At 70.1% G+C, this 52,284-nt stretch carries 74 protein-coding genes and 1 pseudogene (1 of these 75 only partly in view); 42 read left to right on the top strand and 33 right to left on the bottom strand.

What is annotated here, in order from left to right:
* The 10 genes from ACIGWZ_RS37155 to ACIGWZ_RS37110 all read right to left on the bottom strand — a co-directional run.
* Nucleotides 1-124 carry the 5' portion of a hypothetical protein gene (locus ACIGWZ_RS37155; protein WP_400072085.1) on the bottom strand. The gene continues 233 nt to the left of window position 1, outside the view, so 124 of the gene's 357 nt are visible here — the first part of the coding sequence; the start codon lies at nt 122-124; the stop codon falls past the left edge of the window.
* Entirely contained in the window at nt 117-416 is a 300-nt protein-coding gene (locus ACIGWZ_RS37150) for a hypothetical protein (RefSeq protein ID WP_400072083.1), read from the bottom strand. The genes ACIGWZ_RS37155 and ACIGWZ_RS37150 overlap by 8 nt, the downstream gene beginning before the upstream one ends.
* Before the next feature lie 2 nt (nt 417-418).
* The gene (locus ACIGWZ_RS37145; RefSeq protein WP_400072081.1) at nt 419-1,009 is read right to left on the bottom strand and encodes a hypothetical protein; all 591 of its coding nucleotides are present in this window, start codon (nt 1,007-1,009) and stop codon (nt 419-421) included.
* Nucleotides 1,010-1,134: 125 nt separating this feature from the next.
* A complete protein-coding gene (locus ACIGWZ_RS37140) occupies nt 1,135-1,551 on the bottom strand; it encodes a hypothetical protein (protein ID WP_400072079.1) in 417 nt (138 codons plus the stop codon).
* Nucleotides 1,552-1,613: 62 nt separating this feature from the next.
* Entirely contained in the window at nt 1,614-2,414 is an 801-nt protein-coding gene (locus ACIGWZ_RS37135) for a hypothetical protein (RefSeq protein ID WP_400072078.1), read from the bottom strand.
* Nucleotides 2,415-2,499: 85 nt separating this feature from the next.
* Nucleotides 2,500-3,297, bottom strand: a complete 798-nt coding sequence (locus tag ACIGWZ_RS37130; RefSeq protein WP_400072076.1) for a hypothetical protein — start codon at nt 3,295-3,297, stop codon at nt 2,500-2,502.
* Nucleotides 3,298-3,383: 86 nt separating this feature from the next.
* Nucleotides 3,384-3,989 carry a hypothetical protein gene (locus tag ACIGWZ_RS37125; RefSeq protein ID WP_400072075.1) on the bottom strand — a complete coding sequence of 202 codons (606 nt, stop codon included), beginning with the start codon at nt 3,987-3,989 and terminating at the stop codon, nt 3,384-3,386.
* Nucleotides 3,990-4,160: 171 nt separating this feature from the next.
* Nucleotides 4,161-4,313: a hypothetical protein gene (locus tag ACIGWZ_RS37120; protein WP_400072073.1), complete on the bottom strand. Its 153-nt coding sequence runs from the start codon at nt 4,311-4,313 to the stop codon at nt 4,161-4,163.
* A gap of 95 nt (nt 4,314-4,408) precedes the next feature.
* On the bottom strand, nt 4,409-4,900 hold the full coding sequence (locus ACIGWZ_RS37115) for a hypothetical protein (RefSeq protein WP_400072071.1): 492 nt from the start codon (nt 4,898-4,900) through the stop codon (nt 4,409-4,411).
* A gap of 274 nt (nt 4,901-5,174) precedes the next feature.
* Nucleotides 5,175-5,927, bottom strand: coding sequence for a hypothetical protein (locus ACIGWZ_RS37110; protein ID WP_400072069.1), 753 nt, complete (start codon nt 5,925-5,927; stop codon nt 5,175-5,177).
* A gap of 278 nt (nt 5,928-6,205) precedes the next feature.
* Between ACIGWZ_RS37110 and ACIGWZ_RS37105 the strand changes: the two genes are divergently transcribed.
* The 17 genes from ACIGWZ_RS37105 to ACIGWZ_RS37025 all read left to right on the top strand — a co-directional run bounded on the left by ACIGWZ_RS37105 (nt 6,206) and on the right by ACIGWZ_RS37025 (nt 16,096).
* Nucleotides 6,206-6,589 (top strand): hypothetical protein, encoded by a 384-nt coding sequence (locus ACIGWZ_RS37105; RefSeq protein WP_400072068.1) that lies wholly within the window; start codon nt 6,206-6,208, stop codon nt 6,587-6,589.
* Nucleotides 6,590-6,694: 105 nt separating this feature from the next.
* Nucleotides 6,695-6,979, top strand: coding sequence for a hypothetical protein (locus ACIGWZ_RS37100; RefSeq protein WP_400072067.1), 285 nt, complete (start codon nt 6,695-6,697; stop codon nt 6,977-6,979).
* 64 nt (nt 6,980-7,043) lie between these two features.
* Nucleotides 7,044-7,271 carry a hypothetical protein gene (locus tag ACIGWZ_RS37095; protein ID WP_400072065.1) on the top strand — a complete coding sequence of 76 codons (228 nt, stop codon included), beginning with the start codon at nt 7,044-7,046 and terminating at the stop codon, nt 7,269-7,271.
* Between the two features lie 70 nt (nt 7,272-7,341).
* Nucleotides 7,342-8,307, top strand: coding sequence for a hypothetical protein (locus ACIGWZ_RS37090; protein ID WP_400072063.1), 966 nt, complete (start codon nt 7,342-7,344; stop codon nt 8,305-8,307).
* Between the two features lie 68 nt (nt 8,308-8,375).
* Nucleotides 8,376-8,753, top strand: coding sequence for a hypothetical protein (locus tag ACIGWZ_RS37085; protein ID WP_400072061.1), 378 nt, complete (start codon nt 8,376-8,378; stop codon nt 8,751-8,753).
* A 94-nt stretch (nt 8,754-8,847) separates the two neighbouring features.
* A complete protein-coding gene (locus ACIGWZ_RS37080) occupies nt 8,848-9,357 on the top strand; it encodes a hypothetical protein (RefSeq protein WP_400072059.1) in 510 nt (169 codons plus the stop codon).
* A 67-nt stretch (nt 9,358-9,424) separates the two neighbouring features.
* Nucleotides 9,425-10,063, top strand: coding sequence for a hypothetical protein (locus ACIGWZ_RS37075; protein WP_400072057.1), 639 nt, complete (start codon nt 9,425-9,427; stop codon nt 10,061-10,063).
* Between the two features lie 34 nt (nt 10,064-10,097).
* The gene (locus tag ACIGWZ_RS37070; protein WP_400072055.1) at nt 10,098-10,832 is read left to right on the top strand and encodes a hypothetical protein; all 735 of its coding nucleotides are present in this window, start codon (nt 10,098-10,100) and stop codon (nt 10,830-10,832) included.
* A gap of 89 nt (nt 10,833-10,921) precedes the next feature.
* On the top strand, nt 10,922-12,007 hold the full coding sequence (locus tag ACIGWZ_RS37065; protein ID WP_400072053.1) for a hypothetical protein: 1,086 nt from the start codon (nt 10,922-10,924) through the stop codon (nt 12,005-12,007).
* 94 nt (nt 12,008-12,101) lie between these two features.
* Nucleotides 12,102-12,428 carry a hypothetical protein gene (locus ACIGWZ_RS37060; protein WP_400072051.1) on the top strand — a complete coding sequence of 109 codons (327 nt, stop codon included), beginning with the start codon at nt 12,102-12,104 and terminating at the stop codon, nt 12,426-12,428.
* Complete coding sequence (locus tag ACIGWZ_RS37055) at nt 12,425-13,117, top strand: hypothetical protein (RefSeq protein ID WP_400072049.1); 693 nt, start codon at nt 12,425-12,427, stop codon at nt 13,115-13,117. Before ACIGWZ_RS37060 ends, ACIGWZ_RS37055 begins: the two co-directional genes overlap by 4 nt.
* Before the next feature lie 52 nt (nt 13,118-13,169).
* Nucleotides 13,170-14,003: a hypothetical protein gene (locus tag ACIGWZ_RS37050; protein ID WP_400072047.1), complete on the top strand. Its 834-nt coding sequence runs from the start codon at nt 13,170-13,172 to the stop codon at nt 14,001-14,003.
* Nucleotides 14,004-14,059: 56 nt separating this feature from the next.
* Entirely contained in the window at nt 14,060-14,362 is a 303-nt protein-coding gene (locus ACIGWZ_RS37045) for a hypothetical protein (RefSeq protein ID WP_400072045.1), read from the top strand.
* Nucleotides 14,359-14,892 (top strand): hypothetical protein, encoded by a 534-nt coding sequence (locus tag ACIGWZ_RS37040; RefSeq protein WP_400072043.1) that lies wholly within the window; start codon nt 14,359-14,361, stop codon nt 14,890-14,892. Before ACIGWZ_RS37045 ends, ACIGWZ_RS37040 begins: the two co-directional genes overlap by 4 nt.
* Before the next feature lie 104 nt (nt 14,893-14,996).
* Nucleotides 14,997-15,335 carry a hypothetical protein gene (locus tag ACIGWZ_RS37035; RefSeq protein WP_400072041.1) on the top strand — a complete coding sequence of 113 codons (339 nt, stop codon included), beginning with the start codon at nt 14,997-14,999 and terminating at the stop codon, nt 15,333-15,335.
* Entirely contained in the window at nt 15,332-15,799 is a 468-nt protein-coding gene (locus ACIGWZ_RS37030; protein WP_400072039.1) for a hypothetical protein, read from the top strand. Before ACIGWZ_RS37035 ends, ACIGWZ_RS37030 begins: the two co-directional genes overlap by 4 nt.
* A 93-nt stretch (nt 15,800-15,892) precedes the next feature.
* Nucleotides 15,893-16,096, top strand: a complete 204-nt coding sequence (locus ACIGWZ_RS37025) for a hypothetical protein (RefSeq protein WP_400072037.1) — start codon at nt 15,893-15,895, stop codon at nt 16,094-16,096.
* Here ACIGWZ_RS37025 and ACIGWZ_RS37020 read toward each other — a convergent pair.
* On the bottom strand, nt 16,083-16,472 hold the full coding sequence (locus ACIGWZ_RS37020; RefSeq protein ID WP_400072035.1) for a hypothetical protein: 390 nt from the start codon (nt 16,470-16,472) through the stop codon (nt 16,083-16,085). The genes ACIGWZ_RS37025 and ACIGWZ_RS37020 overlap by 14 nt on opposite strands.
* A gap of 135 nt (nt 16,473-16,607) precedes the next feature.
* On the opposite strand from ACIGWZ_RS37020, the gene ACIGWZ_RS37015 reads away from it, so the two are divergent.
* Nucleotides 16,608-16,997, top strand: coding sequence for a hypothetical protein (locus tag ACIGWZ_RS37015; protein ID WP_400072033.1), 390 nt, complete (start codon nt 16,608-16,610; stop codon nt 16,995-16,997).
* A 235-nt stretch (nt 16,998-17,232) separates the two neighbouring features.
* On the opposite strand, the gene ACIGWZ_RS37010 is transcribed toward ACIGWZ_RS37015, so the two are convergent.
* On the bottom strand, nt 17,233-17,625 hold the full coding sequence (locus tag ACIGWZ_RS37010; RefSeq protein WP_400072031.1) for a DUF3307 domain-containing protein: 393 nt from the start codon (nt 17,623-17,625) through the stop codon (nt 17,233-17,235).
* Nucleotides 17,626-17,795: 170 nt separating this feature from the next.
* Nucleotides 17,796-18,290 (bottom strand): XF1762 family protein, encoded by a 495-nt coding sequence (locus ACIGWZ_RS37005; RefSeq protein WP_400072029.1) that lies wholly within the window; start codon nt 18,288-18,290, stop codon nt 17,796-17,798.
* 142 nt (nt 18,291-18,432) lie between these two features.
* Between ACIGWZ_RS37005 and ACIGWZ_RS37000 the strand changes: the two genes are divergently transcribed.
* From ACIGWZ_RS37000 to ACIGWZ_RS36965, 8 genes are all read left to right on the top strand, one after another.
* Nucleotides 18,433-18,921, top strand: a complete 489-nt coding sequence (locus ACIGWZ_RS37000; protein WP_400072027.1) for a hypothetical protein — start codon at nt 18,433-18,435, stop codon at nt 18,919-18,921.
* A 375-nt stretch (nt 18,922-19,296) separates the two neighbouring features.
* On the top strand, nt 19,297-19,806 hold the full coding sequence (locus ACIGWZ_RS36995) for a hypothetical protein (RefSeq protein ID WP_400072025.1): 510 nt from the start codon (nt 19,297-19,299) through the stop codon (nt 19,804-19,806).
* 98 nt (nt 19,807-19,904) lie between these two features.
* Nucleotides 19,905-20,267, top strand: a complete 363-nt coding sequence (locus ACIGWZ_RS36990; protein ID WP_400072023.1) for an HNH endonuclease — start codon at nt 19,905-19,907, stop codon at nt 20,265-20,267.
* Nucleotides 20,268-20,530: 263 nt separating this feature from the next.
* Nucleotides 20,531-21,556 carry a hypothetical protein gene (locus ACIGWZ_RS36985; protein ID WP_400072021.1) on the top strand — a complete coding sequence of 342 codons (1,026 nt, stop codon included), beginning with the start codon at nt 20,531-20,533 and terminating at the stop codon, nt 21,554-21,556.
* 278 nt (nt 21,557-21,834) lie between these two features.
* Complete coding sequence (locus tag ACIGWZ_RS36980; RefSeq protein ID WP_400072019.1) at nt 21,835-23,601, top strand: hypothetical protein; 1,767 nt, start codon at nt 21,835-21,837, stop codon at nt 23,599-23,601.
* A gap of 233 nt (nt 23,602-23,834) precedes the next feature.
* Nucleotides 23,835-24,569, top strand: a complete 735-nt coding sequence (locus tag ACIGWZ_RS36975; protein WP_400072018.1) for a hypothetical protein — start codon at nt 23,835-23,837, stop codon at nt 24,567-24,569.
* A gap of 168 nt (nt 24,570-24,737) precedes the next feature.
* Nucleotides 24,738-25,292: a hypothetical protein gene (locus tag ACIGWZ_RS36970; RefSeq protein ID WP_400072016.1), complete on the top strand. Its 555-nt coding sequence runs from the start codon at nt 24,738-24,740 to the stop codon at nt 25,290-25,292.
* 7 nt (nt 25,293-25,299) lie between these two features.
* Nucleotides 25,300-25,860: a hypothetical protein gene (locus tag ACIGWZ_RS36965; RefSeq protein ID WP_400072014.1), complete on the top strand. Its 561-nt coding sequence runs from the start codon at nt 25,300-25,302 to the stop codon at nt 25,858-25,860.
* Here the strand turns inward: ACIGWZ_RS36965 and ACIGWZ_RS36960 are convergent.
* Nucleotides 25,857-26,111, bottom strand: a complete 255-nt coding sequence (locus tag ACIGWZ_RS36960; protein ID WP_400072012.1) for a hypothetical protein — start codon at nt 26,109-26,111, stop codon at nt 25,857-25,859. The two genes, ACIGWZ_RS36965 and ACIGWZ_RS36960, sit on opposite strands and share 4 nt — an antisense overlap.
* A gap of 391 nt (nt 26,112-26,502) precedes the next feature.
* Here ACIGWZ_RS36960 and ACIGWZ_RS36955 point away from each other — a divergent pair, with 391 nt between their 5' ends.
* The gene (locus tag ACIGWZ_RS36955; protein ID WP_400072010.1) at nt 26,503-27,348 is read left to right on the top strand and encodes a hypothetical protein; all 846 of its coding nucleotides are present in this window, start codon (nt 26,503-26,505) and stop codon (nt 27,346-27,348) included.
* Between the two features lie 96 nt (nt 27,349-27,444).
* Complete coding sequence (locus ACIGWZ_RS36950) at nt 27,445-28,065, top strand: hypothetical protein (RefSeq protein WP_400072008.1); 621 nt, start codon at nt 27,445-27,447, stop codon at nt 28,063-28,065.
* Nucleotides 28,066-28,112: 47 nt separating this feature from the next.
* On the opposite strand, the gene ACIGWZ_RS36945 is transcribed toward ACIGWZ_RS36950, so the two are convergent.
* The 8 genes from ACIGWZ_RS36945 to ACIGWZ_RS36910 all read right to left on the bottom strand — a co-directional run bounded on the left by ACIGWZ_RS36945 (nt 28,113) and on the right by ACIGWZ_RS36910 (nt 36,094).
* Nucleotides 28,113-28,715, bottom strand: coding sequence for a hypothetical protein (locus ACIGWZ_RS36945; protein ID WP_400072006.1), 603 nt, complete (start codon nt 28,713-28,715; stop codon nt 28,113-28,115).
* The gene (locus tag ACIGWZ_RS36940; RefSeq protein ID WP_400072004.1) at nt 28,712-30,067 is read right to left on the bottom strand and encodes a hypothetical protein; all 1,356 of its coding nucleotides are present in this window, start codon (nt 30,065-30,067) and stop codon (nt 28,712-28,714) included. The genes ACIGWZ_RS36945 and ACIGWZ_RS36940 overlap by 4 nt, the downstream gene beginning before the upstream one ends.
* Before the next feature lie 610 nt (nt 30,068-30,677).
* Complete coding sequence (locus ACIGWZ_RS36935; protein ID WP_400072002.1) at nt 30,678-31,091, bottom strand: hypothetical protein; 414 nt, start codon at nt 31,089-31,091, stop codon at nt 30,678-30,680.
* 94 nt (nt 31,092-31,185) lie between these two features.
* Nucleotides 31,186-31,455: a hypothetical protein gene (locus tag ACIGWZ_RS36930; RefSeq protein ID WP_400072001.1), complete on the bottom strand. Its 270-nt coding sequence runs from the start codon at nt 31,453-31,455 to the stop codon at nt 31,186-31,188.
* A complete protein-coding gene (locus ACIGWZ_RS36925; RefSeq protein WP_400071999.1) occupies nt 31,455-32,405 on the bottom strand; it encodes a hypothetical protein in 951 nt (316 codons plus the stop codon). The genes ACIGWZ_RS36930 and ACIGWZ_RS36925 overlap by 1 nt, the downstream gene beginning before the upstream one ends.
* Nucleotides 32,406-32,583: 178 nt before the next feature.
* Complete coding sequence (locus tag ACIGWZ_RS36920; RefSeq protein WP_400071997.1) at nt 32,584-33,243, bottom strand: hypothetical protein; 660 nt, start codon at nt 33,241-33,243, stop codon at nt 32,584-32,586.
* Nucleotides 33,244-33,294: 51 nt separating this feature from the next.
* Nucleotides 33,295-33,774: a hypothetical protein gene (locus tag ACIGWZ_RS36915; protein ID WP_400071995.1), complete on the bottom strand. Its 480-nt coding sequence runs from the start codon at nt 33,772-33,774 to the stop codon at nt 33,295-33,297.
* A gap of 364 nt (nt 33,775-34,138) precedes the next feature.
* Nucleotides 34,139-36,094: an FtsK/SpoIIIE domain-containing protein gene (locus tag ACIGWZ_RS36910; RefSeq protein WP_400071993.1), complete on the bottom strand. Its 1,956-nt coding sequence runs from the start codon at nt 36,092-36,094 to the stop codon at nt 34,139-34,141.
* A gap of 436 nt (nt 36,095-36,530) precedes the next feature.
* Here ACIGWZ_RS36910 and ACIGWZ_RS36905 point away from each other — a divergent pair, with 436 nt between their 5' ends.
* Nucleotides 36,531-37,112, top strand: a complete 582-nt coding sequence (locus ACIGWZ_RS36905) for a hypothetical protein (protein ID WP_400071991.1) — start codon at nt 36,531-36,533, stop codon at nt 37,110-37,112.
* 210 nt (nt 37,113-37,322) lie between these two features.
* Here the strand turns inward: ACIGWZ_RS36905 and ACIGWZ_RS36900 are convergent, their stop codons facing one another.
* The 8 genes from ACIGWZ_RS36900 to ACIGWZ_RS36865 all read right to left on the bottom strand — a co-directional run bounded on the left by ACIGWZ_RS36900 (nt 37,323) and on the right by ACIGWZ_RS36865 (nt 40,588).
* A complete protein-coding gene (locus tag ACIGWZ_RS36900; RefSeq protein WP_400071990.1) occupies nt 37,323-37,580 on the bottom strand; it encodes a hypothetical protein in 258 nt (85 codons plus the stop codon).
* A 99-nt stretch (nt 37,581-37,679) separates the two neighbouring features.
* Nucleotides 37,680-38,096 (bottom strand): hypothetical protein, encoded by a 417-nt coding sequence (locus tag ACIGWZ_RS36895; RefSeq protein WP_400071988.1) that lies wholly within the window; start codon nt 38,094-38,096, stop codon nt 37,680-37,682.
* Complete coding sequence (locus tag ACIGWZ_RS36890) at nt 38,093-38,326, bottom strand: hypothetical protein (RefSeq protein ID WP_400071986.1); 234 nt, start codon at nt 38,324-38,326, stop codon at nt 38,093-38,095. Before ACIGWZ_RS36890 ends, ACIGWZ_RS36895 begins: the two co-directional genes overlap by 4 nt.
* Nucleotides 38,319-38,741, bottom strand: coding sequence for a hypothetical protein (locus ACIGWZ_RS36885; RefSeq protein ID WP_400071984.1), 423 nt, complete (start codon nt 38,739-38,741; stop codon nt 38,319-38,321). Before ACIGWZ_RS36885 ends, ACIGWZ_RS36890 begins: the two co-directional genes overlap by 8 nt.
* A gap of 151 nt (nt 38,742-38,892) precedes the next feature.
* Nucleotides 38,893-39,189 carry a hypothetical protein gene (locus ACIGWZ_RS36880; RefSeq protein ID WP_400071982.1) on the bottom strand — a complete coding sequence of 99 codons (297 nt, stop codon included), beginning with the start codon at nt 39,187-39,189 and terminating at the stop codon, nt 38,893-38,895.
* Nucleotides 39,190-39,282: 93 nt separating this feature from the next.
* Nucleotides 39,283-39,744 carry a hypothetical protein gene (locus tag ACIGWZ_RS36875; protein WP_400071980.1) on the bottom strand — a complete coding sequence of 154 codons (462 nt, stop codon included), beginning with the start codon at nt 39,742-39,744 and terminating at the stop codon, nt 39,283-39,285.
* Between the two features lie 117 nt (nt 39,745-39,861).
* Entirely contained in the window at nt 39,862-40,167 is a 306-nt protein-coding gene (locus tag ACIGWZ_RS36870) for a ribonuclease E inhibitor RraB (protein WP_400071978.1), read from the bottom strand.
* Between the two features lie 4 nt (nt 40,168-40,171).
* On the bottom strand, nt 40,172-40,588 hold the full coding sequence (locus ACIGWZ_RS36865; RefSeq protein ID WP_400071976.1) for a hypothetical protein: 417 nt from the start codon (nt 40,586-40,588) through the stop codon (nt 40,172-40,174).
* Nucleotides 40,589-40,794: 206 nt separating this feature from the next.
* Between ACIGWZ_RS36865 and ACIGWZ_RS36860 the strand changes: the two genes are divergently transcribed.
* The 4 genes from ACIGWZ_RS36860 to ACIGWZ_RS36845 are packed head-to-tail and all read left to right on the top strand — an operon-like array spanning nt 40,795 to nt 43,317.
* Nucleotides 40,795-41,292 (top strand): hypothetical protein, encoded by a 498-nt coding sequence (locus tag ACIGWZ_RS36860; protein ID WP_400071974.1) that lies wholly within the window; start codon nt 40,795-40,797, stop codon nt 41,290-41,292.
* The gene (locus ACIGWZ_RS36855) at nt 41,289-41,630 is read left to right on the top strand and encodes a hypothetical protein (RefSeq protein WP_400071972.1); all 342 of its coding nucleotides are present in this window, start codon (nt 41,289-41,291) and stop codon (nt 41,628-41,630) included. The genes ACIGWZ_RS36860 and ACIGWZ_RS36855 overlap by 4 nt, the downstream gene beginning before the upstream one ends.
* A complete protein-coding gene (locus tag ACIGWZ_RS36850) occupies nt 41,627-42,097 on the top strand; it encodes a DUF6221 family protein (protein WP_400071971.1) in 471 nt (156 codons plus the stop codon). The genes ACIGWZ_RS36855 and ACIGWZ_RS36850 overlap by 4 nt, the downstream gene beginning before the upstream one ends.
* Entirely contained in the window at nt 42,094-43,317 is a 1,224-nt protein-coding gene (locus ACIGWZ_RS36845) for a hypothetical protein (protein ID WP_400071969.1), read from the top strand. The genes ACIGWZ_RS36850 and ACIGWZ_RS36845 overlap by 4 nt, the downstream gene beginning before the upstream one ends.
* A gap of 37 nt (nt 43,318-43,354) precedes the next feature.
* On the opposite strand, the gene ACIGWZ_RS36840 is transcribed toward ACIGWZ_RS36845, so the two are convergent.
* The 3 genes from ACIGWZ_RS36840 to ACIGWZ_RS36830 all read right to left on the bottom strand — a co-directional run bounded on the left by ACIGWZ_RS36840 (nt 43,355) and on the right by ACIGWZ_RS36830 (nt 45,984).
* The gene (locus tag ACIGWZ_RS36840; protein WP_400071967.1) at nt 43,355-44,650 is read right to left on the bottom strand and encodes a helix-turn-helix domain-containing protein; all 1,296 of its coding nucleotides are present in this window, start codon (nt 44,648-44,650) and stop codon (nt 43,355-43,357) included.
* 246 nt (nt 44,651-44,896) lie between these two features.
* Nucleotides 44,897-45,142, bottom strand: a complete 246-nt coding sequence (locus ACIGWZ_RS36835) for a DUF397 domain-containing protein (protein WP_400071965.1) — start codon at nt 45,140-45,142, stop codon at nt 44,897-44,899.
* The gene (locus ACIGWZ_RS36830) at nt 45,139-45,984 is read right to left on the bottom strand and encodes a helix-turn-helix domain-containing protein (protein WP_400071963.1); all 846 of its coding nucleotides are present in this window, start codon (nt 45,982-45,984) and stop codon (nt 45,139-45,141) included. The genes ACIGWZ_RS36835 and ACIGWZ_RS36830 overlap by 4 nt, the downstream gene beginning before the upstream one ends.
* 270 nt (nt 45,985-46,254) lie before the next feature.
* Here ACIGWZ_RS36830 and ACIGWZ_RS36825 point away from each other — a divergent pair, with 270 nt between their 5' ends.
* The 9 genes and pseudogenes from ACIGWZ_RS36825 to ACIGWZ_RS36785 form a co-directional block, all read left to right on the top strand.
* Complete coding sequence (locus ACIGWZ_RS36825; RefSeq protein ID WP_400071961.1) at nt 46,255-46,776, top strand: hypothetical protein; 522 nt, start codon at nt 46,255-46,257, stop codon at nt 46,774-46,776.
* 49 nt (nt 46,777-46,825) lie between these two features.
* The gene (locus tag ACIGWZ_RS36820; protein ID WP_400071959.1) at nt 46,826-47,305 is read left to right on the top strand and encodes an ATP-binding protein; all 480 of its coding nucleotides are present in this window, start codon (nt 46,826-46,828) and stop codon (nt 47,303-47,305) included.
* Complete coding sequence (locus tag ACIGWZ_RS36815) at nt 47,302-47,775, top strand: DUF6415 family natural product biosynthesis protein (protein WP_400071957.1); 474 nt, start codon at nt 47,302-47,304, stop codon at nt 47,773-47,775. The genes ACIGWZ_RS36820 and ACIGWZ_RS36815 overlap by 4 nt, the downstream gene beginning before the upstream one ends.
* A 572-nt stretch (nt 47,776-48,347) precedes the next feature.
* On the top strand, nt 48,348-48,545 hold the full coding sequence (locus tag ACIGWZ_RS36810; protein WP_400071954.1) for a DUF5999 family protein: 198 nt from the start codon (nt 48,348-48,350) through the stop codon (nt 48,543-48,545).
* Nucleotides 48,545-49,009, top strand: a complete 465-nt coding sequence (locus ACIGWZ_RS36805) for a LuxR C-terminal-related transcriptional regulator (RefSeq protein WP_400071952.1) — start codon at nt 48,545-48,547, stop codon at nt 49,007-49,009. The genes ACIGWZ_RS36810 and ACIGWZ_RS36805 overlap by 1 nt, the downstream gene beginning before the upstream one ends.
* A complete protein-coding gene (locus ACIGWZ_RS36800) occupies nt 48,997-49,392 on the top strand; it encodes a DUF6415 family natural product biosynthesis protein (protein ID WP_400071951.1) in 396 nt (131 codons plus the stop codon). Before ACIGWZ_RS36805 ends, ACIGWZ_RS36800 begins: the two co-directional genes overlap by 13 nt.
* Entirely contained in the window at nt 49,389-49,862 is a 474-nt protein-coding gene (locus ACIGWZ_RS36795; protein ID WP_400071949.1) for a DUF6082 family protein, read from the top strand. Before ACIGWZ_RS36800 ends, ACIGWZ_RS36795 begins: the two co-directional genes overlap by 4 nt.
* 772 nt (nt 49,863-50,634) lie before the next feature.
* Nucleotides 50,635-51,792 (top strand): NAD-dependent epimerase/dehydratase family protein, encoded by a 1,158-nt coding sequence (locus ACIGWZ_RS36790; protein WP_400071947.1) that lies wholly within the window; start codon nt 50,635-50,637, stop codon nt 51,790-51,792.
* Between the two features lie 37 nt (nt 51,793-51,829).
* Nucleotides 51,830-52,284, top strand: a pseudogene (locus tag ACIGWZ_RS36785) (hypothetical protein); the annotation flags it as partial.

Genomic DNA, 52,284 nt, shown 5'->3' with positions numbered 1-52,284 from the left:
TCTCGACGATCGTGCCGAGCTGCACGGTGCCGTGCAGCCGGCGGGCAAGTTCGTGACGGGCGGCGACCACGCGCGCCGCCCACCGCGCGCGGTCACCGGGGCTGTAGGCGGGGGTGTCAGCCATCGGAGGGGAACAGCTTCGGCATGCCGCCCGGGATCATCTCCAGGTGGGCCATGCGCACCTCCTGCTCCTCCGTCACCTTTGCGTCGGTGAGCCGGACGCCAAAGAGCCCGGCCATCTCACGGGAGAGGAGGAAGCGGCCGTGCAGCCACCACAGGTGGCTGCACGGCGGCCACGCCTTGACGTGCCAGACCTCTTTCCACGGCTCGCCCGCCTCGATCAGGGCGTTCACGTACTCGCCGAACTCCCGGAACAGCACGTCGCCGGCGTCCGCGCGCTCGTTGACGTTCGACATGGCTACGCCTCCGCCAGGGGCGCGGCGAGCACGAACACGTGCAGGCACTTCACGGTGCCCGGCTGCTCCGCCGGTCGCAGGTACTGGACGTACACCCTTCCCGCGGCTTCGTCGTAGGTCGCCGACGGGCGGAAGTGCTCGGCGACGATCGACGTCAGCACGTCCGTCATGGCCGTACCGCTGATGACGGCGGGGATGTCGTACGCGCTGTCCTCGTCGTGCCGGGCCACCAGCTCCCGCAGCGGCACGAGCCCGGCGCCCTGGTGGTCGAGCACGTACTGGGCGGCGTCACGGACGGGCGGGAGCGCGAGCAGAACCCTGCCCGGCAGGGTGCCGCGGGGCACGGTGGGCACGAACCGCTGCCGCACGTCCCAGTGCGCGACGGCCGCGTGCAAGGACCGGCGCACCTCGGCGTCGGTGAGGTAGCCGCTCCCGTCGTCCGGCTTCGGCTTCCACTCCCCACCGGTACGGACCCACACCTCCCCGGTGGCGGGCCACTCGTAGCGGTCGCCGTCGGTGAAGTGCAGCGGTACGGCCGGCGGGGGGAACAGAGCCGACCGGGCGGGCGGCGCGGACAGGGTGGCAACGGACATGGTTGTTCTCCTGGTCAGGGGGGACAGCGGGGCACGGTGCGCCCTGCTCCCGGCCGCGACGCGCGCGGCCGAGGGGAGGAAGCGCCGGGTCGGCCCCGGGGAACGAGCGCCCCGGGGCGGCGGGCTCAGCGGACGTAGGCGACCCACGGGGGGACGGGCACGGTCACGACCTGCTGCTGATTGCCCGAGCGGCGCAGCAACTCGGCCATGTCGCCGAGTTCGGCGGCCGGAACCTCGTACACGCGCGTTGTCTCGCGCAGTCGGTACGCCGGGTGAGCGCCGTTGCCGCCCGTGGTCGCCATGCGGAAGCGGATGGTGCTCGTGGCCCACTCCTTGGGGCGGCGCAACTGGCCGGAGCTGGAGCCGAGGAGCACGGGCTCGATGGCGTTGATGTGCGGAAGCTCCGCAGCACCGTCACGACCGCGCGGCACGTCCACCAGGGTGGTGCCGTCGAGCTGTTCGGCGTCGATGAGCAGTCGGTGAAGAGCGCGGTCGGAGCGCGGCACGAACCAGACGTGAACGTTCTTGGGCAGGTAGAGCACGGGAGTTCCCTCCAGGTGAGGTGGCCGGGGCGGAGGCAGGAAGCGCCCCGGCCGGCGGGTGGTCAGATGCGGTACTGGGCTTCGGTGACGGCGCGGCGGCGCTCCTCGTCGGGGCCGAGCGGGATGTACCGCACTGGGGCGGCCGTACCGTCCTCGGCGATCCGCCGGACCGCGACGGCCCCGTACGGGTCGCCTTCCATGTGCGGCGGTTCGACCTCGAACAGGAACGTCGCGCGGCCGAGACGGCGCGCCCACCCCCACCGGCCGTTCGTCGGCATCGGCTGACGCATCCCGATGACGAACAGCCCGTAAGCGCGCGCCGCCTCCACCAGGGCGCGCCGCGTCTCGTACAGGGCCGCGTACGGGATCGCGCGCCGCACTGCGGTCAGAAACGCCGTTACTCGCTTGTCCATCTCCGGTCCGCGCATCTCCTTCCGCAGTACGGACAGCAGCGCGCCGAGCGCCTCGGTGCCCGCTTGGAATGCCCGCTCCCACGCGGCCCGGGTGACGTCGCCGTGGTCGTACTGGCCGCAGCGCGCAGAGCACTGGGAGACGAGCAGCAGCATGGACTTCACCGCCGGGTTCTCCGTCACGGGGTCGCCGGTGTGCAGCATCTGAGAGAGAGCCCGCTCCAGCTCCGCGAGCGCTTCCCACTCCTCGGCGTCCCCGGCGAGCGACACAGCCCGTATCGCGGCGTGAAGGATGCGGTCGGCCTGGTCGTCCATCTCGTTGACGGGGAGGGCGCACAGAGCCCCGTCGATGGTGCGCAGCGTCTCGGGGGTGGCGTGGCGCTCGGTGTCGCGTACGGCGGACTGCCCGGCGGTGATCAGGGGGTAGAGGGCGGTGCGGACGGCGGTGGTCATGGTCGAGTCCTCCAAGGGGCTCACGAAGGGGGGAACGGAGTACAGGGGCCGGCGGGGCGCACGGACGGCACGCCCCGCCGGGCGGTCACAGGGAGCTGACGAAGCGGTGGACCGCCTTGCGGCTCGTGCGGGCGGTGAGCGTGAACGACCGGACGACCTCCGGCGAGCCGGGAGCGCGGACCTCCACGCGGCCGTGCGGGTAGTCCGGGTGGCGCCAGTCGATGCCCAGCAGCTCGAAGCGGTAGGGGGTGCCGCCGATGCGCCGCGTCCACCCGGGCGAGCCGCCGTTCTCGAACGGCCTCCGGGGGCCCATGGGGAACAGTCCGTAGACGCGCGCGGCCTCACTGGCGAGATAGGACGCGCCCAGCACAGCACCAGAGGCGACGGCCGTCCGCATGCGTGCGGCGAACTCTGCGGCCGTGCGCACCATCAGGGCGTCAGCGGGCCGGGCGTCGGTACGGCGCAGCATGATGGCGAGCAGGCGCGTGCCCGCTTCGGCCGCGCGGGACCACGGGTCGAGCGGGTGCTCCTCCATGTCGGACCGGCGTTCGCGGCACGTGGCCAGGAGACGCAGAACATCGTCCATCGCGACCGTCGCGTACGCGGGCGTCCAGCTCGGCATCATCCGCGTCAAGTCGGTCACCGCGTCGCCCATGTGGTCGATACGCGGGAAGAGCTGACTCTCCTCGGCCAACTCGACCGTCTTGAGCACTCGCTGATGACCGTCCTCAAGGCGCCAGTGGAACGACTCAGTGGGGAGCGCCAGGATCGCCCGGGAGAGCGCGCCGAGGGTCGACGGCCCCGGGTTCTCCCTCACGGCGCGTACGGCGGCCCTGAGCGCCAGGAGCGGGGTGCGGTGGTCGACGGCAACGGCGGTAGTCATGGCGGAGTCCTCCGGGGTGCGTACGGAACGGGGAAGGGATGCGGGCCGGCGGGGGCGCACGGAAGCGAACGCCCCCGCCGGGCGGGTCACGACAGGTCGATGACCGTCACGAGCGGCGAGAAGGCGATGAGCAGCGCGGAGTACGAGAGGATCGCGACCATTTCGGACTCGGTCGGGAGTTCCGCCGGGATGTAGGCGAGCGTCACCGCCTGGCCCACGCGGAGGTACACCGTCCCCGTCTCCGTGATGGACACCTCGAAGTCGTCGCCGCTCCCCACCGGGTTGGCCTTGGCGGTGAGCGCGAGCTGAGCAGGACCCCACGGACCGAGCTCGGTCGCCGGTATCCCCGCGAGGTCCCCGGGCCGCTCGTTGCCGGTCGAGCAGACCAGGTACGCGCGGCCCTCCTCGTACGGGCTCTCCCCCTCGACGACCGGGCGCCCGGGGAGCGGCATGCCCGGCCGGACGTTCGCCGGAGAGAACATCGGTACGCCCAGAGCGTCCAGGCACTCGGGGGCCACGAACAGCTCACGCATCTGGGCGTCGGTCTTCGACAGGTACGTGGGACCGCACTCGGTGCACACCCAGAGGCCGACCGGGAGCCGTTCCAGGGTGCACGCACCGAGCGTGAGGCGGTCACCGGTCGCGAACGAGGAGGGAACGAGGGGAAGCGCGGTCGGGGGGAGAACAGACACGGCGGTACTCCAAGAGAGGAAGGCGGAATGGGCGGGCGCATGGTGGCCCGGGGGACTCGCTTACGGCGCGTCCTGCTGCGCACGGCCGCGACGGATGGGCGGCACGGCCGAGTGCGGGGAACGGCGGGAGCGGGGGCCGGGGCGGCAAAGCGCACACCCCGGCCCGGGGCGCTACTGCATGTGCGCGACAACGACCAGCAGGCCGTGCGCGAGGATCGCGAGGGCGATGACGACGCCGCCGAGGCCTACAGCCGCCGTCAGGTTCTGTCCGTCCGTACGAGCGGGCTTGTTTGTGCTGGTCTTCGTGCTGTCCTGCGTGGACACGGGTGACCTCCAACGGTCGTAGGTGGGGTGGGGGCACCGTCGGCCCCCGCACCGCTCCGCGACACGGCGCCGCGGAACGATGCGGAGACGATGGGTCAGACCGTGGGGGCGTGGAACGAGCGGCAGGCGACGGTGTACCGGCGGCCGTGGTGAAGGAACGGCTGACGGCAGTGCAGGCAGAGCCGGTTCGACGGGGAGTCCGGGCGCGGCTCAACGTCGAACTTGTCGCAGCACGACGCGTTGGGGTTGCCGTGCTCGCTCTCCCACTGGCCGCACTCACCGCACGTCGGCGTACGGGGTGTGGGGAGCGGGCGGGCCTCCTGAGCCATCTCGTGGAACGTCCCGGACGCGTAGGTGAACCCCACGGTCTTGCTCAGGTCGTCCAGGGCGAGCGCGCCCCCGCACTCGATGGCGTTGATCAGCAGGGCCCGCAGCAGCGCGCCGGACATCGGACGCGGGTTCGGCGTACCGGGGACCAGGGCACGGGCAGGCGACGCGGTCACGGAGTACGCCGCGAACGTCACCTCGGACGGATCGGTGAGCGGCCGGAACATCGCAGAACGCTCGTCATCACGGACAGCAGACACAGAGACTCCCGGAGAGGGACGGAGGGAAGGGAAGCGCGCCGGAGCGTCGGTCACCCGTGAGACGGGGTGCACTGCTCTGACCTGCGCAAAGGGGTGTTCGTGGAACCGGTGAGACCGTCCTACGCGTGCGCGTGGGGGTCTTGGGGCCGTATGCCGGCCCGGTGTACCGGGCGCCGTACTGCGTCCGCCGGGGACGGGACGGGCGCAGTGCGGGGCGCGGTGCGCCGGGGGTCCGGCCGGACGCGCCGGGGGCGACGGCGCGTCCGGGCCGGGGTCAGCGGCGCGGAATGCGGACGGTGATCCGTCGGCGGGCCCGGGTGATGCGGTAGCGGAGCCGGTGCAGGCGGGGGCGGAGGGAGAACGTCACGCGCCAGATGTGTGCCCGGTGCCGGAGCGGCAGGTGCTCGAAGTCGACCAGCCCGAAGCACGCGAGATTGGTGATGATCGCGGTGGCGACCTGGCAGGGGGACGCGTCGGCGGGGGCGATGGTGCCCGGCTGCATGTACCAGCCGTCGATGTCGATGTAGTCGAGCGCGGCCCACCTCCAGCCATCGCGCCACTTCATGATCACGTGCTCTGCGCCGGGGTCGCCCACGATCAGGCCGTAGTCGTGGCAGGCGACCATGCCCGTGTAGATGTCCAGGTATCCGGCGCTGATCACCTGTGCTTCGACGTTGCGGAGGAACGCGCGCTCGCCGGTCGTGTCGTTGTGGAACGCCTTTGCTGCGCGCTCCCCTTCGCTCCAGCCGTGCCAGTCGTCGCCGCGGTAGTGGTTGTTCATCGCGAGGTCGAGCACCTTCACGGCGGTGGACGGGTCGCCCTCGTACTCGGAGAGGGGTGCGGTCCACACGGTGGCGCGGTAGTTGCCGGGGAACACCTCGTCGGGGGCCGGCTGGATGTCGGTGATCTCCACTCCGCTCACGCGGCCGTCGGAGAGCTGGGTGACGGTGACGAACAGCGGTTCGCCGTCGGTGGTGTCGACGATGTGCGCGGGGGTGTCGGTGGGCTTGGCCAGGGTGGCGGACACAGTTGTCCCCTTCTGGATGGGTTCGGAGCGTTGGTGTTGTCCGGCTCGCTCGTGCCGTCCAACGAGTTGAACTGTACACCATGCCAAGCGTGAAGCGTCAACACCCGATCTGAATCCCGCTATTTACTGGCCCTTGTAGGGGTAACGCTTCTTCTTGTCTTGCATTGGTTGTCAGTTTGGTTCGTGGTCATGTACAGTGGTGTTCACACCGACCGAGAGGGCGGCGCCGGACCGAGCAACCGGCGCGCCCCACGCTCCGGAAACAAGGGGAGACCTCTGTGTCTGCTGCCGCTGAACGCCGTACCCGCCGCCGCGCCGCCGCCGCTCGGCTCCGCACCCTCCGCGCCGAGAACCGGGCGCACCGCGACGCCACGCAGCGCGTGAAGGTGAGCGACTTCCTGACCGGTCTCGGCATGCAGGCCGAGGACGTCAGCAAGTACGGCTCGTGGGCCGGGCGGTACATCGTGAGCGAGTACCGCGCCGCGCACCACGGCCACCAGCCGCGCCAGACCCGCAAGCGCACCGCACCGTGTAAGGGCTACCCCAACGGTCGCTGGATCAAGGTGAACGTCTACCGCGCGACGGACCCCGCGCTCACCGCTGGGGCGAGCAAGTACAACCGCACCGCGCCGTTCGTCGCCGAGTACGCCCCCGCCGCGTAGAGCGCACCGCGCCCCGCGATCCGGCCGGGCGGCCGGCATGAATCCCCCCTCCGCCGCCGCCCGGCCACCCTCCCCTTCACCCGCTGCCAGACAGGACGCTCCGCCGTGCCCGACATGGTCACCGTTCCCCGCGACCCCGCCGCCGCCCCCGCCGACGTCATCGACGTGACGACCGACCCGAACGACGTCCCGCACTACACGCACCGGCCGTGCGGCGCGACGTGGCGCGCCGTGCCCTACTCCAACGCCATCACGGGCGAACCGATGGGGACCACCACCCAGTTCGGCTACCCGCCGTGCGGTGAGCCCGGAGCCCTGGACCGCTTCGTCAAGGCCGCGCACGCCGACCGGTACATCCCGATCTACGCGTGCGCCGAGCACGCCCGCTGACGCCCGCTCACCCGGGCGCGGCACGCCCGCTGCGCCCCACCCTTCCCCCGAACGGAGACGACCGATGATCCGCCCGCACATCACCCGACGCCGAATGCGCGCCGCCGTGGCTGGCGCCGTGGCCGCTGTCCTGCTCCTGCTCCTCGCATCGCTCACCAGCACGTACAGCGGCGCGAACGCCGGGGCGACCGTTGGCCGGCCCGGATGCTTCATCGGCATCGAGTGGCGAGGCGCCCCGGGCGTGTTCGGCTCGTGTGACGGCACCGACCCGGACGCGAACACCCACCACTGACCGCCCCGCCCGGGGCGTACCACCCCGCCCCGGGCCCCGATCCTTCCCGCCTCACACCCCGGAGACCGCCGTGAACGCGCTGAACCCCCGCACCCACCTGTTCGCCCTGTCGACGTACGCCCGTGCCCGTGCGCTGCACCCCGACACCCCGGAGACGGCGCGCCCCGCGCTCCTGGACCTGGCATTCGAGGCAGGGGAGACCGGCCACTACTGCTACCCCGGCGGCCCGTGGGACCGCTCGAACCTCAAGGTGGTGTGCATCCTCGGCGACTTCGAGCGCGACGCGGACGCCGCCGGACTCCCCCGGTTCGACCTGTCCGACCCCGCCGCGTTCCTCCTGGACGCCGCCGTGACTGAGCTGCGCAACATGTACGCCGACCGCCCCGGCAGCGTCACCGAAGTCCAGTTCACCGCGCACCCCTTCGGCTCCCGCATCGAGTGGGGCAACGTCACGCACACCCTGACCCGGTGCGCCGACGGCACGGAGAGGGAAAACCTCAGCTACCCGTGCATCCGGCTCGGCTACTTCCTGAACGATCTGGCCGACCTGCGCCGCCCGGAGACCGGCGACACGCTGACGCTGCGCGTCGCCCCGGGCCCGTCCGCCCTGCCCCCGGCGCGCCCCGTGCTGGACCTGGACGACTTCGAGTCCTGGTTCGATCTGGGGGTCGTCGAGCCCGATCCGGCGTTCGAGGCCGCGCCCGCCCCGGAGCCGGAGCCCGTGAAGTCCCCGGGCCGGCTGGCTGCCCCCGCCGACGACGACCACGAAGGTTGGTTGTGGTGGGACGTAGACCGCGCGTACGTCCCGGGCACGGTGACCCGGCTGCACTTCATCAACAACGGCGGCCGGTCCAAGCTCACCGTCCGCATCCTCGACGGCACGCACAAGGGCATGGCGCCCACGATCAACCGGCGCATCACCGATGACCTGATCGCGGACGCGCACACGTACGCCAAGGCCACGTACGGCGCCCGTCGCCTCTGGCCGACGCACATCCACCTGGAGCGCCCCGCGCTCACCCCCGCCGCCTCCTGACTCCGCACAGCCCCGGGGCGCGGCACCCGCGCCGCGCCCCGCTCCCTCACACCCTGAAAGGCACTCCCATGTCTGTGTCCGTTGAGACCGTCTCCATCCCCCTGCCCAACATCGCCGTGCAACGCCCCTCCCGAGTCGGCAGGGAGCTGTGGCGCGTCACGCTGAGCCGCTTCATGTTCGGGCGCGGCTCGACCCTCAAGGCAGCGAAGGCCGAACTGGCCCGGCAGATCGCCGTGGCCACCGAGACGGTGAATGTCGAGCCCGCGTTCGCCCGTGACGACGACGGCTCCCTGATCGTCGCCATCGACCGCCCGTGGGGGGTGGAGGAGTACCGCATCACGGACGCCGGGTGGCGGAACGTCGGCACCTACGACCGGGATACCCGCACGCCCGCTGAATGGCTGGCCGCCACCCACCACTACACCCCGGTCCCGCCCCGCCGCTGAGCACGACAGCCGGCCCGGGGTCACCACGGCGACCCCGGGCCGCAAGCCCCCGCCACCTGGCACCCTCCCCACACCTTCCCGAGAGGAACGACCGATGACTACCACCGCCCCCGTCACCGTCCCCATCGACACTGACGGCACCCGGCTGAGCATTCAGCTCTTCACCGTGGAGGGGAGCGGCTACGGCCCGTACGTAGCCCTGCCGCGCTCGTCCGTGTGGACGCCGTACAGCGCCCACCTGTTCACCCGGGCCACGGCCGAGATGATCGTTCGGGACATGGAGCGGGACGATTGCGGGATCTCCGCCACGTTCGCCGAGGACGGCACGCTCACGTTCACGTGGACCGAGGAGCACGACGGCGACGGCGGTACCCAGACGGTCAAGCCCGACGCGCACGGCCGGTACGAGATCGGCGGACTGTGGTCGTGGGACGAGTGGGGGGACCACGTTCCCCACACCGCCGGGCAAGCCGCGTTCGCCCAGGGTGCGACGGAGTACCGGCAGGTCGACGCCGCCGCATCTCTGCCGCTCCTGCTCGACGGCCTGTATTCCCGGGGCCGCGAGGAGTCGCACCTCCTGACCCTCGGCCTCGAACGCTCCTGACCCCGCCCGCTGCGCCCCGGTGACCGGCAGCCGGCCCGGGGCGCGCCCCGCCAGAGAGGAACCGCTCATGATCACCGCCACCGTCCCCCAGGTCGACGTGCCGCACGCGATCGGCCGTCCCCTCGACGCGACCGGCACGGCGTACGCGCTGAGCAACGCAGACCGCGAGGGCGCCGCGGTGCCGGTATCCGGCGCACTGCTCCGCTCCCTTCTCGCCTCCGCGCTTCACTCCCAGGGTGCCGCCGCCCTGGAGCCGGACGACACCGTGCGGTTCACGTTCGGTCAGAGCGCGGGCATGGTGCCCGGGGTCCTCGGCCCAATGTTCGTCGCCGTGCCCTGCGAGCGCCCGCCGCTCACACCGTGCTGCGCCCGGTGCGGGCACTGGAAGGGCGAGCATGACCACCCCGGGGTGCCGACGGCATGCACCCGCTACCGGCTGTCGATCGGGCCGCGCCGCTTCAAAGCGCCCGAGCACGACGCCGTGACGTACGCGTGGGTGCGCCGCATGGGCCGCTCCCGTCTCGTGTTCGAGATCAGCACGCCGAGTGAACTGTTCCCCGGGGGAACACTTGCCGTGCACCGGTACCCGGCGGCCGGTGACGGCCCGTACGACTTCACCGCGCACTTCTTGCCGATCCCCGCCGAGGAGCGCGCCGCCCTGCTGGAGCGGGCCCGTGCGCGCGTCCACCCCCGCCCCTGCTCCTGACCGCCGCTCCCCTCCCCCTGGAAGGAACCTCCTGATGCCTGGCCTGACCCTGCTGGCGAACCGCGAGACGATCGAGCACCCGACGCCGCACGGCCCGGTGCGCTTCCGGAAGTACGGCCGCGACCCCGAGCGGGGATTCGTCCGCGCGGCCGTCCCCGCCCGGCAGGCCTCCGCCGACGGCATGGGGCGGGTGGCCCTGGCGACGCTGCGCCCGGCCGCGTACCCGTACGCCGCAGCGTGGCTGTCCGCCGTCGCTGAGCACGCGCCGGAGCGCGGCGACCACCACAACCCGGACGCTCCGCCCGAGTCGGTGCGGCTGGTGTCGCAGATGACGCGGACTCACGCGAACGGGATACCCCGGCAGTCGGACGGGTCGGTGGGGTGGAGCGTGCCCGGTGCGTCCGCCCGTGTGTGGCCAGACGGACGGGTGGAGGTGACGCGAGCCGGCGGGGTGACGCTGTCCGTACGCCTGGAGGGTTCGGGGTGGGACACCTGGCGCGTGGCCGCCGTGGCGGACGCGGGTCTGCGGCTGCTGTGCGACCCGGAAGCGGCGCACCTGACGCGGACGAGTGAGCCGTCCGGCTGGTTCCGTCCGCTGGATCGGGGCTACTCGGGCGGGGGGCGAGAGCGCAAGGGAAACCAGATGTACGACGGTTCGTCGGTGGCCGCGTGCTCCTGCGGGTGGCGGGTGCCCGCGCTGTCCCGGCTCGGAGCGCGGGGAGCGGCGGCGGCTCATCTGCGGGAAGTCGGTGTGGCCGTCCCCCGTTGACCACGCTTTGGCATGGTGTACAGTCTTCCTTGTTGGACGGCATGAGCAGCCGGACAGCAAACGCTCCGATCCACCAGAAGGGGACAACTGTGTCCGTCAATCCCTCCTGGACCTCGTACCTGGACGACTCCAAGGTCTGGTCCCTCACTGACTCCAGCTTCGAACTCTGGCACGCGTTCGGCGACGACGGCCGCGCCCTGTGCAACCGCAGCATCCGCGCCCGCAGCCACCGCGAGAACGACACCTTCTTCCGCACCCTGCGCGACGCCGACCGGTGGCCCCTGTCCAACCTGCACGACCGGTGCCGCGCCAAGGCCGAGACCAAGGTCGCCGCCCACCCGGAGGCGCAGAAGCGGGCCGCCGAACAGGCCGCGTACGAGGCGGAGCGCGCCGAGGCGAAGCAGCAGGAGCAGTGCGACATCGCCGCGCACCTGTTCGCGGACGTTCACCCGGCCGCGTCCCGGCTCGTTGACGGCCTCCAAGAGAACGCGCTCATCCCGGCTCGCGAAGGCGGACAGAAGTTCACCCCGTCCGACGTGTGGGGGCAGATCGGCGCCGAACCCGGGGCCTACTACGGGCGGGACGACGCTGAGACCAACGACGCCATGCCCGAAGCGCTGCTCAGCGCCTGGCAGCACATCAACCGCCTCGCTGCGGCAGGCGAGTTGGACACCGACCGCTGGGACGATCTCTTGACCGGGGCACGCGATGCGCTCGCCCCCGCGTACGAGCAGGCCGCGCCCGTTCTCGGCAAGGCCCCGGGTTCGTGGCAAGTGCTGTTCCACACCGACAAGCCGCTCACTGGCGAGCAGTGGGCAGACTTCCCCGTGCACGCGGTCATGCCCACCGTGCGACTGCGCGCGGGGCACGACTGGCACGTCATCGACCGGCGTCTCGACGGGGCCGGACTGTCCCGCTACGGCTTCACCGACGCCGTGAGCGCCGGGCACGCCCTGAGCCGGGCCCGCAAGCACTGGGAGACCCACGGCCCGCACGCCGCCTGGTACCGGTTCATCGCAGAAGAGGCGCCCGCTATCGAGATCCTGAGCGAGATGCACGGCCTGACGCCGGAGCAGGAGCGCGAGGCGTTCGCGTGCGCCCAGCGGGCCACAGCCGGCCAGGGTCCCGAGAAGCGCTTCAGCATCCTCCAGGCCATCGCGGGCGTCACCGCCTGACAACCCGCCGGGCGGGAGCACGCGACGTAAGCCGCTCCCGCCCTGCACTCTCCCGGGCCTCACACGAACAGCGCTTCGCCTGATCGGAGACCCGGTGTCCCTCACCGTCCTTTCCCCCGCGTTCGACCGGTCCGTCACGGCTCTCGCCGACCACCCCGTCATCACGGAGATGGCGACGGATCTCCTCACCGCGACCCCCGAACAGCTCTCCACGCTCCTGAGCGCCAGCGGCGCCCCGAACAACCGCTTCATGGCCCTGGCCAACGAGCGGTTCGCCGAGCGCACCGGCAGCCACGCCCAGTACCTGGGGACCGTCGCTCGCGCCGTGGCCGCCCGTCTCGCCGAGCTGCGTGCCCCGGACCCGGGGCCAGCGAACGCCCCGGACTCAACGCCCCGGGCCCAGAGAACCACCACGTCATGACCACGAACCTGACCCCCGTCGCCGTCGTCCACGCCGCCATCGCCGACTACCGCGCGATGGACGCCGCCCACCGCGTCGCCCTGAGCACGTACGTCGACGACGACGGAGAGATCCCGGAGTACGAGTTGCCCGCCTACGACGAAGACCGCTTCACCTACGCCCTGGAGGCGGACGAACAGCTCGACGCCGTGATGAGCGCGCTCACCGAGGCGTTCGGCCTCCCCACCGACCAGCCGGTCACTGTGCTCGGCCAGTGGCACCGGACCTTCGAGGTGACCCCCGGCCGGCTGGATGACGCCGCCCGGAAGGCGTTCACCACCGGCCAATGCCACGCCCTGGCCCTCGCACTCCACGAGGTCACCGGGTGGCCCACCACCGCGCTACTCACCTCGGACTGTTTCGGCAACGACTCGATGTGCACCGGGGTCGACGAGGACGAGTGCCCGTGCCGGATCGGCCACGTCGTCGTGACCCGGCCCGATGGCGCCCACGTCGACATCACCGGCGCCCACACCCCCGGCACCGTGCCGGACTGCGAGGACGCCCCGGCCATCGTGATGACCGAAGAGCACTGGCAGGCCATCCGGTCCAAGCCCACGTGGCGCGACGCGGACATGCCGCTCGCCCGCACGTTCGTCCGGCCGCTGCTCGCCGAGCTGGACGCCGCGCTCGTCGCCTTCCCCGCCTGAACTTCCTCCCCGCCCGGCCGCGCGCCGGTCGGCCCCTTGAAGGGACACCCCCGTGAACACCGCAACCATGCCGCGCAACTTCGCTGCCAAGGTCTTCGGCCGCCTGATGAGCGCCGCCTTCCTCTCCCAGCAGCACGCACTCACCGACCTCGGGCCCTTCACGGGCCTGCTGTGGCGCTGCGTCTGCAAGGAACTCAACACCCTGGACCTCAAGGCGTGTGGCAGTTGCCACGAGCCGCGCCTGTGGACCGAGGACGTCACCCCGCCCCGGTACGAGTACGGCACCCTCCTGGAAGACCTCCGCTCCGCGCTGACGGATTGGTTCGATGACCGGCCGAAGGTGTGCCGCCCGGCCGCGATCAGCTTCCGTGTCACCACCGAGTACGACGACGGCCCGGCGTGGGCCACCTGGGACACGACCGCCTTCTTCACCGACTCCCCGGTCGGGCAGACGTACGGGGAAGACTTCGAGCGCTCGTTCGTCTCCGAGGCCCTGGTGGAGATCGGCGACTTCGACCGGCCGCAGGTCGGTGACACCCTCCGCGTCGTCATCCCCTCCCCGTTCACCGAACCGGCCGAGGACACGCGCAGCACCGAGTACGCGTACACCATCAGCGAGTACGCCCGGGAGGCCGCGACCGCCCTCGGGGAAGGCTGGGGCTCCGAGTCCGGGTACATCGGCGCGTACGGGAAGCTCTGGGGCCCCGACGTCCCCACGCTGCGCGTGTTCGTGGACGAGTGGGACGACCTGGTGGTGGTGCTCAACGACGACCCCGACGGGAAGCGGGTCACCATCGACCTCCCCGACGGTGCGCCGTCCTACCCGGACGAGCTGCGCGCCGTCGGCGAGGACATAGCCGAGATCATCCGCGCCAACTTTTGCTGACCCGCCCCGCCCGGGGCGCGGCCACGCTGCGCCCCGGCCGCGCCCCTGGAGGGTCCGTGAAAGAGCCCGACGCCCTGTGTGGCGCGCCCGGCCGCGACGAGGACGCGGACGTGGACGTGACGTGCGATCTCGCCCCGCACGGGCCCAAGGAAGACCACCACGCCACGTACTTCGGCCTGTTCTTCAAGCGCTGCGAGCTGGAATGGCCGGACCCTGAGCCGGCCGCCATCCTCCGCATCGTCGCCGAGTACGTCACCGAGTCCAACGACTTCGGCGGACTGGACGCCAACGACCTCGTGACGCGCCTGGAGTCCGCCGGATTCGCTCTCCCCGAACTCCCCGAAGGAACCCACGCATGAACCTCCCCGGCGACACCATCGACGTCGGCACAACCCGCATGCCGACCCCGGCCCGCTACGCCCCCGGCGGCATCACGTTCGCTCGCCTCGACCCCGTGTTCCTCGCCGACGAGGAGCACGTCCTCCCCCTGGTCAAGGAGTGGACCCGCGAGGAGCTGTACGCCGTGGCGGCCCTGTTCTCCCGGGAGGCGGGCCGCCGGGATGACGCCGAGTTGCTGGCCCTGCTGCGGGAGTGGAACCCCACCTGGGAGGGCCCTGAGCCTGACGCCGTCAAGGCCGAGTTCGTGACCGACCCGAACGGCGGCGGCGTCCGCTGGGCCGAGGAGAGCTACTACGTCCACCGTGCCGACGGCTCCGTCGGGGAGTTCGAGTTCCCGGAGGACGAAGACGATGAGTTCGCCGAGCAGGACGAACGGTTCCGTGCGCTGCTCGCCGCCCGGTCTGATGCGGACCAACCTCTCCACGGCGCGCACCTGTTCGTGGACCTGGCCACGGGTGTGTTCACCGTCGAAGGCCCCAACTCGCTCTGAACAGCGACTCCCCACCCCGCCGCCCCGCGCGGCGGGGTGTAGCGGATTCGTCCCCTCACTCCGTCTACGTGGTGCTGCTGCGCCCCGGAAAGGACACACCAGACGTGTCGATCACCCGCGTGTTCCTCTACGACGGTTTCAAGGTCCGCACCCGGCAACGCGGCGGCGAACCCGTCTGGTTCACCCGCGATGTGGCCGCCGCCCTGACCGTGCGGTTCCCCGCCGGTCCGGTACTCCCCGAGTCGCCGAACAGCCTGCCCGGACTCGCAACGGCCGAGCAGGTGTGGACGCTAGTACGCCGGGCCGGCTGTGGTGCACCCGACGCATTCCAGGCCTGGATGGCAGAGGTGTCCGCGCAGCTCACCGCGCGGCCGACCCGCCCGCCGGCCCCGGTGCCGCGTCCCCGCCACCTGACCTCTGTCCGAAGGACCAGCGCCGCATGACCCTCTACGACTCCGACCACCAGGTGGTACTCCCTCCGCACACGGTCCGTCTCTCGATGAAAGGCGCCATCCCCATGCACTCCGACAGATCCCGCCGCCCGAACTCGGTTGGCTGCCTCGTCATAGGCGCCATGGCCATCACGTTCGTGGCGTTGTTCGCCGTGATGCTCAGCGGAGGCGACGACGACTCCCTGCCGCGCTGCCCGGTCTCGCGGTACGGCACGGTCGACACGGTGGTCGACGAGCAGGGGCCCTGCGTCCTGTACGGGGCCGAGCACGGTGCGACGACGAGCAGCGGCACGCATCACCAGGGCGACGGCCACTCGGCCGCGACGAAGAAGCCGGGCGGCTCGACGAAGGGCAAGTTGCCCACGGGCAAGCAGCCTGGCGCAAAGGCCCCGGCCGCCCGCCCCAAGGTGCCCGCTGCTCCGGCCCCGAGGCCGCCGAGCATGGCCAAGAGGTGATTCCTTCGGGCGGTCCTGTCTGACCAGTCCGGAGCGCGGCTCAAGGGGTGAGGGTGCCCACCAGGGGCGCCGTTCCATCGGAGGCTCGCCATCATGGCCAAGCTCCCTGCCCGTACGTACGTCATCAGCAATCCCAGTGCTCTGCTCGGCACCGAGCGCGTCATCACCTTCCGCCACTCGGCGACCGTCGGCTCCGTCGTCGACCTGCTCATTGACGGCCGCCCCGTCCGCGCCCTGCTCACCGATACCCCGTGGAACGGCTATCGCTGCGCCGAGCTGCTGTTCACGAGCCTGTAGGAGGACGCCCCTCCGGCCCCTCCGCCCGTCGGTGGGGCCGGGCACGGGGCATGTCTCCGCGTGCCACCGCCGCCGCGCCCGACACCGGCTCTGAGCAGCTGCCGTGCGCAACCCGCAGCCCCGGCTGCGGCCACTGATACATGCGTGCCGTCACCGAGGTGCCCCCGGTCAGGTCGATGGACACCTGGTAGAACACCCGGCCATCGGCCCAGTCCTGGCGGGCCATCACCGGCGCGTACCGCCACTTCCCGTGTGACCACACCCGCAGCGCCGGGCGGTCACCGGGCGGCCACGTTGTGACCTTCGGCTCCGGCCCGTCCTCGGACTGCCGCCAGGGGCGCGCCTCCGTCGGCTCGGGGATCGTCTCGTCGTTCACCCTTCGAGCGTAGGCGCAGGCCAGCGCCCACGCTGCGCCCGGGAATCCGCGGGGCGGTTGGGAGCCCGCGCCACAAGGCGGCCCGGCCGTGCACTCTCCGGCGGTCCTGCAACCGCATGGAAGGAACACCTGCTCATGTCCGTGCCCAAGCCTTCCGGCCGGCTCGTCGCCCTCATGGTCGGCGTGGCCCTGGTCGTCGTCGGCGCAGTCCTCGCTGCCTATGCCGCATTCGGTGGCAGCGACGGCAGCAGCCCGAGCCCCGGCCCGTCGCCGTCGGCGAGCTGCAACATCTTCGACCCTGAGTGTGCGCCGGGCGGCGACAGCGGAGGGGGTGACCCGACACCCACCCCCTCCGACCCGGGCCCGACACAGTGTCGTGGCGCCCGTGCCGACGTCGGCGATGACGCGCCCATGGAGACCACCGCACCCAATTCGACCAAGGAGCCGACGGCCGAGCCCACCACACCGCCGTGTGGAGGGACCGGCGGATCGGGGAACGGCGGCCTGTTCGGCGGCACCGGCTGACCACCTGCACCCCGCGCGCCCTGGACGACTGATTTGTCGTCCAGGGCGCGTTGCGTTGTCAGCGCGGTGACCACGATCTCGTTGCCCCGACCGGACGCGGCCTGCGATCATTGGGCGTACGCGAGGCTCTGCGCACCAACGGAGCGGGGCGGGGACGGGCTGAGGCCCGCCACGTACACCAGCCCCCGGTGCCACCGAGGGGTTCGAATCCCCTGCCGGAGCCTCGCGCCCCACTTCACGCGGCGGCCACCAGAGCGGCGAGCCACAGCGCCGTGACGTGCGCCGTCTGGTCCACGAACGGCGCCCCGCCCTTCTGGAAGAAGGCGGCGCTGCCGGTGCGCTCCATCCACCACTGAACTGGCCAACGCCGGTCGATGAATCCGTGCGACAGGCCTACCCAGGCGAGCACGCCGCCCGCCCCGGGCAGCGTCAGCGGCAGGTCGAGCAGGGCCGCCCCGGCGATGAGCGCGACCGCCGAAGCAGCGACGTGCGTTCCTGCGTGGGAAAGCAGCGCCCGCCAGCCGGCCGCGCTCCGCTGCGCCTTCCGCTCAGCCTGGTGATCCGTCTGAAGTGCGTAGTCGGACAGCAAATGAGCCCCGTACAGCAGGATGAACAGGGTTGCGAACATGACGAGTTGACCTCCGGGCCAGTGGGGACATGCGAAGGGCCCGCACGCCGGGCTCCTCGGCCCTGGGCGCGTGGGCCCGGCATCTCTGGTCTGGGGTCGCAAAGACCGCGCTCAACGGCGTTACTGCGCGTTTTCGAGGCTGAAGTGACTGATGGGACGGGCGGGGCGCCTCACGGCCCGGCAGGGGCCTCCCACAGAGTTCGGGCGACCTGATCGACGCCCCGGGACGCGCGGGGGCGGCTGGGGCAGTCCCATCCCCGCCGTGGCGGGCGCTGCGCGAGGACTCGCCACCCGGCGCCGCGCAGGCTCGCGCCGCTCTCCCCGGCCTGCGTGTACGTGATCAGCCGCGTGTAGCCGAGGGCCTGCGCCGCCCGCCACGCCGCGCCGTACAACAGTGAGTTCGCGTTGGCCGTGCCGTCTGTCGCGGTCCGGGTGACCTCCAGCGTCTGGCCGTTGTCGAGCATCCGGGCCACCGGGCGGCCCACCATCGCGACCGCGCGCAGTACGCCGTCATCGTCGGCTGCGCCCACGCTGAACACGGCCCCGGGTGGGGGCCGGTGGTGCCGGTGCCAGGCGGCGACGAATTCGCGCGCGTCCTTCTGACGGAGCGGTACGAGGTGCAGTCGAGGGCTCCCCGGGGCGGCATCCGGGTGCGGTCGGGGCACGGAGGGTCCTCCACGGTGCGGGGGCGCTCGCTGCGCCCCGGAGGCCGTGCACCATGCGGCTCGATGCTCCCTACCGTCCCCGGCACCGGGGCCGCAGCGCAGCGGGCGACACTAAGCACCCGGTCTCTCTACGTTCCGCGCCATGACGAACATCCCTTCGCCGACCCGTGGCCGCCCGTCCAAGCTGACGCCTGAGCTGGTCGACTCCCTCGTCCAGGCCGTTGAGGCGAACCTGAGCCGCGCCGACGCCGCGGCGTCCTCCGGGATCTCCGCCGGTACCTTCGCCCGCTGGCTCAGCGTCGGCCGCAAGGTGCTCGACGCCGGCGGCGGCACCTCCGAGTTCGAGGTCCGGTGCGCCACGCTGCGGCTGCGTGTCGGCGTCGCAGACGAGGCACGGAAGTCGGGCAGCGAGCCGGCCGCCGCGCCGGACAAGGTCCCGGCAGGTGTCATCGAGGCGGGACCGCTTCCGCCCGGGGCCGTCACCACGGTGGGTGTCGGTGTGGAGAAGGCCAGCAGCGACCCGGCATCCCAGCCCGTTGCCCCGGTGATCGTTGTCGGCGAGCCCCACCGCCGGTCCCTGCTCGGCCGCATCATGGACCGCTTCACTCGCAATCGCGCGGACCGCATCTGACCTGCTGATTCACCACCTCATGCGCTGTGGCGTACGAGGGTTTCCTCATGCGCCACAGCGCATGAGGTGAAATCCACGTGCGCTACAGCGCATCTGGTCACGTGCGCTGCACCGCATGAGGCCTGATGCGCTGGGGCGCATGTAAACAAGAAGTACCCAACACAGACGTAGGAAGAAGACGAACTCTGCCTGTGACGGACCCTGGTGGGCCTGTTGCGGGCAGAGTCGTGACCAGCACAAATCTCGGCCAGCAAGCGGCCTCACCCCGGGACGCAAGCACGATCAGCCGGCACCTTTCTCCGCCATAGCCCGCTCCACACCGGGCGGTCGCATCCGCGCGGCCAGTCCGGGACGGACGAACGGAGAAACACCACCATGAAGCCCGCAGTCGAGAAGGCGCTCCTCGAATGGAAGGAAGCCTTCGACCTGACCCACGAACGCGCGGTCAACGTGCTCGGCCTCGCCCTGCCCGGCCTGGCGCCGTCCAAGACCCCCTCCTACTGCTGCCCGGTCACGCTCACCATCGACAAGCCGAACGACCTCGGCGACGGCAAGGTGTGCGTGGACAACGACCACCGGGCCACCGTCGAGCTCGACGACGTCCCCAACGCAGTCATCGCCGAAGGAGTCGACGAGCTGTTCGGGATTGCCTGGTTCGACGGCGCCGACGGCCCCCTGGAGGATGCCGGGCCCGGCAGCTACGCCTACGACGACGACTCGACGGGCGCCGAATACGAAGTCGTCCTCGGCACGAAGGGCGTCGGCCGGGTCTACGTCGCCTACGTCCCCGTCGGCTACGCAGTGGAACTCCTCGACGCCCTCTCCACCGCCCGCGAGCGCCAGGAGGACGAGCAGGAAGCCGCGGCGGCCACGCCGGGACGCTAAGCCCCTCCGACGTGCATGTTCCCGTCCTCGCTCCCGCCGCTCCCCCGCGGCCGTCACCTCGGCGGCCCGGCGCGTGGGAGCAGGACGGAGAGCCTGCCGTGGCCCCTCGCCGCCGCCGTACCGGCCCCACAGACGTCGTCCGCCAGCTTGTCCACGACCGCGACGGCGGGCGCTGCGTCCGCTGCAACAGCACCAACGGCCTGACCATCCACCACCGCGTCAACCGGGGCATGGGCTCCTCCCGCGAGGAGTGGATCAACCAGCCGCACAACCTGTTGCTCGCCTGCACGACGTGCAACTCCTGGTTCGAGGACCACCCCCGCGAGTCCTACAGCCACGGCTGGAAGATCCGGCGCCCGATGCTCCCCGGGGAAATGACCGTCACCTACCCGGGCGGCGCCGAGTACGTGCTGCACGCCGACGGGTCCCGCTCCCGCGTCCGCCCAGGAGACACCGCGTGATCGGCCGGGCGCTGCCCCTCCGCTCCGCGATCTACATCGCCCGCCTGGGCAGAGCGACCGAATACCAAGCCTTCCTGGAGTAGGACCGGTGACTGCCCCCCCCCGGCCGGGGACAAGCTGTTGCTCTTCGCGCTGCGCGTCCTCGGCCAGAAGAACCCACATCCTCTTGAGGTGGTGTACAGTTTCCGCCGAAGGATGAACGGCTAGGGGAGGCCCCTGCCACCAGCGCCCACCGGCGCGCCCCCGGGAATCGGGATACTGCCATGAGCAGCACCATCAACTACGACAAGCTCCGCGCCGGCGCATCCGCAGAGGTCGACCGCGAACTTGCCGGGATCAACGACCCCTTCCAGCGCCGCATTCACGCCGAGGAACTGCGCGACCAGGCGTACATGGAACTCGCGTCACTCAAGAGCGAGCGTGACCAGTTCATCGCCGCGTCCGCCCTGTACGAGCCCAGCCCCAACCTCCACCAGCGCTTCGGCATCGGCTACAACCAGATGAAGCGCATCGCGGGCGCCGCCCTCGGCCTGCTCAAGGACCCCTACACCCCAGCCCCGTGGCCCAGGGACCGGAACCAGGCCGCTCAGGATGCAGGCCTCCCCCACCCGGACGACCTCCTCGACCAGGCCACCACCCTCGCGGCCCGATACGAGGAAGCCGAAGCCCGCCGCGACGCCGCGCTAGCTCACCTGGAAGCCGCGCACGAAGCAGTACGCACCGCCGGCGGCCGTGTCCGTGTCGCCGCCATGGAACGCCCCGACTTCGACGAAGTCCGCCGTACGGCCACCGAGGAGATCCGCGCCGAGTTCGCCACCCTCGCGGCCGGCCCCGAGGAGCGGCTGCGCCTGGCCGCCGAAGCCGTCGACCAGGCTGAGGAGGAGAAGGCCGCGCTGCTTCCCGAGCGCGACGAGGCGCTGAACAGCCTCGCCTTCTACACGACCGCTCGCGCCGTGTATGCCTCCGCGGGCATTTCCCGCCAGGGCCTGGTGCGAGTGCAGCAGCGGGCGCTCGGGCTCCCCCGGGACGCGAACCTCCCGCCGCGGCCCGAGCAGCCGGCCGCGGCCCGCGCCGCGGGTGTCCCGCTCCTGAAGGGCGCCGCCGAGGAGCTGCCGCAGATCGCCGCGGCGTACGAGGCAGCAGAGGCTCGGCACTCCGCGGCCGTCGAGATCCGCGACGCCGCGATCCTGGTCCTCAACGCCACCCCGTACGAGTGGGGATACACCCGGATCGCCGAGTTCATCGACCGCGATGTGTCGGTCGTGCACCGCGTCGTGAACCCGCGCTGAAGAATCTTCCTGAAGACCTGTAACGCCTGGAGACCCCACTCCGTCTATGGCGGTGAGGGACCTCAGTCACCCCTCACGAGGTAGGTCACCACCCCACCCGGGGCGGCCCCCACCCCCCCCGGGGGCCGCCCCACCTCACACCGCCGGCCTCCGTCCCCGATCGTGCACCGCTCCCACCGAACTCCCCCCGGTGGCCGCAGCGGAGGCACGAGACCGGACGGGGGCCGCAGCCATTCCAGCCCGCGACGCAAACCAGCCGCGGAACGCACCGTGCGCCCATGGCCGCACCGAACACCCGCACCCCCGTCGTGGCCGCCGCCCACGCCTCTAAAGAGCAACGCCAGGGCGTGCGCTCCAGCGACGCCGCCAGCATCGCCGACATGCTGCTCCGCGCGCCCGTTCCGGTCCGTCGGGCAGCGATCAAGACACTCGACCCCGCGGACCTGGCGCACGTCCTCACCGAGGTCGAGCGCGAGACCGGCACCATGTACGGCCTGTGGCACGACACCCCGAGCGGCTTCATCGAAGACGTGCTGGGGGAGTCGATCTGGTCCAAGCAGCGAGAGATCGTGGACGCGGTCCCCTTCCACAAGCGGATCGCGGTCCCCGCGGGCTTCGGTGTCGGGAAAACCTGGATCGCCGGTCGACTCGTTGCGTGGGCCGGGGCCGTGAACCCCGCCGGGACCATGGTCATCGTCACCACCGCGACGCGGTTCCGGCAGGTCAGGAACCAATTGTGGCCCCACATCCGCAAGACGGTCGCCCGCGCGGGCCTGCCCGGATGGTGTGACACCACCCAGTGGAAGATGCCCGACAACTACGGCAACGACGTGGTGGTCGCCTACGGCTTCACCGCGCCCGAGGGCGACGAGGCAGCCATGCAGGGCATCCACGGCACGCCGAAGCTCCTCATCGTGGTGGACGAGGCCGGAGGTATCGCGAGGGGGATCGGCAACGGCACCAATAATCTGCTCACGGGCGACGCGCGCATGCTCGCCATCGGCAACCCGCCGGCCGACGACCCCCGCTCCTGGTTCGAGGGCCTGTGCGACGAAGGGGACAGCCCCGAGGAGCCCACCACCGTCACCGTGCCGATCGCGACATTCGACTCCCCCGCCATCACGAAGGAACGCGTCCCGTACTGCAACGACTGCCCCGCGGGTGTACCGAAGCACTCCCTCGCGCTCCACCTGCCGGACATGGACTGGGTGGACCGCACGATCCGGGAGTACGGAGAAGACCACCCGTACGTCGAGGCGAAGGTGTATGCGCGCTTCCCGAAGGGCGGCGGAGGCAAGGTCATTCCCGTCACCTGGGTCGAGGACGCCCAGAAGAACGAGGACCCCACCGGCCCCGGCTGGGCCCGCTTGTGCGACCTCGGCCTAGAAGGCGAGACCGCAACGCACACGGTCCAGCACGGCTCCTGGGTCCGCCTCGGCGTGGACGTCGCGGCCGACGGCGGCGACGAGTTCACGATCTACCGGATCGTCGGCGATGCCATCGAGCACCGCCACCACTCCAGCGGCGCCGCCAACGACAACCAGGTCAAGGTCGCCAAGAAGATCCTCGAAGAGGTCCACGCCGCAGAGCGCCTGGCACAGGCCCTCGGCTCCACCGCGCAGGTCCACGTCAAGGTGGACAAGAACGGCCTCGGCCACGGTGCTGTCGGCATGCTCGAAGTCTGGGGCGACAACGGCAAGCACAGCTCGGAGATCATCGGCGTCATGGTCTCCGAAGCCCCAGACCGCGACGACCCGGGCGCGGTTATGAGGCCCTGGCGCAAAAGGGATGAGATGTGGCTCGCAACGCGCGCGCTGCTCCAGCCCGACCCGGCCACCGGTTCGGGCCGCCTACGCCTGCGTGTCGATCGCGAGGCCGGCATCCAGCTCACCACCCCCAACCTCGGCAACAACGCCGGCGGACACTCCGTCGTCGAGTCCAAGAAGCAGATGAAGGCGCGCGGGATGAAGTCGCCGGACCGCGCCGAGGGCATCCTGCTCGCCGTCTACGAACCGCACGTGCGCCGCCGCGGCCTGATCGCCTGAGACACCACGGAAACCGCGTCAGCACCCTCATCCCAGCCTGACCAAAGGGCGTTCCCGGCGCCGGCGCTGTACCGATCCACCGCCGTTTTCCAGACGGAATCAGTCGAAATCGCGTCAACAGCCGCAACGAGCAAGGTAAATGCCCCGATATTCCCCTTGATGGAGCGGATGAACGGCGACCACGTTCGTCCGGCACGGAGCCGGGGCTGGGCCCGCGGCGGAAGGAGTCCGCAGTGCAGGACATCGAGGAGACCACGGCGCCCGCAGAGGTAACGGTCGGAGTCGCCCAGCGGGCGGGGACCGAGCCGCCGTGCGCGGACGGCGTCCATGTCCATCGAAGGGGCGACCGGGTGTGCGCGGCCGTCGTGGATGGTGCCGGCCACCACGAGGAAGTCGTTGATTTCGCCAGGCACGCACCCTCCGCGATCACCCTCATGGGGATGGCCATGGGCGGGCTCGTCGGCCTGACCACCGCCGGGAGGATGGCCGACGCATACGACCGCCCGCCGCATGCCTCCGCCGTCTACGCCTGCATGGAGCCGGGCCATCCCACCTCCATCCATTGGATCGGCGACTGCCGGGCGTACGGGTGGGACGGCACCACACTCACCCAGTGGTCCACGGACCAAACGATGGGAGAGTGGCTGCGCTGGAATGGCGGCGTTCCCATCGAGATCGCGGCGACCCAGGACAACTGGGCGAGGCTCGGGTTGGCCCAGGCCAGCGAGGTCACGTGCCGCCAGCTCGAAATCCCCGAAGACATCCCCCTGGTGCTGCTCGTCAGCGACGGAATCTCGGACCAGGTAGCCCCGGAAACGGCCGACGACCTGTGCCGGAAGTACACCGCAGCCCCGCAGGCCCTCGCAGACGCGCTCGTCGCCGCGGCCGAGGGCGAGGAAGACGCGAAAACCGGGGAGCTGTACCGCGACGATGCGACGGTGGTGGTCCTGCGCAGGCCCACCAGGTGACCTCGCACGCAGCCCGTCCGCTACCTCCCGCCCGGTCGAACGGGAGGGTCGATGCCAGGCGGTTCGCGCAAGTACACCTCGCACCAGATCCTCACGCGCTAGTGTGGTCGGATCATCAGCCCTGGAGGGCTCGCAACCCACCAACAGTCGCCCTTCGCTGGAGCCCTGATGACCTCCTCGCCCCCCAAGGCCCGCAGTACGAAGCTCAACCCTGCCCTGGTCGCGCAGATCCGCCATGACGCCGCCCGCGACCACGGGGCCGTTGCCCGGTGGGCCGCGGACCTTGGTGTGAGCTGGTCGACGGTGGCTGGTGCCGCCTACGGCTGGACATGGCGCTCCGTGACCGACCCCGCCCCCGTAGCGCCGCCCCAGCCGGAGACGAACCTCTCGCCTACGTACGCGAGGCTGGACGAGGCCACCGTGGCGCAGATGCGCCGCCTCTACCGCGCCGGGCAGACGACAATGGGGCGGCTGGCCAGAGAGCATCGCGTCTCGGAAGGCGCGGTCCGCAATGCTGTACTGGGCATCACATGGCGGCACGTCACAGAGCCCCCGGCCCAGCGGGCTGATGTGGGCGGGTGGACAGTGTGCTCGGAAGAGCACGAGGTAGAGATCGTCCGGCGCCGCGGGCTGAAACCGCCTGAGCCCTTCCGGACGATCGCACACGAGCTGGGGCTCGATGTTGCCACGGTGCATCGGGCCTGGCGCCGCCTGCGGGGATGATGAGGGTATGGACTACAGCCTCGTGACCGCCGCTGCCCAGGCATCCGGCCCCTGCCCGCCCGGAGACGAAGCGGCCTGGGGCCGCCGTGTGCAGGGCCTGGCCGTGGACCTGCACATGATCGCCGGCCAGGTTGCCCAGGACACTGCCCGGTTGGAGAGCGCCGCGAAGTTCGTCGCGTTCCTGGAGAAGGTAGAGATCGAGGAGTCCAGCCGCCGCGGCCTGCTGACCCTGCGTACGGCCGACGGCGCGGAGGAGATCCGCACCGAGCAGCAGGAGACCGACCGGGGCCGCCAGATGATCGAGCGGGCCCGCTCGCTGGTCGGCCGCTGGGTGCTGGTGTACCGGTACAACGAGTCCGTCGGCCGCCAGAAGACCGTGCGGATGGTCGCCCACCTCATGGACGTGGGCGAAGGCGTCATCGCGGTGAACATCGCCAAGGGCGTCCTCCTGGACGCCGCCGGCGGGAACGCCGAGAAGGCGAAGGCCGCGTGGGAGTCCGCAGGGCTGCGCGACGCCGGCACCGTCACCGCCGACGAACTGGACAAGGCGCGCGCCGCACTGGCCTAGCGGCTGCGGCGCTGGCGGTCTTCTTCGACGAGCTGTTGCAGCACAGGGCACTGCTTGAGGTCCGCGGTCTGCTCGGCTTTGGCGCGCAGGAGTTCGGCGGACTCGACCAGAGGCCGCCCGGCCCTGAGCGCGAAGTGCGGCGCTGGGCTCGTCTCCTCCAGCTCTTCCAGCCGGTCGGTGTCAGCGGCGATACGGAGCATGGTGGTGACCATCTCCACCTCGATGTCGGTCGCCTGCCGTCCCTGGATCACGCCGGAAGTCTATGCAGCGCCCGGCCGGCCGTCGTGCACGCGTTGAACGAGCGGCTTCAGCCTCAGTCCTCGACGGGCACGGTGCCAGGGGCGTAACGCCTGACCGCCCCACCCCGTCTACCTACTGAGTACCGCCGGCAGGGGAGCCGCGCAGCGCTCCATCGAAGTCTTGGTAACAGCAAACTAGCGCTCCTCACCCACGCCGGGCCTGTGGCTCCCTGCGGGCCGGTCATGGGTCCGGGACGGACCGTACTGGACCAGGCCGGACCGGATCGGTCCGACACGGACCATGGCTCACGCCGCACCCGGACGGCGGCCCCCGGCCTGTGGCGAGAGGCGCTAGTTTGCTGTTACCAAGAAGATGCGGACCGTGCTGCGTACGCTGAGCGGCGTGACCGAGTACCGGACCGCCCTCGCCGCCATCGACGCCTTCCTGGAGCACCTGCGCACCAAGGAGTTCGCCGTCGAGACCCAGCGCGTACGCGGCACCTTCCTCACCGAGTACCTGGAGCACGCCCAGAACGCGGAAGCCGCTCCCCTGGCCGCGCTGAGCGCCGAGGAACTGATGGAACTCCCCCGCGCCGACGCCTGGCTCGAAGACGCAGCAGCCGGGCGCACACGGCGCCGCAACACCCTCTCCGGCCCGAACGCCCGCTCCGCCGACGCCACCACCCGCGTGCGGATCATCACCTACAACGTGTTCGCCGAGTACCTGGGAACCCCCTGGCGCCTCGAAGTCCCCCCGAACACCAGCGGAGAACACCTCGACCCCGACGAAGCCGACAAGGTCGTACGGCGCCTCGCTGTCGAGCGCCGCGGCGCCACCGCGGCCGTCGCCGTGCGCACCGCGGCGCTGGCCGCACTCGTCGCCGAGACCGGCCGCACCGTCGCCCAGCTCGCGCCGCTGTACACCGACGACGTCCAGCTCCAACACAATCCTCCACGCATCCTCCTGGCCGCGAAGCTCACGCACACCCTGTCGGCTGACACCGCGCGCATCCTCGGCCGGTGGATGCGCCAGCGCGCCGGCATCATCGCCTCCTCCCTGCAAGGCACCGACCCTGGGCACCTGTGGATTCCCACCCAGCCCGGCCGCCCCCGCGGCGAGCAGCCCACCCCGCCCGGCCTGGAGGCCGCCGCAGTGCGCACCCTGCACTCCGCCCACCGCCGGCTCGTCCTCGAACTCCTCGGCCGGCCCGTACGCCCCGGCGCCCTGCGCACCGACCCGGCCTCCTGAACAGATGGGCCACCGGGCCGCAACGATCACGTCCACCTTCGGCTTCAGAACGGCAACAACCACCGAACCGGCGCGACCCGTCGGGACACTGCCCTGGTGAACAAGTTCATGCACTTCCTGGGCGAGAACGCCGACAAACTCCTCGACCTGCTGATCGGGCTGGGGCTCGCCTACTTCGGCTGGTGGCTCGCCAACAAGTCCAGGGACCGAGCCGACCGGGAAGCAGAGAAGGCCACCCTTCGCGCGCAAGCCGACGCCCTGACCGTGGCCGTCCTCGACATCCGGCACGCAGCAGCAACCAGCCGCATCCTCTGGGAAGGCCCCGCCGAACGAGGCCGCTCCTTCCTGCTCGCCGCCCTCGCATATGCAGGCGGCGCCGCACACGCACAAGCGGCCGGAGGGTCAGACCGCCTCAGCCTCACTGCCGGCCTTGGGAACGCTGCCGAGATACTGGCCGGAGACCGCCGGGCAAGCAAGGAACACACCGCCACGGTGCGCGAACCGCTGCTCCGGCTGGCCACGGCCGCCGCGCCCCTGCTGCGCCACCCAGACGCCGACGTGGCAACCGCTGCCAACGAGCTGGCGGACGCCGCCCTCACCGAGACAGAGAACGCCACCCGAATTGAAGCCGGCCTCGGCGCCTTTGAGCGCGCGGTCAGAGCTGCCCTTCAGCCGCAGCCGTCCGTCTGGGCACGGTTGCGGCGCCGCGCGCGCTGACGGCCCGGTACCGACGGGGGATGCGGTACCGGGCCTGCGCCCCGACTCTACTGCTTGATCGGCTTCGTCAGGCGGGCTTGCTCAATCCACTTCGCCGCGGCCGTCGGGGTGTTGAAAGTCTCCTCGCCGCTGACGACGCGGTACGTCACCTGCGGCGTGCCGTACAGGCCCGCCGCAAACGTGGGGTGGGCCCCTGCGCTCCAGATGACCCGGCCGCGGGGTGTGCAGCCCTGCCCGATGCTGCCGACGAGGTTGTCCTTCGTGATCCGCTGGACCTTTTCCGCGGTCACCAGGTAGTCCCACGGCGAGTTCGGGGCGCCGACCCACTCGGCCGTTTCGCCCGGGTACAGGTACAGGCCACCCACCTTCTTCGGCTGCTGGCCGTACCCGTACCGCTCGGCGTTCGTGCTGCCGCGGGAATGCATCTCTCCGCTGTGGAGGCGCACGGTGCCGCAGGAGTGGCACACCAGGCGCAGGGTCGTCTTCTCGTAGCGGTCCCGGTGGTCGCAGTCCTCGTCCGGGCAGGAGTGGGTACGCCCGCCGCGGAAGGTGTCCCACTCGGTGCGGGTCTCGGCGACCCACGCCGGCTTCCGGCAGCCCTCGGCGTGCCGCAGCTCGCTCCACCCCAGGTACAGGTCCTCGGCCCTCATTCGGTCTCCTCGTCTTGGCCGGCCGCGTCTTCCAGCGGGGGGTGCTGCTCATCCCAGAAGGCCTGTGACTTCGTGAACAGGAAGCGGCGGACCGCTTCGATGGTGTCCTCCGGGTGCCCGACCTGCGCGCCGGGCTGGAGGTAGCGGTCAGCGACCTCCGCCCAACCGCCGCGCTCGTCGACGACTGTGCCGAAGATGTTGGCCAGGGTCTCGGCGACCTCGACATAGCGCGTGGGGTGCCTCGTCCACTGCTCCAGGACATCGATGATCTGCCCGACGCACTTCTCGTCGTACCGCTTCGGCTTCTCGTGCAGATCGCCGCCGATCGTCCACGCCAGGCGCATCATCAGGTCCGACTCCCACGAGCCCTCGCGCCCCGCGATCAGCGACCCGGCGTCGCAGGTCCCCGGCGAGGAGTCGTGCGCGTACACGCCCGCTGTGCGGTACAGGGCGACCAGCGTGGTCGCTGCGGCCTTCTTGCCCGAGTCGGTGAGCGCCCCCTTCAGCATCAGGACATCGCCAGGGTCCGGCGCAACGACGCGGCGCAGCGGGCCCTGTTCGGCCTCCAGCACCTCGAAGGTGACCGGGTCCTCCGGCCGGCCCGGACGGAGCCCGCCATAGTCGATCATGTACTGCCCGCCGGACACGGCATGCCAGCCGCGGTTCTCCCGGTCCACGACCCGGTACGGCAAGTCCTCCGGCTCGGGCTCGGGGCCGTCGTTCTCCAGGACCGACGGGTGCGGGTCGGTGGTGACGGCGCGCGCCTCCTCGCCGGCCTTCTCCATGAGGTCGCGCGCCTTTTCGTGGCCCACCGGCAGCAGCTTGGGGCTCACCATCTTCGTCGTCGGGTACCGCCGGTGCAGCGCGGCCTGGACCGCGGTGAACGCGTCGTTCATGAACGCCGTGACCTCGTCTTGGTTCCCCTCGCCGTTCTCCAGCCACCACGGCCGGCGCGCCGACGGGGAGAAGAGCATCGTCACCACCGAGTGATCCTGGTGCTCCTCGGACGGTCGCCGTACCGGGATCGGCCATACGTCCGCCATTGCCCGGTACCAGCCCTCATCGGGGCGGACGAGGATGTCGCAGGCGTCGGCGACGACCTGGGCGACCTCGGCTTCGGATACATCCGCGGGGACTTCGGCAATGAGCAGCACGGGGATGGCGTTCCGCTCGAAGTCGCCGCCGTAGGCGTTGGGGGACTCGGGGACACTGGGCGGCGGCCACTGCTGCCCGCCGTCGCGTTCAGCATCATTGGCCCGCATCGCCTTGGTGTGGCTCGCGCCAGTTGCGCGGCTCCGCTCTTTGATCTCCCGGGTGCGCTTCCGGGACTTCCGCGGCTTGCTCGTAGGCATGTCTCACTCCATGCAGCAGCGCGCCCCACGCGCACGCCGCCGTGAAGCGGACGCGTTCAGGGTCATGCACACGATGCGTCGAAGGACGGCTCGGCCTACCGACGAGGGCCCGGCGTGGGCGGGAACCTCTTCAGCGGGGGGCGGTCGTGGCCGCCGACCCGCAGCATACCCGCCGAGATCCGAGTGCCAGTGGCGCATGGGGGTGAACGGGCGTAGACCGGAGGTATGGCTGGCACGCAGAGGGCCTGCGTGATGTGCCGCGAGCAGCTGCCTTCCGGTTCGGCGCCGCAGCGCCGGTACTGCTCGGCCGCGTGCAAGTCCGCATGGTCTCGGCACTACCGCCGTTACGGCCGGGGCCTGGACTTGATGGCCTCCCACACTATCGGGATGGGCCCGGCATGCCCGGAGTGCGGCCGACGCTTGGCTCCTGGTTACTTCACCCGCTCTGATCAGGTGTTTTGCTCCGGGCGGTGTCGCACCGCGGCATGGAGGGAGCGAAAAAGGGAGAGCGGGGCAGAGCGTCTGGTGTGACGGCTACGCGAACCGGTTGCCCAAAACGGGCCGCGGGGCCGACGGGAAACTCTCCGTCGGCCCCGCGGCTGGTAGGGGATCAGGCGGTCGGGTACGAGCCCGTCACCGTGATGATCTCCGCCTCGGCGGCGCCCTCGGCGTCACCGTAGAGATGGCCGACGTTCTGCATCGCGGCGGCGTTCGAGGTCCCGGTGACCCGGATACGGTCGATCTTCGTTCCGTCCGACCCGGCGTAGATCTGCGCCTCACCGGTCCAAACGCCGTTGTCCGCGTCGCGGCCGTCGAGGCTGGCCTTGAAGACGTAGCGGCAACCGGCCGCGGCCGGGACGGGCAGGGTCAGGCCGAAGCCGGCGGAGTCGGCGGAGGCGGTCTCCTTCTTCGCGACGATCTGCGCGGTGAAAGTGCAGATGCCGTTCGCGGAGACGTACCGGCCGGTGCCGGAGGTGCCGTCGGTGCCGGTGACGTTGGTCAGCTTCGGGGTCCAGTTGGTCATACGGGTGCACTTCTTTCCCTCGGGGAACACCCGCCAGGAGTGGCGAGCCGGGGAAGAGTGCGGGGCTGGTGGTGCTTACGTCCCGGGCTCCCGGTCAGCCGCGCGGCAACTCGCGCCGAGCCGCGCGCCGTCGGGGCCGGTCGGCGCGCTCGACGGTCACCTCCTGCTCCTCGTTCTCGCGCGCGGCCGGCGCCTCCAGGAACAACACCTCCATGAAGACCCGGAGGCCGCCGTCCCGGTAGTTCGCCTTCTCCGACACGTTGCCGACGACGACCTCCGGCGACGCTTCCAGGGCGCGCCGTACGGCATCCGCGGTGCGCCGCGCCTTCCCCGGGTCGGAGTCCATGATCCGTAGCGACGACATCAGGCGCTCCCCTCCGGGACGCCGACGCCGTGGCCGTCGAGCGTCCATGCCGCTCGCTCCCACACCGGCTCGGTGCCGTCGGCGATCCGGTGCAGCAGGCCGGCCATCGACCGCCCGTCGGCCGCGAGGTCCAGCGACCTCGACCACGGCATCGGGATGTCGCCGCTCCACTCCCACGGCGCGCAGGCAGTCGTGGACGAATGGTGGTCGGTCCAGCCGTACCATCCGGCCCAGATCCGCGTGACGGAGTCGTTGGCCGCCGAGTGGGGCGCGGCCCACGGGTGCAGCGGGTCCCGGCCGGAGACGACCGGCCCGGAGTTCGGCAGGCGGAGCAGGGCGTGCGGGTAGCGGCTGTGCGGGCCCATGAAGTCGGGCTCCTCGACCACCCGCCGGGCCGCCAGGAGCGCATCGAGCCGGTCGAGGACAGCGCCGCGCTCGGCGCTGCCGTACTCCCCGGCCGGGGCCGCGTACAGGACCTGGCGGTCGCGCACGGAGACTACGGCGACGCCCTGCGCCTCCGGGAGCGAGTCGGGCTCGACATCCACGACCAGGAGCACGGCGGCAGGGTCGGCGACGAGCTCGCGCGCGAGGACCTGCGCCTGGTGGTGCTGCTCCCACAGCGTCATCGCGTACCGGCACGGGGCGCAGAACCGGCCGCGCCCGAGCGGCTTCTCCTCGCAGACGCCGCAGCGCCGGCACAGGTACTGAAGCTTCCGGGCCCGGTCGAGCGCGGCACGCTGCGCCGGCGAGCACTCGGGCTTGGCCACCGCGGCGGTCACCTCGAACAGCGGGGCGTACGAGTTGCCGTGGTACAGCACTTGCCCCACCGGGGCGGACCCCGGTTTGAGGCCCTGCTGGTGGAGCTGGGTCTTGGTGTGAAGGCCCTCGGGGACCTGGTCCCATCTGGTGTAGCGGGTGAGGCCCGGGAGCGGCGGGACGGAACTGGGCAAGGGGACGCCTCCTCTGGTGCGTTCTCAAAGCCATTGATAACCCCAGGATGGCCATTATTCAAACCGAATTCAAGAATGCACACGGGTGGGTCAGATCGGTAATTGGAGGCCTCTATATCCGTGCGCGCGTTGCGCCGTTTCTTGTATCAAGGTTGATAGAAATTACCCCTAAGGGCCCTCACCCGGCCGAGGGCTTGGGCTCCTCCGGCGGCGCGGACGGCGGACGCTCATCCCGCGGCCACGGGCCGTACCGCTCCAGTGCCTGGCGGACGATCCGCGGAGCGGAGATCACCTTCCCCACCAACTCGTCCCGCTGCTGCTGCTCCTCCATCGTGTAGTGGAGCGAGTGGTACAGGAGCCCCAGTTCCTCCAACTCCGTCAGCGGCTTCTCGCTCACCCTGATCGCAGCCGTCCGCAACTGTCTGACCAGGGACGGGGGCAGGTCATAGGCGCGCGTGATGAGGTAGCCCGGATAGTGCTTGCCGAACCCTCGGCCCGACAGCGTCGCCACTTCCTCCTCCGCCGGCGTCAGAGGTTCCCAGGGGCCGGCCAAGTCTTCCTCGGCCAGCCGCTTCCGCATGGCCTGCTCCACGTACTCGTCCAGCGTCGGCCACAGCTCCGGCCGCCGACGGCGCGCCTCCAAACGGGCCTGCGCCCGGGTGATCTTCCCCTTGCTGTTGTAGGCCAATTCGGACGCCCAGTCCGCCATTTCCCGGCGTTGCTTCTTGCGAATTGCGGTAAAGCGGGACGCATGTTGAACGTCAATGGCAAATGAATAGGTTTTACGCTCCTCGGGCTTTTCAATTTCCTCTGCCAAGGTTGATACATCCTCTTTCAAGGTTGATAGAATAAACGCCGCAGGCGTGCCCTGCGCTGCCCAACGACCGAGCTACTGCAACGGGTGCGCCGTGATCCACTTGTCGAGGGCCTGCCCCTGCATCCAGATCAACGGCCGGGCAGCGAGCCACCCTTCGGTGTCGTCCTCCCCGCTTGGCGTGCCCGCGTACGTCTCCAACTTGTCCACGATCACGTACGCCTCCGTGTAGAAGCCCTTCGGCGCCGCAACGTCCCGGTTCATCGCCTTGCGGATCTTCCGTACGTCGTCCACGAAATCCTGCACGCGGACCGCGCAGCCGTCGGGGTTGTCCTCGACGTCCGCTCCCCCGAGACATCCGATGTCGTGGGTCTCCCACCACTCCATCGTGTCGCCCCACTGTGCCTTCACCGGCTTTGTCGCCTTCTTCGCCGGGCTCGCGCTCGCCGCCGGCTTGGACTCCGCGTCGGCCTGTCCCCCGCACCCCGCCGCGCCGGCCGCCACGGCGGTCACGAGCAGCGCGGACGCAGCCCCTCTTCCCCACCCCTTGGTCATGGCGAGATCATGCCACGGGCGTCAACGCCCCCCACGTCAACTCCCGTGCGAATCCACACGATTCACCCCAGCGTGACAGACAGAGCTGCTAACGTGACCACGCGCTGGTCTTCCGGGGCCGGCGCATCATTCCCCTAGAGGGATCGCAAAGTACGTGCCTTGCCTTTGGTCTCGGCGCAGCTTTGTATTTATCAGCCCTTGAGGGCTACCCCGCACTGCGGGCACGAAGGGCTCGGCCACCGGCCGAGCCCTTCGTCGTACCTCTACGGACCACGACGGCCGCGGGGACAGTGCCACCCGCGGCCGTCGGTAGAGCCGTCTCTACGCTCACGCGGCGGGTAGCGTCACGGCCACCGACGCCACCTCAGCCGCCGACCGTGACCGGCTCGGCGCCCTCCACGGCCGTCGGCAGCTCCGCGACCGTCCGGCGCGGCACAGTGCGGAAGGCCATGGCCCGGCCTTGCTTCCCAGCCTCCTCGACCCATCCCTTCTTCCTCCACTGGCTCAGCGGTCCGTTCACCGACGTACGCGCGGCGAACTGTGGCAGGTCGAGCGCCACCAGGTCGTCGACCGTGATGCCCTTCGGGCCCGCCTTCTCGACCGCCTGCCACAGGGCCAGGTGCCGCTCGTCGCTGATCTCCGTGCCGTCCGGGAAAGTCGGCACGGCGCGCAGTACCGGGCGACCGCCCCCAGGGCCGCCGGAAGGGGGCGTGGGCGGCTTCGGAGGGGTCGGGTCGTCCTCCGGGTCCGGCGAGTGCTCCGGGTGCTCTCTCGCCTCGCTCTCCGCCGCCGGGGCGTAGCGGTGGTTCGTCGCCGCAACGTCCTCCTCGGTCATCCAGAACGCGCGGGCCTCAACCGGGACCTGGTGCTCGCGGTCCCAGCGCAGGAACTTGCCCGGGGCGTCCAGCTCGTCAAGGCACCAGCCGTCGCCGTACGCACCCGGGCCGAAGATCAGGTTCGAGGTGGTGGACTCCTTCGCACCGAGCCCGATGCGGAGCTGGTACTGCTGGCGGCCGTCGGTAGACCCGCCAAACACCCTGTTCGACGGCGACTGAGTGGCGCACACCAGGGTGATGCCCACGAACCGGGCGACCTGGAGCAGCGACTCAATCAACTTGGCGGCCTGCGGCACGCGGCGGACCAGCTCGGCCAGCTCGTCGATGAAGACGAACCACGCGGGGCCGTGCTTGCCAGGCACCCACTTCTTCTCGCCCAGCGAGGCGAGCAGCGCACCGCGGCGCTCGACCTCGGACCACACCCCCTTGAGCACCTGCATCGCCCGGCTCGGGGTGTCCGCGAGGGCAAGGGCACTGTCGCGCCACGGCCCGAACTCCACGGCGCCGGGCTTCATGTCGATCAGCAGCGCTTCCGCGTCCTCGCAGGCGACCGCGTAGGCGATGAGCACACTCTGCACGCCCGACTTGCCGTTGTCCGTCGACCCTCCGATGAGGACGTGGTTGTAGAGCAGCGGAGCCAGCACGGGCTGACCGAACGCGTCCATGCCAAGCACCGCGGGCTCCAAGCACGTCGTGGTCGACGGACCGGGCCACGGGATGGGCGAGGCGAGCGGGTCGGACTCGTACAGCGAGACGACCAGTTCGTTGTCCCGCTCCCCCTTCGCCAGGCGCAGCTTCCCGCCGAGCCCCAAGTTCGTCGCGAGCTGGTCCTTGCGCGCGATGACCTTCTGAGGGGAGGTGTTCCGGCCGGCGGGGAGAACGACGACCGCCCGCCATCCGAACGGGGTGTAGTCCAAGGAGGTCACGTCGACCGCGGGCACGGACAGCAGCGCGACCAGGGCGCGCAGGAGCGCGGTCTCTTCCGCCGTCGAGCCTGTGATGCCCGGCGCGAGGACGTTGTCGCCCAGGCCCTCGGCGGTGACGCCCGCCTTGGCGGCCTTCACCTGGAGCGCGAGACGGTCCTGACGCGACTTCACCAGCCAGGGCACGTAAGCGGCGTACGCGCCGCCGGTCACCAGGGCGCTGGCTACCAGGGACGGTACCGACGGGCCGAGCCCGGCACCTATCCAGGCATCGGCCATCACGACTGCGCTACCGGCCCCCGCGGTCGCGATTCCCTTGTGCCGGTGCTTCAGCCCGCCGGCCGTGAGAGCGCCAGCGGCGGCCGTAATGAGCCCGTAGACGGCGTGTTCGGTGAAGCTGACACCGTCGAGGTGGTGAAGCCACGACAGCCCAGTCAGGCCTGCCGAAGCGGCGGCCGGGGCCACCTCGTAGCGGCGGCGCGCACACCAGCGGCAGGCCGAGCCGAACGCGCTCGCGGCTCCCAGCGCGGCGCGCGCCAATATCGAGTCGTGCGGAGGCACAGCAGTCTCCCGGGAAGTGACGTGACGTGGATGACGGCGAAAACCCCAGGTCGAGGGGTCGTCACGTCACGTCGAGACGGAGATGCAGATGCCGTAAGAGATCACGGAGGCGCGAGGCATAGCTATGCCCTTCTGGTCGAATTCGGAGCGTTCGCCAGGGCGCTTGCTCGTGCGCCGCGGCGGGTTCGGGCCGATACCCGGGATGCAGTTGTAGCTGAAGCCTACCCGTAGCTCCCTTGGCTGGCTCTGCTGTCAGCGGCGTGCCCTACCGTGGAATCCACGGCCAGACGCGTACTGCCGTTCGCCGCCGTGCTCGGCGCCCACGCCGCCTGGCACACAGTCGGCCAAGGTCCTCCGGGGCCCGCGAATACAGCAGACCGTCCCGGCCCGATTCGCCGGCGGGGAGCGTGGGAGTACCGCCAGGCTGGAGTCGACCGTGCCGAAGAAGCAGTCCACCGCCGCGCAGCGCGCCCGCGAGGCCGCGCGCGAGGGCGGAAAGTACACCCAGGCCCTCCGCACCGCCGCAGGCCCGCCGGCCGACGTCACCGAGCCGGACGACGGGTTCGGCGGCCACGAGTTCGAGTACGAGAGCAGCACCGACCTGTTCCGGTGCACGGAGTGCCGGGTCTACGAGGTGGTGGCCCGAGACACGGACGGGCCGATCCAGCCGTGCACCGGACTGGTCGGCTACGGCGGTGACACCGAGCGGGTCTACCTGCTGCTGACTGAGAACCCGGATCTCCCGTACCGCCACGCGGCGTTCCTGGCAACAAAGGTCCGCAGCACCGGCATCGGCCGGGCGCCGAGGTTCTCGTGGCGAGAGGGGAAGCTGCTGGTCGAGTCGGCGCCCGGCGTCGTCGCCGAGTTGGCCCGCCGGATTGAGCTGATCACCACCACTGTCGAGGACCGGCAGGTCCCTGCCGTCGCCTCGATCGACCATCTCAGCGCCGATGCCGGGCGGGCCGTCCTCGCGGAGAACTACGCGGCCTACGTTGCCGAGTTCGGCGAGCCCGCGTAGGGGAGCCGCTTGCCGAACAGGCGTCCAGGAAGTGGTTCGAGCGAACCACTTCCTGGACGCCCTGACGCTGCCTGCCCTACTTGCCTGACAGCGGATCATGCCGACTGACCTGCGTGAAGTACCTGCGGACCCTAGATAACTTGCCGAACGTGCTTGTGGCCGTACGGTCCCCGATCGGGACGCTGGCAACCAGCCGGATGAAGCTGAACGTCACGCGCGCAGCTCCAGAAGGAGTGTCGTTGCCTTCTCCCAGCAGGCGCCGCACGGCTGGCCGGCCGATCCACAGATGACGTCCGCGAGGCGCGGAAGGAGCGCGGTATTCAGGTCCGGCTCGCTGGCCATGCGGATCGCGGCGTCGGCTTTCCGGAGGCAGGAGGTGCAGGCTCTCGTCTTGCCCTCGCGGCGCCCGCAGATGGTCAGGGACGCCTCGCGCAGGACAGCGGCGCGCGTATCGGTAGCTGTGCTCATCACGTCTCCCCAGAGCACAGCCCCCTGCATGAACATCGGGTCGGCGGGCGCCGACGCAGGGGGCCGTGCACGGGATAGACGGAGTGGCTGGCGGGAGCGTTACACCTTCACGAGGTGGGCGAACCGCTCGTCTGGATCAGGGCCGATGCGGGTCTGCGGCGGGTACTCCATGCCCGAGGTGGCGTGGCACGTTGTGGAGTGGTCGTCGCCGTCGAACGCCACCTCGACGTACTGTCCAGCGAACCCCACGATGCGGCCGGAATGCCCCTCGTGCTTGACCTTCAGGTCGATGCGGAGGTCGAGGCCGTAGTAGTTCCGGATGTGCTCACGGCTGGACTCGATCCGGGCCTTAATGGAGCGAGCGGCCTCCCTCAACTCGTCGATACGGTCAAGGGTGTCGCAGCGCCAGCGGTGCGCGTCGTGAGTGCCCTCGGGCGGGGCGCCATAGAGGCTGGCATACAGCGCCTGGGCCTCGGATTCCATGCGTTCGGCATCGGCGAGGATGGCTGCGCTCACTGGTCGGCCTCTCCTTCGCCCCACGCCGCGTCGACGAGATCGGGGTCCGGTTGGAGCAGCGCCGCGGCCGACGCGTATCCCGCCTTGCGGAGCTTCGCTGCGTTCTCCGTGTCGCGCAGTGCCAGCAGCGCGTCCGCGTACGTCGGGACCAGCTCGCGCCGTAGCCCCGCCTCCTCGAACAGCTCGGCAGCACGCTGCCAGGCCGTCTTCTCCTCTTCCAGTTCAGACACCTACGTTCTCCTCCCCCTGGTCCACGATGACCAGCGACATCCTGATGTGCGCGCCGTTCTGGCGCTCCCCGGCACGGGGGTCAACTCCCGTCACCACCGAGGCGTTGTCGTCTTCGAACACCCCGGCGTCCTGGAGACCGTCAACGGCGGCCTTGGCCGTCAGCGACCAGTTCGACGGGTCGAAGACCCGGGTACCGGCCTTGGGGTGCACGACGTAGACCACGCGCACCCGTTCCAGCCGTGGAATCCGTTCCTTCCGGGCCAGCACCGCGGCGATCTCACGTATCTTCGCGGCCACCCGGCGCTCCTTCCCCCAGTGCCACCGGCGCACCTCGTTGGCGTTGATGAGGTCCATCTCCGGCAGCTTCAGCACCCAGTGAGGGGCCTCGCCGACCTCCTTCACCTGGTCCCACACGACGTACGTAGAAGGGGCCGCGGCCGGAGTTTTCCGTGGCGCGCGAGGCTTCCGCGGCTGGGCGGGGAGCTGCACCGGCTTCCGCGCAGCGTCCAGACGTGCCCGGAGCCCGGGGTAGCGGCTGGCCTCTGCCTCGCTGATACGGAACACCTCACGCCTCCGGGCTGTCGTCGGGGCGCTCATCCTCACCGGCCTGTGCGGCTTCGGTCTCTTTGTGCACCTTCGCCTGGACGTCCTGCATGTGCAGATCGAAGCCCTCGGCGTGCCCGTTGTAGTCGTAGTGGCGTGGGTCCATCCAGTCCCCCGCCTTGCAGCCGGCGGCGAACCGCTTGGAGTCGGCGCCGAACAGGGTCTTCTCCGTCGCGACCGGTTCGAGGATCAGTCGGTGCTCGCGGCGCGGGCCGCCCATCAGCGGGTCGTCGATGTAGTGCGGCAGATTGTCCGTCATGTGTCTGGTTCCTTCGGAGCGTTGTCAGCCCGCCGCTGCTCGTACAACGGGCTGGGGCATGAAATAGCAGGACAGCGGCCTACGAGCGTCGGTTCAGGTCGGGCCTTCCAGGGTCTGCATGGGCAGGTTTAGGGTGATGGTCGCCGGGGGGTAGTTGCCGGTCGGGCGGGTATCCCGGCCCAGCAGGAACACCGTGACGGCGTGCTCGAACGCCTGCCGCGTCTGGTGGTAGACGGCCGACTCGAACTTCAGGAACCGTGTGGCGGCCCGGCTGTACCTGCTCGACTCGGCAGTGCACGTCAGCATCTCGGCGAGCGCCTGGTCCAGCGCGAGGTACCACGTGTTCAGGCCGTCGGCCATCTGGGCGAGCAGGTAGCGCACGCCCGTCGCATCGAGTCCGGGGCCCAGACGAATGAGATCTTTCGGCTCGATGCCCTCCAGCAGGTCGCTGATCCCGCTGATCGCCTTGCGGTAGCCGGTGATGGCCGCGAGTTCCGCTGCGGTGAACGGGTCGGTTTCGAACTCGAATTGGCTCAGGGTGTCGTCGTCGTTCACTGTGCATCTCGCTCGTGCTCGGGGTGAAGGAGGCTGTCCGGGCGGCACGTCGGCCCCCGCCAATCGGAGGTGTGGACCTCACAGCGCCACAGGGTGATGCTCTGTTCGTCGTCCATGTCATGTCCCTTCAGTGGGGTCAGGGCCCGGCTCGTCGGTGAGCATCGGGTCTACCACCGGCTTGCCTGCCAGGTAGGTGGCTTCTCCTCCGTCGTAGTCGCCCCCGTGGCGCACAACGATGGCCTCGACCTCCGCGTGCCGCTCGGTCAACCTGGCGGTCTCGACGTCGCGGCCGGCCAGCAGCATCCATCGCGAGCCCTCAGCCTCGCGGATTCGAGTGACGTAGTCCGCCAGTTCATCGGCGCAGCTCCGAGCGCTGGCCTGGTCAGGGAAGGAGGCCCAGTGTGTGTAGGGAATCGTGGGCATGGGGTCAGCCTTCCACTGCGGCGGTGAACACGGGGACGAGTTCCGCCGCCATCCGGTACGCCTCGACTTTCTTGTTCTGGGGCTTCTTGCGGCCGTAGTCCGCAGTGATGGGCGCGGGCATTCCGCTGGGCCACAGGCCGTCGACTACGCCCTTGGTCAGCGTTTTCGACAGCGAGATGGAGGGGCCTGCAAGGTCGCGGCCCATGTCGCGCAGGTCGCTGGCCGCGCGGTATCCCCCGCCGCACAGAACGTCGTTGAGGAGGGTGCGGACGGGCGGCGTGGCGATTCGGACGAAGTCCTTCGCGCGTTCGACGGTCCACTCTCGGTCGGCCTCGACGGTCAGCTCGTCGCGGTGCTCGGCGAAGAGTGCGAGCAGCTTCTCCTCGAAAGCGGCCGATCCGCCCTCGATCACCAATCGCATCCTGATCCTTTCGACAGAACTCACCCGATGAACTGTGCTCATCCTATGTCATCGGGTAGTTCCACGGGTGAGTTACGTCGTTGCGCGTTTCGGTCGCGGGATGTCGCTGGTGACCGATAGGGTGGGGTGACTGAGGATCAGTTAGGGCAGCCTTACCGGGTATTCTCCCTGGAATAGCCGGTACCTACTGGGGAGGGGGGACTCGCGTGAGCGAGGACGAGCAGACCGGGCGCGACGACGGCACGGAGCGGCCGACGGGCACGGGCATGAACACCGACCGGGCGAGCGACTGGGAGCATCCGCCGACATCCTGGCGACCGGCCGCACCGGAGCAGCGCGAAGGGCGCGTCGCCCGGCAGGAGCGGCCGGTCCCGCCCGGCGACCGCCTCGCCCACCGCGGGCACATCGAGCACCCGGCCCAGATGTACGCGATCATGAAACCGGTGCCGAACACCATGCCGCCGCCGGCCGACGCGGACGAGTGGATCGCGGCGTTCGGCCGGGTCATCACCGGCGGGCATCTGCCCGGTGGCGACGGGAAGACCGACATCCGCACCAGGATCGCGGACACCGACCCGCAGGGCACCGCGGCCACACCGCTCGGCGGTCCCGGAATCGACCTGTGCCGCACGTGCCTCACCCCCGTCGGTGAGCCCTCGCCGGAGTGCACCAACCCCTTCAACCACCAGGAGCAGCAGGCGTGAACGGCCGTGGATACAGCCCCCAGGGCCGGCGGCCGGAGCCGACCACGGCCCCCGCCACGGGCTCCCCGCTCTCCCCGCCAGAGCGCCCCAACGTCGACGCGTACGCGGACATGAGCGCCCAACTCGCCGCTCTGCACACCTTTTTGAAGGCGCGGGCAGCGGAGACGCCCGTCGTGGACCCGCTGTTCCACGAGTCCCTGGGCTACGCGCTGGGGTACGCCGAGGCGTGCATGGAGAAGCAGGACATCGTCGGCGCCGTGCGCAAGCTGGAGTGGATGCGCAACGAGGCGAAGCGGTGGGCGGACCACTCGGACTTCCCCGCGGAGGCCCGGCGATGACCGAGATGCACGACGACGCCGAGGAGCGACCCAAGCGACCCAAGGTCGGTGATGGGGCAACCGCGTTGGAGTGGGCCGCGTTCTTGCGAGCCCGGACCGCCGAGGAGCGCCGCCGCTCCGAGTCCGCCGCGCTCGCCCTGGACGGGGTGGAAGCGCCATGGTGGGAACTCACCGACGCCGGCGCCGAACGCTTCGGTGTCGAGGCGGGTGGCAGGGTCATCGCGCCGATCTTCACCGGCCGCGGGCACTGGGCCGACCACGAGGTCGCGCTCCACATCGTGCGCAACCAGCCCGGCCGCTCTCTGGACGACCTCGACGCCAAGGACGCGCTGGCCGATCTCCTCGACCACTGCGACAACCACGGTGAGCCGCTGTCCAGCGAACTGGCGCTCGTGGTGCGGAAGTTCGCGGCCCCCTTCATCGACCATCCCGACCACCCGGAGTACGAGCCGCCGGAGGAGACGTGAGCACGGAGGTCGAGGTCGTCCAGGCGGAGCTGGTCCACGGCAGCGGGCCGAGTCCCGTGGCGGCCGAGCCGGGCCCGCGCTACCTGATCACCCAACACACCATGCTCGGGCCCAACGAGCTGCCGCCGCTCGCCGGCCAGAAGCCCGCCTGGAGGGACGCCGACTTCCGGCTGTCCGACGAGGACATGGCCGACCTCGCCGAACCCGACCTCGCCGAGAACACCGACACCAACCGCAAGTCCACTATCCGCGCCTTCACGGCGTGGTGCGCCACCCAGGACCCGCCGCGGCTGCCGTACCCGTGCACGACCGCGACGTACACCTCCTACGGGCTCCACCTGATCCGGAGAGGTAAGGCAGGGGAGTTCAAACCGGACAGCGTCGGTCAGTACATGTCCCGCATCTGGAACTGGCAGCCGTTGGACTACCGGCCCGACCCCAGCCGCGTCAAGGGCCGCCTGCGCGCCTGGAAGAAGGACTGGACGAATGCCGGCGGGGAGGTCGAGCGCGCCGCGGCCGTCACGATCGAGTACAACGTGCGGATCATCGCGGTGATCGATGAGTCCACCAACATCGGGAAGCGAGACGCCTTCCTCGCCGCCCTGGCCTACAGCAACCTTCACCGGGAGATGGAACTCGCCGACCAGCTCATCAAGCGCGTGAAGGTCTACGACACCGGCCTGCACGTCACCACGGCGACGTCCAAGACCGACCAGGCCGGGAAGGGGGCGGGCCGCTTCATCAACGACCGCGGAGACCTTCAGCTCGTGCGCCGTGCCCGCGCGTGGCTCGATGTCCTCCGCCAGCTCGGTGCTGATGGTCCCGACGACCCGCTTTTCCGGGCCCTGACAGTGAAGGGCGGCCTTCGGTCCTACCCGGCGACCCGGAAGCGCGGCACCCGTATGCGGCCGGGCTCGCTCAATGAGCGCCTTCAACTCCTCGCCGAGCAGGCGGGGGTGCCGTACATCGACGGCAAGAAGGTCACCTCCCACTCCTGGCGGGCCGGCGCGAACACCGACATGGCCGAGAAGGGCGTCCCGCTCGCCGAGCGCAACAAGGCCGGCCGGTGGGCGGACGGCTCCCACACCGCCGACACGGTCTATGACCGTCGCCACGGTGTAGGGACAAGCGACCCGCTCGATAAGGTCCCGCAGTACGGCGGCCCCGCCCGAGCAGCGGTTGCGGGGGCCCGCGCCGCAGGAGCGTCCGAGACCGCCTGACCAGTCCGCCCCCGCGCATCCGCCGCGCGGGGGCGAGTCAGGCTGCGGAGCCCACAGCCGCCACAAGCTCGCGCACCCCCGTAACCCGCGGGTGACGGGACCGGAGATCGGTGACGATCTTCCGGATTGCGGGCCGGTCACGGACCTCGCCCGGGGAGACGCGCGCCGCAGACAGCAGCTCGGCGGCTGTCTGCTCCGCCTTGCCCCACTGCCACCACGCTCGCCCGAGGTCGGTGTGCATCCGGCCCTTGCGCTCGGGGGTCGTGAACTGCCCCTCACGAAGTCCGCGGCCGGCTTCGAGTGCGGCACCCGCGTCTCCGAGGGCCCAGTGGACGCCGACCGCGTACAGGTCGACGGCAGCCGGGGCAATGGGGAACAGGCGCCCCTCGGGGGCTACCACGGGCAGGTCGTGGGCGGCCCGCGCGGCTTCTCGGATCATCGCGAGCGCCTGGTCGCGCTGCCCGGCGCGGGCCGCGGTGTACGACGTCGTGCACAGCATCTGCGCATACGCCGAGCGCTGCGCGTCCGTGTGCAGCCCGGTCTCCTCCACCTTGGCCACGGCATCGAGGATGTGCCGTTCGGCTGCTGCCGGCTGGTCCTGATGGCGGAGCACGATGCTGAGCTCCCGGGCCGCAGCCGCAGCGGCGAGCGGCGATCCGGACCACTCCGCGTACAGCGTCGCCCGGTCCGCGGCGAGCCGCGAGTCACCGTAGTTGCCGACCTTCGTCAACACCCTGCTGGCCAGGCTGTAGGCGGTCGAAAGGCGGGCGAGCGCGATCTCCTCATGCGCGGCCGAGGCAGCGTGGTTCGCGTCGGCGAGGAGGCCGGGCAGGGCACGCAGCAGCTTAAAGTTCTGGCCGGCGTCGAAGAGCCCGCGGGCCGCAGCGAGCCGCGAGTCGAGGGGTACGGGTGACCCGGTGGGGTCAGGAACGCTTGCGAGTGCGTCGCTCACCCCCACCAAGAGGGAAGCGGGAACCGCCAGACCAGCGGCGGTGAGCAACGTGCGGCGACGCATCGGGTCATCCTCCTCGGCACAACGTGGCCCATCCGGATCAACTCTAGTCGGTGGGACGCTGGTTAAGCCGAGAGACGCAGCCAGGACATGTGTCGGGATGTCCACAGCCTTGGCGGCACTCTTGATCAGCTCGAAGTCGGCGTTCCGGCCTCGCCGCTCCAGCCGGGAAACCGTGGCGGCTGAGCAGCCGATGCGGGCACCGAGGTCTTCCAGGCGCCAACCGAGTTCCGTACGGCCGAGACGGATCAAGCCGCCCGGATCTTGTTTTGCCACGCAAGAGCGAACCTCTTCGGACACCCAGAGGCGAACCGCGTTCATCCGGCTTCTCCCCGCGCGAGGACCCGACACGTACGTGCACCCACCACCGTAGGACCCCGGGAGCACTGCGCGTACACCGTTTGCACATCCTGCAAACGGTCCCTTCCGGCGTGACCTCCGATTCCACGGAGCGAAGCGATCTCTCGGGGTACGCTGCCCTGGCCCATGGGGTACAGAAGTACGACGAGGCCCGGCTCCCCCAGATATGGGATGGGGGAGCCGGGCCTCGACGGATGTCCACGCCTATCAGATGTCGAACTCGCCCGCCTTCACGGCCGTCACGAAGTCCGCGAACGAGCCCTTCGGGATGAGCAGTGCGGGGCCCTCCGGATTCTTTGAGTCCCTGATGCCTCGCTGGCCGGCGAACGGCGCGGCCGTCAGGTCAGCGACCTCGACGCACTGCCCCTGGGAGTCTCCGCTGTAGGAAGACTTCTTCCAGACGGCCCCCTCAAGCTCTGGTGCAGTGAGGGAACGTCCGTTGTTGGTGGTCACTTGTGCAGTCCTTCCAGGTACTCGTTGAGGAGATCCCGTGATTCATCCACGGAAAGCGCAGCAGAAGCGATGTTGTCGAACTCGGCTTCCAGGTATGCGACCTGGGCCGGGTCGTAGGTGTGCGAGCCGCCCATCGGGTTGTCGATGCTGGCGACAGGCGTCCATGGGTGACGGAACGTGAGAATCGTCATCGCTCCGTTTGATCCGATGGACGGGTGCGCCGTTAGCGGCAGGATCTGGAGGGTGACGTTCTCCATGTTGGAGGTGTCAATCAGCTTGCGGAGCTGATCCTTCATGATGCCGGGACCAGACTCGAACTGGGCATGGAAGGCGGACTCAGGGATCAGCCCATGGAACTTGGCGCGGCTGAGGACTTCCTGACGGTTCAAGCGAATGGCGATCAGCGACTCCGGCTTGTTCGACCGCGCACTCGTATGCATCTCCCTGACATAGCCGGGCGACTGGAGCAGCCCTGGGACCACCTTCGGGTGAGTGATGCGGATGGTCTCGGCCTCCGCCTCCAGCTCAACGATTTCCAGGTACGCCTCGCTGACTTCGTCGGAATACGACGCCCACCAGCCCTTACCGGTCGGTTCCTCAGCGACGCGGGCGACCTCTTCCACACCCTCCGGATCGTCGATGCCGATCTCGGCGCACAGGCTTTTCACCTGGTTGCGCCCGATGCGGTAGTAACCGCGCTCGGCACGGGAGAAGCGTGCCTGGCTCCACCCCAGGGTTCGCGCAGCATCGCCTGATGGCATCCCAGCCGCCTCGCGCCACCGGCGCAGTTGGCCACCCACGCGTCGCCTCTTGACTGACGGCGTCGCTCTCTTCTGCGTCATAGGCGCAGTCTGACACGCCAGCGTCAACGTTGGCCATGCGCACGGGTGTTCACGCCTTTTTGCATTCTCGGCGAAAGAGTTGCGCGCGGAGGCGAAAAAGGCGCAAGCTGTAGCCGCAGCAGACGTGACTACCCATCAGGTCATGATCATTTATGACGCACAGTTACGGCTGCCGTCGCTCGGGCCGGGTCGCTGGCCCGGCAGAGGTCCGCCCTCCCTCCCCCGTGGGGGCGGACCTCCGCTGTCCCTCCGACGAAGCCGAGGCCGCTGATGACGAGCCAGAGCACCACCCGCGCATCCAGCGCCCCTACCGACTGGATGGACCGCGATAACGAGTTCAACCGGTGGTTACGCCCCAACATCCCGCGCGTCACACCGGACCGGGACATTCAGCTCATGAAGCTCCGCAGGGAGCAGATGGAGCGGCGGCTCGAAGCGTTGAGGGTCTGCGGTCGCGATCCTCGGATCGCCCTGTACGCCCGCACGATGAACGGGCAGAGCCCGGACCGATCCCTAAGCGCGGCCCGCGAGTTCGCGGAGCGGATGGGGTGGCAGGTCGGTCGTGATCAGACCTTCACCGACTGCCTCAGTTTGACCGCACCCGAAGACCGCCTCGGCTGGTTGCAGATAAAGCAGCACGTCACGAGCGGTTTTGCCGACGGAGTCGTGGCACTGACCCGGGCTGCCATCAGCCCGCGGTCCAACGAGTACGAAACCGAACTGAACTGGTTCGCTATGCACAGCGGTGGCTTCATCGCCCTGGTGCACGCCGAGAACGTGGTGCCGCTATGAGGCGGCCGACCGGTCGACGCGGGCCGGCTTGCAGGCAGGGGGCACCGCGATGATCGTCGGAACCATCGAGGATCTGGGGCTTGCCTCCGAAGTCGTAAGAGACGACCTGACCCTCAGCATCAAGCGTGACCCCAGGCCCGAGGGGTACTCCATCGCCGCGCACGAGGGCCAGTGGGTCGGCCGCCTCCGCCGGATCAGCACGGCCAAGTTGCGCCACTGGGGCCTCCCCGGCCTGGTCGACGACGCCGAACTCGCGATCAGCGAGCTCATCACCAACGCGCTACTGCATGGGACGGGTGCCCGGGTCGCCTTCCGGTTCCTCCTTGCCGCCGACGTACTCGTGCTCGAAGTAGAGGACGGCTCCCCCGAGCCGGCGCTCATCAGCACAGCGGACCCGTACGACGAGAACGGCCGCGGCATGTTCATCGTCAGCACGCTCTCCACCCTGTGCGGTGTGACGCCCGACGGAACCAGGACCTGGTGCATTTTCACGATCCCCACCGCCCCCGCCCCGCGGAGGAACCGATGAATGTGGCAACCGGCCTCGCGCGGCGGATGCCCTCGCGAGACGACGCTGTGGAGAAAGCCACCCTGCCCGGTGACCGAGCCTTCATCGAGAGGTTCGTGGCCGGGCTCAAGGAATCCGTGGAGACCGACAGGGTCGCCCTTGCTCATGTCGAGGACGACATCGATGCAGCGCTTGGTGAACGCGTGCCGGCCGCCAATGAGATCACTCCGCTGTCTCTCCGGCTGCGCAGTGCAGTTGCCCAGCTCGTGGACATCGTGATGCGGGAAACGAGGGACCAGCCCCAGGGCGAGGTCGCCACTGCGGTCATCCGCTCCTGTAAGGCGATGGCGGAAGCGCTGCCGGCAGGAGGCGATGAGGGGCTGGGTCACCTACGGCGAGTCGCCCTGGCCGCTCAGGACATCATCGACCAAGGCGTAATCGACGAGGACCTGTTCGACTACCTGGCCGACGAATTGGCCGGTGAAGCCTGATGACCCGGATGACGCTGCTGGAGGCCGTTACCGCTGCGGTGTGGGGTGATGAGCCCGGCGATGAGCTTGCGATTCTTCGCGAAGACGCCCGCCAGGTGATCCTCAAGGCGGCCGAGTGCTTGAACGGTGGTGACGCCGGGGTCTGCGCCAGCCGTCACGTACCCGCAGTGGAGGCGGTGATCGGCAACCTCCTACCGCCCTGCACGGCACGCGGCAGGCAGTGTCCGCTGACCATGACTGTGGTCGCCCACGCTCGGTCCCTTATCAACGGCACCCACCCCAGCCACAGTTACACAGCGCGCCAGCGGCTGTGCCTCCTCCTTCACTCGGCGCGCCGCCTCCTGGCGATCAGCCAGACGACGAACCGTCGCCTTCGGTGGAGACGACGGCACTTTGCTTCCTCCCGAGGCCGGTGGACGATCGGCAGCGGCGAGGAATCTGACCGGCACCCCCACCCTGGGTGCCCGCGCTGCCGGCCGGCCCCGCCTCAACCTGTCCTGAAGCGGATCGGCCGGCAGCGACAACCCCGCACATCTCGAAGGCGCCACTGCACCCCGATTCCGGAGATCTTCATGTGCCAGCACCAGCCCCAGTGTCCGCCGCCCGAATCTGCCGATCGGGAGGCCGCGCACGTCACAGTGCACCACCCGGAGCAGGGCTGGAGCCTGCTCTGCAACGGCGTCCTGCTCTTCGAAGACACCGGCGAACTGCTGCCGGACGGGCGGGCCATCGCCCCGGCATGGCGCCGTGCAAAGGTGGAGGCGGCTTGATGACCAGGACTATAGCGAAGGTCATCCTGGCTCCCCGGGAGCGACAGGTCCTTGAAGGACTGGCCGACGGCAGCATGCTCGCCGCGGTCGCGCAGAGCCTCAAGATCCGAGAGGGCACCGCCGCGGGCTACCTCAAGCTCGCGAAGCGGAAGCTGAACGGCGTGAGCGAGACGGCGGCCGCGCTCGCTATCGCTTACGCCACCGCGTCCATCGACCGGCCGAAGCTGCTGGACCCCGCGGCGCTGTATCTGCCCCGTGAACAGCGTGACCTTGTGCCGCTCATCGCACGCGAGATGACGGCCATGCAGATGGCCACCGACCTCAAACGGGAGGTCGACGTCATCCGTCAGAACGGCCGTGAGCTGCTGGCCAATCTGCAAGCCCGGAACCGCGCGCACGCCATCACACAGGCGTGGAAGTACCAGATCCTGACCGCGGACCAGGTGATCAAATGGCTGCGCTGACGACCAAGGCCCTCGACACGGACGAAATCCTGGCCCTCGTCAAGACGGCGCTGTCCTGGGATGTGCACGGCGCCGGCCTCCCTGCGGTCGAGGACGCGCTGAGCATGGCCCAGGAGTTGACCAGCTACGGCCGGGGCATCGTCGAAGACCTGCGCACGCAGTGTCTCGACATCCTTGCCGACTCGGAGGTGGCCGTCCGTGCACAGGCCACGCTCGGCGAGGCGTCCCGGCGTCTTTACCTCCGGCCGCTGGAGGGGAGCGCTTCCCCGCGGTCGGCCGCGCAACGGGCACAGAATTTGGCCCGCCTTGTACAGAGCCTGCTCCGCGCCGTCGTACAGGTCGACCAGGCGCAGACGCTCATCACAACGAAAGGCACCCAATGAAGACCTCGCACGCCGTCCTCGGTCTCGTCGCCGTTGGAGCCGTTGGAGCCGTCCAGATCGCACAGCGGGAACGGCACCACCGCCAGCACCTCGATATCGCCGTGGCTCGCATCCACCAGGACTACCTGACCCACCTGACCAGCAACCCCCACCTCGCCGCGTTGTGGGCTCCCGAGGCCCTTGACCCCAAGGAGGAGGTTCTTACCCCCGAGCAGTACGTGGAGCTCCTGAATGCCAACCAGCAGATCGCTGCCCTCGGTCTGCGTCACCGTCTGGGCATCGCCCGCGGGCAGCGGCTCTCTTACATGGCCGAGTACCTCATGGGTCGAGAGCACTGCCGGAAGTACTGGGCCCGATTCGGCAGCTTCCGTGAGCAGGAGGCATCGGGCGATAAGCCCGGGGAGGACTTCCACGAGGTCATGAACGCCGCGTACAGGTCCCGGCAGAAGGACCAGCCCGCAGACGCCTGACCGTCAAACCTCCGCGTGGCCGGCCGTAACCGGCCCGCGGTACCGAGACTGGGGCTTCCTCCTGGTCATGAGGACCGCCGTGCCCGTGCACGAAGGCCCCGAGACCATCCCGCGGAGGAGGAGGCGGCGCCTGACCGCGCCCCGGCCGTGCTTCTGGAGAAGCCCACGGCCGGCCCGCTCAAACGCCCGCCCGCCAACGGACGTGACGGACCGATGGCGGGCGGGTGCACCACCCAGCCTGAAGCTGGGGCACGAGCTGACCGATTTGCATGCCCCGGGCTGACAGCCCGCAAGAGCGCCCCTTGCAGATCCTGCAAGGCGTTTGCACGTCCTGCTAGTCGACCACCACGGCCGTCGTACTGATGGTGTTCTCGAAGCGTCACCATCGCAGCTCACCAGACTTCCGCCCCCGGCCTGCCGCCGGGCACGACCTCCCCGCGATGTGGCATAGGACGCGGGGCGGGGTCCAACTTCTCGCCGGGCGTCCTCCGCTCCTGAAGCACCGCGCCCCCGTAGCGGGGACCGTCCGGGAGAACTCAAGGAAGGGCGCGACCTCGCTCCGAGGCACATCACCTTGCTTGTGGTGCGAGGAGCGGGCGCCCCGGCCGCGGCCCCCTGGTGCCCGGACGTCTCCCAATTCCCGTGCTCGCCGCAGGCCAAAGAGTCCGGCGCGCACGGTGGCACCGCCCTCCGCCGGTGGCAGCCCGCCGGCCGGCGGAGGGCGGTGCCCGAATGCTGCCTCAGCCGTAGATACCCGAGAAACGAGGACACGATGGAAGCGACCTCTCGCAGAGCGTTATCGGATCGTCCACGTCCCACCGAACGCGATGCCGAAGAGGCGGCATACGACGTGCAGACCGCCTTGGCAGGAGCCAAGGTGCTGGTCACCGGCGGTGCTGGCCTGATCGGCAGTCGCATCACCGCTCGTCTCAGATCGCTCGGGGCGAAGCCGGTGGCGTTGTGCACACTCGACGCCTACCCCCGTGAGGTCTACGAGGGCCTGTTCGGCATCGAGGTGGGCGGACCTCACCTGGTGATCGGCGACATCACAGATTCCGCCCTCGTGCGGGAGGTGGTCACGGACTGCGACTTCGTGATCCATGCCGCAGCGCTGGCCGACGTTGCCGCGTGTACCCGGCAGCCCTCTTCCGCGATCAGCACCAATGTGCTCGGCACACAGTCGGTGCTCGACGCTGTCGCCGGCGCTGCGAACCAGGTGCAAAGGACGGTGTTCGTCTCCTCCGCGAGCGTCTATGGCCACGGATGCGAACCGCAGTCCCCCGAGGCACGCGCCTACCATGCTGCGTTGGAAGCCGTCTACGGGCCGTTGCCCCCGGTGTTCGACGAGCAGGTGACCCCCCTTGATCCGGTGAGCGCCTACGCCAACACCAAGGCGTGGGGCGAGGCCCAGACCGCTCTCACGTTGGACGCCGTGGGCGTCTCGCACAGCACGGTGCGGTACTTCTCCGTTTACGGGGAGCCACAGGTCGTCAAGCCACGCAGCCATTCATGGGTGGTGGCGTGGTTCGCGACCCGGGCCGCGCTCGGGTTGCCACTGGAGCTGAACGGCGGTGGCCGCCAGGTTCGCGACTTCGTCCACGTGGACGACGTCGCAGAAGCCACTGTGCGCGCTCTGGTCGCCCCTGATGCGCACCGGGCGACGTTCAACGTCGGCACGGGCATCCCGACGTCCATCCGGGAAGTCGCTGAGCTGGTGCGCCAGCACTTCCCCCAGACCGAGGTGCGCGAGACCCCGATGCCGCCCGGCGATCCGATGGGCGGCTTTGCCGCGGTGAAGCGGATGCGGCAGATCCTGAAGTGGCGTCCGCAGGTGGGCGTGGCGGACGGAGTGGACCGCTACGCGCAGTGGATCAAGGAGACGCCCGCGGCGATCCCCACCTGGCTGCGGGAGTCGGCTGCCGCCAGCTGATCGCGCCGCACCGTGCCGTTCTCCGGCTGTGCCCGCCATGGCACAACCGGACGGCGCGGTGCGGGCGGACCACACCATCTGTCGCACGTACATCGCAGGAGGATCGAGCATGAACCAGTTGATGCTGGGCGACTACATCACCTCACCGAAGCGCGGTGAGCTCGCGTCAACGCCGTACGGACGCCTGGCCGAATGGGACCTCGCGCACTTCCTGGCCCAGCGTGCCGAGCTGCACCGCCAGGCCCTCGCAGAAGTCGCCGACCGCATTCACCCGAGCGCGGTCATTCACCCCACTGCCCAGATCGGCGACGACGTGCTGATCGGGGAGGGCGCAGTGGTGCACGAATTCAGCAGCATCCGGAAGGGCGCGGTGCTCTGCGCCGGCGTCCGGGTCGGCTTCAACTGCGAAGTGACCAACGCGATCCTCTGCGAAGACGCGGTGCTGGGACACCGCATCGGCGTCAACTCCGCGCTCATCGGGGCGGGCGCCCA

The sequence above is a fragment of the Streptomyces sp. NPDC053427 genome, from assembly GCF_044544985.1.
Lineage (GTDB): Bacteria > Actinomycetota > Actinomycetes > Streptomycetales > Streptomycetaceae > Streptomyces.
The sequence above is the reverse complement of the archived record's forward strand: the minus strand, read 5'-3'. Positions and strand labels throughout refer to the sequence as shown.

Excerpts from the sequence above, each read along its gene's own strand:
- ACIGWZ_RS37150 (WP_400072083.1), bottom strand. The coding sequence starts at position 416 with ATGTCGAACGTCAACGAGCGCGCGGACGCCGGCGACGTGCTGTTCCGG.
- ACIGWZ_RS37145 (WP_400072081.1), bottom strand. The coding sequence starts at position 1,009 with ATGTCCGTTGCCACCCTGTCCGCGCCGCCCGCCCGGTCGGCTCTGTTC.
- ACIGWZ_RS37135 (WP_400072078.1), bottom strand. The coding sequence starts at position 2,414 with ATGACCACCGCCGTCCGCACCGCCCTCTACCCCCTGATCACCGCCGGG.
- ACIGWZ_RS37130 (WP_400072076.1), bottom strand. The coding sequence starts at position 3,297 with ATGACTACCGCCGTTGCCGTCGACCACCGCACCCCGCTCCTGGCGCTC.
- ACIGWZ_RS37095 (WP_400072065.1), top strand. The coding sequence starts at position 7,044 with ATGATCCGCCCGCACATCACCCGACGCCGAATGCGCGCCGCCGTGGCT.
- ACIGWZ_RS37085 (WP_400072061.1), top strand. The coding sequence starts at position 8,376 with ATGTCTGTGTCCGTTGAGACCGTCTCCATCCCCCTGCCCAACATCGCC.
- ACIGWZ_RS37080 (WP_400072059.1), top strand. The coding sequence starts at position 8,848 with ATGACTACCACCGCCCCCGTCACCGTCCCCATCGACACTGACGGCACC.
- ACIGWZ_RS37075 (WP_400072057.1), top strand. The coding sequence starts at position 9,425 with ATGATCACCGCCACCGTCCCCCAGGTCGACGTGCCGCACGCGATCGGC.
- ACIGWZ_RS37070 (WP_400072055.1), top strand. The coding sequence starts at position 10,098 with ATGCCTGGCCTGACCCTGCTGGCGAACCGCGAGACGATCGAGCACCCG.
- ACIGWZ_RS37055 (WP_400072049.1), top strand. The coding sequence starts at position 12,425 with ATGACCACGAACCTGACCCCCGTCGCCGTCGTCCACGCCGCCATCGCC.
- ACIGWZ_RS37040 (WP_400072043.1), top strand. The coding sequence starts at position 14,359 with ATGAACCTCCCCGGCGACACCATCGACGTCGGCACAACCCGCATGCCG.
- ACIGWZ_RS37030 (WP_400072039.1), top strand. The coding sequence starts at position 15,332 with ATGACCCTCTACGACTCCGACCACCAGGTGGTACTCCCTCCGCACACG.
- ACIGWZ_RS37025 (WP_400072037.1), top strand. The coding sequence starts at position 15,893 with ATGGCCAAGCTCCCTGCCCGTACGTACGTCATCAGCAATCCCAGTGCT.
- ACIGWZ_RS37015 (WP_400072033.1), top strand. The coding sequence starts at position 16,608 with ATGTCCGTGCCCAAGCCTTCCGGCCGGCTCGTCGCCCTCATGGTCGGC.
- ACIGWZ_RS37010 (WP_400072031.1), bottom strand. The coding sequence starts at position 17,625 with ATGTTCGCAACCCTGTTCATCCTGCTGTACGGGGCTCATTTGCTGTCC.
- ACIGWZ_RS37000 (WP_400072027.1), top strand. The coding sequence starts at position 18,433 with ATGACGAACATCCCTTCGCCGACCCGTGGCCGCCCGTCCAAGCTGACG.
- ACIGWZ_RS36995 (WP_400072025.1), top strand. The coding sequence starts at position 19,297 with ATGAAGCCCGCAGTCGAGAAGGCGCTCCTCGAATGGAAGGAAGCCTTC.
- ACIGWZ_RS36985 (WP_400072021.1), top strand. The coding sequence starts at position 20,531 with ATGAGCAGCACCATCAACTACGACAAGCTCCGCGCCGGCGCATCCGCA.
- ACIGWZ_RS36980 (WP_400072019.1), top strand. The coding sequence starts at position 21,835 with ATGGCCGCACCGAACACCCGCACCCCCGTCGTGGCCGCCGCCCACGCC.
- ACIGWZ_RS36970 (WP_400072016.1), top strand. The coding sequence starts at position 24,738 with ATGACCTCCTCGCCCCCCAAGGCCCGCAGTACGAAGCTCAACCCTGCC.
- ACIGWZ_RS36965 (WP_400072014.1), top strand. The coding sequence starts at position 25,300 with ATGGACTACAGCCTCGTGACCGCCGCTGCCCAGGCATCCGGCCCCTGC.
- ACIGWZ_RS36945 (WP_400072006.1), bottom strand. The coding sequence starts at position 28,715 with ATGAGGGCCGAGGACCTGTACCTGGGGTGGAGCGAGCTGCGGCACGCC.
- ACIGWZ_RS36940 (WP_400072004.1), bottom strand. The coding sequence starts at position 30,067 with ATGCCTACGAGCAAGCCGCGGAAGTCCCGGAAGCGCACCCGGGAGATC.
- ACIGWZ_RS36935 (WP_400072002.1), bottom strand. The coding sequence starts at position 31,091 with ATGACCAACTGGACCCCGAAGCTGACCAACGTCACCGGCACCGACGGC.
- ACIGWZ_RS36930 (WP_400072001.1), bottom strand. The coding sequence starts at position 31,455 with ATGTCGTCGCTACGGATCATGGACTCCGACCCGGGGAAGGCGCGGCGC.
- ACIGWZ_RS36915 (WP_400071995.1), bottom strand. The coding sequence starts at position 33,774 with ATGACCAAGGGGTGGGGAAGAGGGGCTGCGTCCGCGCTGCTCGTGACC.
- ACIGWZ_RS36900 (WP_400071990.1), bottom strand. The coding sequence starts at position 37,580 with ATGAGCACAGCTACCGATACGCGCGCCGCTGTCCTGCGCGAGGCGTCC.
- ACIGWZ_RS36880 (WP_400071982.1), bottom strand. The coding sequence starts at position 39,189 with ATGACGGACAATCTGCCGCACTACATCGACGACCCGCTGATGGGCGGC.
- ACIGWZ_RS36870 (WP_400071978.1), bottom strand. The coding sequence starts at position 40,167 with ATGCCCACGATTCCCTACACACACTGGGCCTCCTTCCCTGACCAGGCC.
- ACIGWZ_RS36865 (WP_400071976.1), bottom strand. The coding sequence starts at position 40,588 with ATGCGATTGGTGATCGAGGGCGGATCGGCCGCTTTCGAGGAGAAGCTG.
- ACIGWZ_RS36850 (WP_400071971.1), top strand. The coding sequence starts at position 41,627 with ATGACCGAGATGCACGACGACGCCGAGGAGCGACCCAAGCGACCCAAG.
- ACIGWZ_RS36840 (WP_400071967.1), bottom strand. The coding sequence starts at position 44,650 with ATGAACGCGGTTCGCCTCTGGGTGTCCGAAGAGGTTCGCTCTTGCGTG.
- ACIGWZ_RS36830 (WP_400071963.1), bottom strand. The coding sequence starts at position 45,984 with ATGACGCAGAAGAGAGCGACGCCGTCAGTCAAGAGGCGACGCGTGGGT.
- ACIGWZ_RS36825 (WP_400071961.1), top strand. The coding sequence starts at position 46,255 with ATGACGAGCCAGAGCACCACCCGCGCATCCAGCGCCCCTACCGACTGG.
- ACIGWZ_RS36820 (WP_400071959.1), top strand. The coding sequence starts at position 46,826 with ATGATCGTCGGAACCATCGAGGATCTGGGGCTTGCCTCCGAAGTCGTA.
- ACIGWZ_RS36815 (WP_400071957.1), top strand. The coding sequence starts at position 47,302 with ATGAATGTGGCAACCGGCCTCGCGCGGCGGATGCCCTCGCGAGACGAC.
- ACIGWZ_RS36810 (WP_400071954.1), top strand. The coding sequence starts at position 48,348 with ATGTGCCAGCACCAGCCCCAGTGTCCGCCGCCCGAATCTGCCGATCGG.
- ACIGWZ_RS36805 (WP_400071952.1), top strand. The coding sequence starts at position 48,545 with ATGACCAGGACTATAGCGAAGGTCATCCTGGCTCCCCGGGAGCGACAG.
- ACIGWZ_RS36800 (WP_400071951.1), top strand. The coding sequence starts at position 48,997 with ATGGCTGCGCTGACGACCAAGGCCCTCGACACGGACGAAATCCTGGCC.
- ACIGWZ_RS36795 (WP_400071949.1), top strand. The coding sequence starts at position 49,389 with ATGAAGACCTCGCACGCCGTCCTCGGTCTCGTCGCCGTTGGAGCCGTT.
- ACIGWZ_RS36790 (WP_400071947.1), top strand. The coding sequence starts at position 50,635 with ATGGAAGCGACCTCTCGCAGAGCGTTATCGGATCGTCCACGTCCCACC.